General features: G+C 53.7%; 42 protein-coding genes and 1 pseudogene. 17 read left to right on the top strand and 26 right to left on the bottom strand.

The features are described from left to right. Nucleotides 1–1,975, top strand: a 1,975-nt coding sequence (gene ligA, locus VMT71_18805; protein ID HVN26025.1) for an NAD-dependent DNA ligase LigA, incomplete at its 5' end; no start/stop codon positions are given. A gap of 19 nt (nucleotides 1,976–1,994) precedes the next feature. On the opposite strand, the gene arsS is transcribed toward ligA, so the two are convergent. From arsS to VMT71_18785, 4 genes are all read right to left on the bottom strand, one after another. After that, nucleotides 1,995–2,957 (bottom strand): arsenosugar biosynthesis radical SAM (seleno)protein ArsS, encoded by a 963-nt coding sequence (gene arsS, locus VMT71_18800; protein HVN26024.1) that lies wholly within the window; start codon nucleotides 2,955–2,957, stop codon nucleotides 1,995–1,997. A gap of 2 nt (nucleotides 2,958–2,959) precedes the next feature. After that, on the bottom strand, nucleotides 2,960–3,292 hold the full coding sequence (locus VMT71_18795; GenBank protein ID HVN26023.1) for an arsenosugar biosynthesis-associated peroxidase-like protein: 333 nt from the start codon (nucleotides 3,290–3,292) through the stop codon (nucleotides 2,960–2,962). A gap of 73 nt (nucleotides 3,293–3,365) precedes the next feature. Further along, the gene (locus VMT71_18790) at nucleotides 3,366–4,304 is read right to left on the bottom strand and encodes a DnaJ C-terminal domain-containing protein (GenBank protein ID HVN26022.1); all 939 of its coding nucleotides are present in this window, start codon (nucleotides 4,302–4,304) and stop codon (nucleotides 3,366–3,368) included. Then, nucleotides 4,294–5,124, bottom strand: coding sequence for an ARMT1-like domain-containing protein (locus tag VMT71_18785; protein HVN26021.1), 831 nt, complete (start codon nucleotides 5,122–5,124; stop codon nucleotides 4,294–4,296). The genes VMT71_18790 and VMT71_18785 overlap by 11 nt, the downstream gene beginning before the upstream one ends. A gap of 125 nt (nucleotides 5,125–5,249) precedes the next feature. On the opposite strand from VMT71_18785, the gene VMT71_18780 reads away from it, so the two are divergent. Next, entirely contained in the window at nucleotides 5,250–5,591 is a 342-nt protein-coding gene (locus VMT71_18780) for a zinc ribbon domain-containing protein (GenBank protein HVN26020.1), read from the top strand. Here VMT71_18780 and VMT71_18775 read toward each other — a convergent pair. The 3 genes from VMT71_18775 to VMT71_18765 are packed head-to-tail and all read right to left on the bottom strand — an operon-like array spanning nucleotide 5,569 to nucleotide 7,564. Then, nucleotides 5,569–6,183 carry an L-threonylcarbamoyladenylate synthase gene (locus VMT71_18775; GenBank protein HVN26019.1) on the bottom strand — a complete coding sequence of 205 codons (615 nt, stop codon included), beginning with the start codon at nucleotides 6,181–6,183 and terminating at the stop codon, nucleotides 5,569–5,571. The two genes, VMT71_18780 and VMT71_18775, sit on opposite strands and share 23 nt — an antisense overlap. Next, the gene (locus tag VMT71_18770) at nucleotides 6,180–6,740 is read right to left on the bottom strand and encodes a class I SAM-dependent methyltransferase (GenBank protein HVN26018.1); all 561 of its coding nucleotides are present in this window, start codon (nucleotides 6,738–6,740) and stop codon (nucleotides 6,180–6,182) included. The genes VMT71_18775 and VMT71_18770 overlap by 4 nt, the downstream gene beginning before the upstream one ends. Continuing rightward, entirely contained in the window at nucleotides 6,737–7,564 is an 828-nt protein-coding gene (locus VMT71_18765) for an amidohydrolase family protein (protein HVN26017.1), read from the bottom strand. The genes VMT71_18770 and VMT71_18765 overlap by 4 nt, the downstream gene beginning before the upstream one ends. 175 nt (nucleotides 7,565–7,739) lie before the next feature. On the opposite strand from VMT71_18765, the gene VMT71_18760 reads away from it, so the two are divergent. Both VMT71_18760 and VMT71_18755 read left to right on the top strand, forming a co-directional pair. After that, a complete protein-coding gene (locus tag VMT71_18760) occupies nucleotides 7,740–8,423 on the top strand; it encodes an HAD-IB family phosphatase (GenBank protein ID HVN26016.1) in 684 nt (227 codons plus the stop codon). Next, complete coding sequence (locus VMT71_18755; protein ID HVN26015.1) at nucleotides 8,420–8,896, top strand: C40 family peptidase; 477 nt, start codon at nucleotides 8,420–8,422, stop codon at nucleotides 8,894–8,896. The genes VMT71_18760 and VMT71_18755 overlap by 4 nt, the downstream gene beginning before the upstream one ends. Nucleotides 8,897–8,925: 29 nt before the next feature. Here the strand turns inward: VMT71_18755 and VMT71_18750 are convergent. Together VMT71_18750 and VMT71_18745 are read right to left on the bottom strand one after the other, a co-directional pair. After that, a pseudogene (locus VMT71_18750) lies at nucleotides 8,926–9,201 on the bottom strand (hypothetical protein). A gap of 12 nt (nucleotides 9,202–9,213) precedes the next feature. Continuing rightward, nucleotides 9,214–9,360: a hypothetical protein gene (locus tag VMT71_18745; protein HVN26014.1), complete on the bottom strand. Its 147-nt coding sequence runs from the start codon at nucleotides 9,358–9,360 to the stop codon at nucleotides 9,214–9,216. A gap of 165 nt (nucleotides 9,361–9,525) precedes the next feature. Here VMT71_18745 and groES point away from each other — a divergent pair, with 165 nt between their 5' ends. Further along, on the top strand, nucleotides 9,526–9,816 hold the full coding sequence (groES, locus tag VMT71_18740; protein HVN26013.1) for a co-chaperone GroES: 291 nt from the start codon (nucleotides 9,526–9,528) through the stop codon (nucleotides 9,814–9,816). Nucleotides 9,817–9,834: 18 nt separating this feature from the next. Then, nucleotides 9,835–11,466: a chaperonin GroEL gene (gene groL, locus VMT71_18735; GenBank protein ID HVN26012.1), complete on the top strand. Its 1,632-nt coding sequence runs from the start codon at nucleotides 9,835–9,837 to the stop codon at nucleotides 11,464–11,466. Nucleotides 11,467–11,668: 202 nt separating this feature from the next. On the opposite strand, the gene VMT71_18730 is transcribed toward groL, so the two are convergent. The 4 genes from VMT71_18730 to VMT71_18715 all read right to left on the bottom strand — a co-directional run bounded on the left by VMT71_18730 (nucleotide 11,669) and on the right by VMT71_18715 (nucleotide 15,534). Then, nucleotides 11,669–12,568 (bottom strand): polysaccharide deacetylase family protein, encoded by a 900-nt coding sequence (locus tag VMT71_18730; protein ID HVN26011.1) that lies wholly within the window; start codon nucleotides 12,566–12,568, stop codon nucleotides 11,669–11,671. Between the two features lie 82 nt (nucleotides 12,569–12,650). After that, nucleotides 12,651–13,688, bottom strand: coding sequence for a bifunctional UDP-4-keto-pentose/UDP-xylose synthase (locus tag VMT71_18725; GenBank protein HVN26010.1), 1,038 nt, complete (start codon nucleotides 13,686–13,688; stop codon nucleotides 12,651–12,653). After that, entirely contained in the window at nucleotides 13,685–14,611 is a 927-nt protein-coding gene (locus tag VMT71_18720; protein ID HVN26009.1) for a formyltransferase, read from the bottom strand. Before VMT71_18720 ends, VMT71_18725 begins: the two co-directional genes overlap by 4 nt. Next, nucleotides 14,608–15,534 carry a glycosyltransferase gene (locus VMT71_18715; protein ID HVN26008.1) on the bottom strand — a complete coding sequence of 309 codons (927 nt, stop codon included), beginning with the start codon at nucleotides 15,532–15,534 and terminating at the stop codon, nucleotides 14,608–14,610. The genes VMT71_18720 and VMT71_18715 overlap by 4 nt, the downstream gene beginning before the upstream one ends. 272 nt (nucleotides 15,535–15,806) lie before the next feature. Between VMT71_18715 and VMT71_18710 the strand changes: the two genes are divergently transcribed. The 6 genes from VMT71_18710 to pssA all read left to right on the top strand — a co-directional run bounded on the left by VMT71_18710 (nucleotide 15,807) and on the right by pssA (nucleotide 20,769). Further along, nucleotides 15,807–16,007, top strand: coding sequence for a hypothetical protein (locus VMT71_18710; GenBank protein ID HVN26007.1), 201 nt, complete (start codon nucleotides 15,807–15,809; stop codon nucleotides 16,005–16,007). 12 nt (nucleotides 16,008–16,019) lie between these two features. Beyond that, on the top strand, nucleotides 16,020–17,711 hold the full coding sequence (gene ilvB / locus VMT71_18705; protein HVN26006.1) for a biosynthetic-type acetolactate synthase large subunit: 1,692 nt from the start codon (nucleotides 16,020–16,022) through the stop codon (nucleotides 17,709–17,711). Nucleotides 17,712–17,738: 27 nt separating this feature from the next. After that, nucleotides 17,739–18,263, top strand: a complete 525-nt coding sequence (gene ilvN / locus VMT71_18700; GenBank protein ID HVN26005.1) for an acetolactate synthase small subunit — start codon at nucleotides 17,739–17,741, stop codon at nucleotides 18,261–18,263. Continuing rightward, the gene (ilvC, locus tag VMT71_18695) at nucleotides 18,256–19,254 is read left to right on the top strand and encodes a ketol-acid reductoisomerase (protein ID HVN26004.1); all 999 of its coding nucleotides are present in this window, start codon (nucleotides 18,256–18,258) and stop codon (nucleotides 19,252–19,254) included. The genes ilvN and ilvC overlap by 8 nt, the downstream gene beginning before the upstream one ends. Next, nucleotides 19,251–19,898 carry a phosphatidylserine decarboxylase gene (locus tag VMT71_18690; protein HVN26003.1) on the top strand — a complete coding sequence of 216 codons (648 nt, stop codon included), beginning with the start codon at nucleotides 19,251–19,253 and terminating at the stop codon, nucleotides 19,896–19,898. Before ilvC ends, VMT71_18690 begins: the two co-directional genes overlap by 4 nt. A gap of 85 nt (nucleotides 19,899–19,983) precedes the next feature. Further along, nucleotides 19,984–20,769: a CDP-diacylglycerol--serine O-phosphatidyltransferase gene (gene pssA / locus VMT71_18685; protein ID HVN26002.1), complete on the top strand. Its 786-nt coding sequence runs from the start codon at nucleotides 19,984–19,986 to the stop codon at nucleotides 20,767–20,769. On the opposite strand, the gene VMT71_18680 is transcribed toward pssA, so the two are convergent. Both VMT71_18680 and VMT71_18675 read right to left on the bottom strand, forming a co-directional pair. Further along, a complete protein-coding gene (locus VMT71_18680) occupies nucleotides 20,708–21,334 on the bottom strand; it encodes an HAD-IA family hydrolase (protein HVN26001.1) in 627 nt (208 codons plus the stop codon). The genes pssA and VMT71_18680 overlap by 62 nt on opposite strands. 4 nt (nucleotides 21,335–21,338) lie before the next feature. Further along, nucleotides 21,339–21,908 carry a flavin reductase family protein gene (locus VMT71_18675; GenBank protein HVN26000.1) on the bottom strand — a complete coding sequence of 190 codons (570 nt, stop codon included), beginning with the start codon at nucleotides 21,906–21,908 and terminating at the stop codon, nucleotides 21,339–21,341. Between the two features lie 125 nt (nucleotides 21,909–22,033). Here VMT71_18675 and VMT71_18670 point away from each other — a divergent pair, with 125 nt between their 5' ends. Then, nucleotides 22,034–22,501, top strand: coding sequence for an HAD family hydrolase (locus VMT71_18670; protein ID HVN25999.1), 468 nt, complete (start codon nucleotides 22,034–22,036; stop codon nucleotides 22,499–22,501). Nucleotides 22,502–22,641: 140 nt separating this feature from the next. Here VMT71_18670 and VMT71_18665 read toward each other — a convergent pair whose 3' ends face one another. The 7 genes from VMT71_18665 to VMT71_18635 all read right to left on the bottom strand — a co-directional run bounded on the left by VMT71_18665 (nucleotide 22,642) and on the right by VMT71_18635 (nucleotide 31,944). Next, nucleotides 22,642–22,983 (bottom strand): YajD family HNH nuclease, encoded by a 342-nt coding sequence (locus VMT71_18665; protein ID HVN25998.1) that lies wholly within the window; start codon nucleotides 22,981–22,983, stop codon nucleotides 22,642–22,644. Nucleotides 22,984–23,069: 86 nt separating this feature from the next. Further along, a complete protein-coding gene (locus VMT71_18660; GenBank protein ID HVN25997.1) occupies nucleotides 23,070–24,491 on the bottom strand; it encodes a class II fructose-bisphosphate aldolase in 1,422 nt (473 codons plus the stop codon). Nucleotides 24,492–24,617: 126 nt separating this feature from the next. Then, nucleotides 24,618–25,550 carry an EamA family transporter gene (locus VMT71_18655; GenBank protein HVN25996.1) on the bottom strand — a complete coding sequence of 311 codons (933 nt, stop codon included), beginning with the start codon at nucleotides 25,548–25,550 and terminating at the stop codon, nucleotides 24,618–24,620. 31 nt (nucleotides 25,551–25,581) lie between these two features. Continuing rightward, nucleotides 25,582–26,145, bottom strand: a complete 564-nt coding sequence (locus VMT71_18650; GenBank protein HVN25995.1) for a TetR/AcrR family transcriptional regulator — start codon at nucleotides 26,143–26,145, stop codon at nucleotides 25,582–25,584. 31 nt (nucleotides 26,146–26,176) lie between these two features. Next, on the bottom strand, nucleotides 26,177–27,592 hold the full coding sequence (locus VMT71_18645; protein HVN25994.1) for an efflux transporter outer membrane subunit: 1,416 nt from the start codon (nucleotides 27,590–27,592) through the stop codon (nucleotides 26,177–26,179). After that, nucleotides 27,585–30,734: a multidrug efflux RND transporter permease subunit gene (locus VMT71_18640; protein ID HVN25993.1), complete on the bottom strand. Its 3,150-nt coding sequence runs from the start codon at nucleotides 30,732–30,734 to the stop codon at nucleotides 27,585–27,587. Before VMT71_18640 ends, VMT71_18645 begins: the two co-directional genes overlap by 8 nt. A gap of 10 nt (nucleotides 30,735–30,744) precedes the next feature. After that, nucleotides 30,745–31,944: an efflux RND transporter periplasmic adaptor subunit gene (locus tag VMT71_18635; protein HVN25992.1), complete on the bottom strand. Its 1,200-nt coding sequence runs from the start codon at nucleotides 31,942–31,944 to the stop codon at nucleotides 30,745–30,747. Nucleotides 31,945–32,215: 271 nt separating this feature from the next. Between VMT71_18635 and VMT71_18630 the strand changes: the two genes are divergently transcribed. The 4 genes from VMT71_18630 (at nucleotide 32,216) to VMT71_18615 (ending at nucleotide 36,185) form a co-directional block, all read left to right on the top strand. Then, nucleotides 32,216–33,589, top strand: a complete 1,374-nt coding sequence (locus tag VMT71_18630) for an MFS transporter (protein ID HVN25991.1) — start codon at nucleotides 32,216–32,218, stop codon at nucleotides 33,587–33,589. A 197-nt stretch (nucleotides 33,590–33,786) separates the two neighbouring features. Continuing rightward, the gene (locus tag VMT71_18625; GenBank protein HVN25990.1) at nucleotides 33,787–34,203 is read left to right on the top strand and encodes a PEGA domain-containing protein; all 417 of its coding nucleotides are present in this window, start codon (nucleotides 33,787–33,789) and stop codon (nucleotides 34,201–34,203) included. Between the two features lie 179 nt (nucleotides 34,204–34,382). Beyond that, nucleotides 34,383–35,378, top strand: coding sequence for a tripartite tricarboxylate transporter substrate binding protein (locus tag VMT71_18620; protein ID HVN25989.1), 996 nt, complete (start codon nucleotides 34,383–34,385; stop codon nucleotides 35,376–35,378). A 15-nt stretch (nucleotides 35,379–35,393) separates the two neighbouring features. Further along, nucleotides 35,394–36,185 (top strand): ABC transporter substrate-binding protein, encoded by a 792-nt coding sequence (locus VMT71_18615; protein HVN25988.1) that lies wholly within the window; start codon nucleotides 35,394–35,396, stop codon nucleotides 36,183–36,185. A gap of 52 nt (nucleotides 36,186–36,237) precedes the next feature. Here the strand turns inward: VMT71_18615 and VMT71_18610 are convergent, their stop codons facing one another. From VMT71_18610 to VMT71_18595, 4 genes are all read right to left on the bottom strand, one after another. After that, nucleotides 36,238–36,972, bottom strand: a complete 735-nt coding sequence (locus VMT71_18610) for a GntR family transcriptional regulator (protein ID HVN25987.1) — start codon at nucleotides 36,970–36,972, stop codon at nucleotides 36,238–36,240. Between the two features lie 71 nt (nucleotides 36,973–37,043). Further along, nucleotides 37,044–39,002 carry a TRAP transporter large permease subunit gene (locus tag VMT71_18605; protein ID HVN25986.1) on the bottom strand — a complete coding sequence of 653 codons (1,959 nt, stop codon included), beginning with the start codon at nucleotides 39,000–39,002 and terminating at the stop codon, nucleotides 37,044–37,046. Then, nucleotides 38,999–40,018, bottom strand: coding sequence for a TRAP transporter substrate-binding protein (locus VMT71_18600; GenBank protein HVN25985.1), 1,020 nt, complete (start codon nucleotides 40,016–40,018; stop codon nucleotides 38,999–39,001). Before VMT71_18600 ends, VMT71_18605 begins: the two co-directional genes overlap by 4 nt. A gap of 84 nt (nucleotides 40,019–40,102) precedes the next feature. After that, a partial coding sequence (locus VMT71_18595; GenBank protein HVN25984.1) for a hypothetical protein occupies nucleotides 40,103–40,688 on the bottom strand: 586 nt, incomplete at its 5' end.

The following is a 40,688-nucleotide window of genomic DNA, read 5'->3' as shown; positions in this document are numbered from 1 at the left end:
GGAACTCAATTACCACAGCTACCGCTATTATGTCCTCGACTCACCGGTAATCGGGGATGATGAGTATGACAGGCTCTACCGCAAACTGCAAAAATTGGAAGAAGAGTCGGGCTATGTTCTGTCTGATTCTCCCACACAGAGAGTGGGCGCGGCGCCTCTGGAGAAGTTCGAAAAGGTACGCCACACTGAGCCGATGCTCTCTCTTGGCAACGCCTTTTCTTACGACGAACTGACGGACTTTGACAAAAGAGTGAAGAGGTTCCTCGACACGAGCCGAGATATAGAGTACACGGTCGAGCCGAAATACGATGGCCTGGCAGTGGAACTCACCTATAAGGATGGTCTTCTCCTTCGGGCATCCACACGCGGAGACGGCTATGAAGGGGAGAACATCACGCAGAACATTCGCACCATACGAGCTGTACCGTTGAGGATCGAAGGGGATGGGAAGTTCCCTGCGGAGATCGATATCCGCGGGGAAGTCTACATGGACAGATCGGAATTCGAGAAACTCAACACCGAAAGGGAACGAAACGGGGAACCGCTTTTCGCCAACCCCCGGAATGCTGCCGCAGGTTCCGTCCGGCAACTGGATCCCGCAATCACCGTGGCGCGAAAACTCCACATGGCCTGTTACGGTCTCGGCTATCTGAAGGGAGCGGCATTCAAAACGCATTATGAATTTATCGAGTGGCTCAAAAAGATGAAATTTCCGGCTCCGGCTTTTGTGGAACGCGCAACCGGCCCTGCTGCAGTAGTCAAGCTTGTGCATGAGGTGGAGGCGAAACGGAGCGCTTTCCCTTTTGAGACTGACGGGGCAGTTATCAAAGTGAATGACTTTGACCTGCAAGGGACATTGGGCTTCAAGACCAGAGAGCCGCGCTGGGCTATCGCTTACAAGTTCCAGGCCCATCAAAGCACGACCAGGATAGCCGAGATACACGCCAGCGTGGGGAGGACCGGGGTATTGACGCCCTTTGCTGTATTCGAGCCGGTGCGCATCGGCGGCGTCACAGTCTCCAGGAGCACGCTTCATAACTGGGACGAGATGGAGCGCAAGGATATCAGGATCGGCGATACTGTTGTCGTTGAAAGAGCAGGCGACGTGATCCCCCATGTCGTAGCGGTAATAAAAGAGAAGCGGACGGGAGCCGAAAAACGTTTTGCTATACCCCATACGTGCCCTGCGTGCGGCAGCAGGGTTGTTCGGGAAGAAGGTGAAGTGGCTGTCCGGTGTATAAACCTGGACTGTCCGGCACAGGTAGTTGAGAGGATCATCCATTTTGCGTCGCGCGACGCATTGAATATCGAAGGCCTGGGGGAAAAAAATGTTGAACTCTTTTATTCTAAGGGGCTGATCCATAACTTCTCGGACCTTTTCAGGCTCACAAAAGAGGACCTGCTCCGGCTGCCCAGGTTCGCCGAGAAATCTGCCGAGAACCTGATACACGCGATAGCGAGAAGCAAAGAGACGACGCTTGCACGCTTTCTCTACGCGCTGGGGATATCGCAGGTCGGTGAGTACGCGGCCAGGCTGCTGGCAAAGAATTTCAGAACTCTTGAGTCCTTATACCACGTGCGAATGGAAGAGATAACCGCAATCAAGCAGATGGGAGAGAAGGTCGCCAGTTCCATCTCCAGTTTTTTCAGCCATCCGGACAACCTCAAGACATTGAAGAATCTTGAAGCGCTGGGCTTACGTCTCTCCAATCCCGATTTCGAGACGGTAAGTGAAGAGAAGAAGCCTTTCGACGGGCTCACGTTCGTCATGACGGGGACCCTGCCCAAACCAAGAAAAGAGATCGAGGACCTTATCGATTCGCTCGGGGGACGTGCTGCCTCGTCCATCTCGAAGAGCACCAGTTTCCTTGTGGTTGGAGAAGATGCGGGCTCCAAGCTGCAGAAGGCTGCGGCACTCGGTGTTAAGACTATTTCCTACGATGAGCTCCTGGCGTTGATCGAAGAGGGCAGGTAAAGGCTCTGCACGCTGCTCATCAGGCTGTTTGCCCCTGGCAGGAACTGCCTGAACCGGCTGTGCAGCCGTAACAGTGGTCACCCACAACGATTCGTCTTGACGCGAGCAGGCTCATGTCGAATGAGGAGATGTGAGGGGGCGCACCATGATTGACGGTCAGGCCCAGCACCTGGTTAAAATCGCAGTCATAGAGACTCCCATCCCAGCCGACTGACAGAGTTGATTTGCACATGACTCTCTCCAGCGCAGCCACGTTGAAGGCCTTGATCAGGCTGCTCATGTACTCATTGTAGTTGTCTGTCCTGACAAGATAGTCCAGGTAACGGCCGACAGGCATGTTTGTGATGCAGAATAGACGGGTGAAGCTTACCCCGTAACGCTCGCGGAGACTCTGCCTGTAGAGTGATTCAAGGCTGGCCTGGGAGCCGGGAAGGTACGCCCCGGTGGGATTATGGACAATGTCGAGCAGAAGACTGCTGCCCGGCTCGCCATAGCCCAATGCATTGAGCCGTTTCATCGCCCCTATCACTTTTGCGAATACACCTTCTCCTCTCTGCCGGTCGGTCATCCTTGGCGTGACATGGGGCAACGAGAGAACGATCTCAACCCGGTTGCGGGCGCAGAGCTCCAGAAGGCCTTCCCGCTCTCCGTCGCAAAGAAGCACACCATTGCTCCGTATGATGATGCGCCGCTGCAACGCACCGCACTCGTCTAGGAGCCAGCATACATCCGGGTGCAACTCGGGACTGCCACCGGTCACGTCGACCGTCGGTATCAAATTATTTTTCAGGACAACCAGGCACTGCTCCAGCACATCCCGGGACATAGTCTCAGATCTCCGCGGGCCCGCTTCCACATGACAGTGCCTGCACTCAAGCGTGCACCGGTAGCCAAGATTGATCTGAAGAATGTCAACGCTTGTCGCCTTGAGAGGCGCCCCGGACTTTTCTCCGAAGGAGGGCACGACAACGGATGCCAACACGTCTACATCTCCTTCTGCTGTATGATCTTTCTCATCTGTGTCGAATGGGCCAGCACAATCCCCGCGGTCATTGCCGCTCCGACATGTACCGCCTCCATCATCTCCTCCCTCGATATACCGAGCGTCAGGCACTGGTTGGTGTACGCGTCAATGCAGTAGGGACAGGTCTGTGTCGTAGCAACGGCGAGCGCAATGAGCGCCTTTTCCCGTTCGCTCAGGGCACCCGCTTTCATGGTCTCACCGTAATAATCGAAGTACTTCTTTCCCAGATCAGGTGCGTACTCTCCTATATTGCCGAAATCTTCAAGATCCTTTTTCTCATAGTATTCTCCCATGGGCAACTCCCTTCTCAATTTCTTTCTCTAGTACTAATAGGGCAGCATCGAGCGTGAGACAATGAGTTCCGGACTACAGCCCTTCTTTCTTCAGTTCTTCCAGCAGCGACTTTTGCCGGTCAGTGAGACGCTTGGGAACGTCAATTGCAATCTCCACGTACTGGTCTCCTGGTGCCATACCAGCCTGCGATACGCCAAGGCCCTTCATCCGAACTTTGGTGGAAGCCTTGACCCCGGGGGGAACCCTTATCTGCTTGGCTCCGTCAATAGTCGGCACCTCCACGCTGCCACCCAGTGCGGCGTCGCTGAACGTTATCTCCTTGGTAACATAGAGATCATTGCCCACTCTTTTGAAGACCGGATGCTCCCCCACTTTGACCGTTACGTACAGGTCTCCTGCTCTTCCTGTGTAGGGGTCCTTGCTGCCTTTTCCCTGGAGTCGTAAGCGCTGGCCTGAATTGATGCCTTTGGGTATTTTGACCTTGATCTCCTCTGTTCCTTGAGGCCCGCTGAAGGAGAGCCTCTTTTCCGATCCCCTGATAGCATCCATGAAGGGAATTTCCAGTTCATAGTTGAGATCGAGATCTCCGGCAGGCCTCTGCTGCCTCGCTGCAAAATCCTCCGGATTAAAGTCAAACCCCCGCCTGCCTCCTCTGCCCTGCTCTCTTCCAGCTTGCCTGCCACCGAAAATGATGCTGAACAGATCCTTGTTGCCAAAACCAAGGTCCTTGAAAAGATCACCAATATTGAAACCGCGGTATATGTCTTCCTGGGAGTACCTCTGCTGAAAACCGCTCATGCCATAGGTATCGTACTGTTTTCTCTTCTCCGCATCGCTGAGCACCGCGTACGCTTCGTTGATCTCCTTGAAATGCTCCTCGGCTTGTTTGTTGCCGGGGTTCCGGTCAGGGTGATATTTCATTGCAAGCTTTCTGTAAGCCTTTTTGATGTCGTCTTCAGTCGCGCTCTTCTGCACCCCGAGAATTTCGTAATAATCTTTTTTACCAGCCATTGACACCCCCCACAAAGGAAGTATGCTCGCCCACATCACGGCCGAGCGCTTCAGCAACAGTCTTGCATTTCACCTTAAGAATATATATCACACGCCTGCCGCCGTGGAATTCCGAGATGGACTCATAATTGCCCATGCCTTTTGCAATAACCACTGCATCGCTCTCCCACAGATCGTTGACGGTCTGAGACATGCGCTCTCGTGTTATGCCGACTTCATCGGCACCGGTGGAGATTATATTCGGAAAAAGATCGCACAGGCGGTACATTGCGACGTCAGTCATTGACAGGTCATTCTGAGCCGGTCCCTCCTTGACCGCATAATAGACAAACTTTCCGGCGTTCTCCAGCAAGCGGATCAACGGCAGATCAAAGAAGAAATCGCCTACGTTATCGCCAAAGAGTAACGCCCTGCTACCAGAGCTCACAACTGCTCCGCGGATGCTTTCGATATCGGCTACAAAGCGGAAATCCGCTACGTTGTATGCACCGCCGAAATAATCGTGGGAATTGCCCAGGCAGGAATATTTCAATACGCCCTCCAGACCCTCATTGACAAGGCATTGAAACTCCGCGGCCGCTTTCCTGGCTTGGCTCAATTCCAGGGCCTTCTTCGCCGCAAAAGGATCCGACACACCTGTCTCGGCCCTTATGAACTTGAGGAGTTGGTTTGATACCGCGGTCGGATTTGTGTCAGGAGTACAAAGCCGGTCGATCAAGTCAAATGACCGCTCAATCAGCGCACCATCAGCACCTGAAAGACTCACGGTCTGCCGGGCAAGGTCTCGCAGGCAGGCATAACATCGTTCTTTTGCTTTCATGATTAAACATATACCCAAAGCCTTTACAATTCAAATTCACGAAAATAGTATAATGGTATCGAGTTTGCACGCTCCTGAAAAGGACACGCACAAGGTGAACTTACCAGAGGAGAAGAGGAGCTTCCATGCCTATCTACGAATACTACTGTGACAAATGCAAAAAGGTTTCCTCCTTTTTGCTCCTGCGGGCATCAGAAGAGATCGAGCCTTACTGCAAGGCCTGCAACACAAGAGATGTCCGGCGCATTCTCTCCCGCGTCTCCGTGTTGAAGAGTGAGGAGAGCAGGATGGAAAGCCTGCTCGATCCGAGCAAGTTATCCGACCTGGACGAGAACGACCCGAGGAGCGTGGAGAAGATAATGAAACGCATGGGCCGGGAGCTTGGCGATGAAATGGGGGAAGGCTTCGAACAAGAGATGGAAGAAGCTCTCTCGGGCGCGGAATCTAGCTCGCAAGAAGATCTCTGATCGGCCCTTTTCCTTCTCGAAGCACTTTCACCTCATCATCCACGAGACTTACGACGGTCGATGGCTCGCCCGGAATAAGGCCGCCATCAATGACAAGGGCGACGGAGCCCTTCAGGTAACGGTCGATCTCCTTGGGATCGGTCAGCAACCCGAGGGTCTGGCTTTTGGCGCTGGTATTGATAAGCGGCCGCTCGAGAAGACGCGCAAGCGCCATCGGCACAGGATGGTTCGGCATTCTTACGCCGACCTCTTTTTTACCTGACATCATGAGACGCGGTATGATCCTCCGGGCCTGGAGAATGAAGGTGTAGGGACCGGGAAGAGAGACCTTGAGCACGCGAAAGGCGAAATCACTCATCACTGCGTAAATGCTGACCTCTTTGAAGTCCTTGAAAATGACACTGAGAGGTCTCTTCTCGTTTAATCCCCGAATTTCATAGAGGCGCCTGATGGCCTTCACGTTGAACAGGTCGCAGCCAAGCCCGTAAAAGGTATCTGTCGGGTAGGCAATGATCTCACCGTTCTGCAACGCCCCCAGTATGGCATCGGTTACCTTTCTTTTGGGCCTCGAAGGGTCCCATTCGACAATCATCGTTTCCTCCCTACATATCTGGCTACAGCCCGCTTCCTTCCGTTGAAGAGGTAAACGCCCTCCTCATAAAACAAGAGATCAAGCCCTCTGAAGTAGCCGATAAGTTCGCCGTCATGCAGCAGATAGTCAGGATTGTGTGGCCCGTCGACGTTGTTCTGATGCTTCAGAAACGTTTCGTACAGCAGAATGCCGCCGGGGCTAAGCAAGGAAGGGAGATCACCCATCATCTCCCGTATGAGAAAGTCGAACACAAGTACGGCGCCCGCGGACCCTTTCTTGAAGGGAAGCCGGTACGCGTCGCCGTATATTGGAAAGATCTCCACGCCGCGTTCTGCGGCCTCCCGGAGCGCCATTCTTATTCCCTCCCAGGAACGATCGAGCCCGCAGCAGAAACAACCCTTCTCAGCGAAGAGGAACAGATCCCTTCCCGTGCCCATCGCAATGTCAAGTACAGGACGTCCCTCTGGTACCATGCTCCAGAATCGTCTTACGAGCTGATGGGGCTGCAGTGGGCCCGAGTAGAAACCTTCCTGATACCTCTTATCCCAGTCCGTCATCCGAACAACTGCCTCGCATTGATATAGACCAGCTTTTCTTTTTCTCCCTCTTCGAGAGTATCCATGTCCCGCGCGTATCTCTTGTAGGAGAGCAGAGGATAATCCGATCCGAAAAGCACCTTATCGGGCATGCACCCGGTGACAAACCTGTAAACCTCGTTGGTGTAGAGCAGCGGCACCGCTGCCAGATCATAATAGACGCGAGCGAACGCCTCTCTGATCTCCGGCATGAATTCGTAGAAGCAGATACCGCCACCGAGATGGGACAATATAGTCACGAGCTCAGGGTGGCTTTCAACAAAAAAAACGAGCTCCTGAAAATCCATTCTGGTCTTGCCATGATACGCGTGCCCTACCTGCTCATTCACGTGAAGCATAAGGGGCAGGCCGTTCTCCTGAGCGCAGTCGGCGACGATGTCCAGCGCTTTTCTCTCCTTTTCACCGAATCCCGTTTCGTAGAAAGCCAGCTCTCCTATTCCACGCGCACCTGCCTGAATGGCGCGCTCTGCTTCTTTAATGGCAAACGCTTTGTCTTTCACGTCCACCATTGCAAAGGGGATCACCTTTGGGTTGCGTCGTGCCACATCCAGAATATACGCATTACAGGCGGTGATGAGCGCCCGGTCCTTAAAGCCAAAGCCGCACACGACGGCGCGATCAATCTCCTGTTCGGCCATGTAGTGGGCAAGCCCCGTCTCGTCTACCATCCTCGCCTTTGGATTTCCGTACAGCAGCGAAAAGCGGTCATCTTTTGACGCAATTCGGTCCCTTCTATCTATTACGTCAGCCGGAAAAACATGCGTATGAGCATCGATGATTGTCATGCTCCTTAATTATAAAGCTTCTCGCGCCCTTATAGAAATAAATTTGAAGAGCGGTTGGAGGGTGGAGGGGGCGACGTGAGCCCCATGCTGTATCCCCGAAGGGGTAGCGAGCGAGAGCTCGCGAGAGGGGGAGGCTCCAGCGGCTTTTGCCGATGGAGGGGGCGACGTGAGCCCCATGTATGGATTTTTTGAGTTGTTTGATGCTATAACCAAAATAATGCCGCTGAAGGTCGTTTTTCTTGACTGCGACGGGACACTCACCACGGTCAAAAGTAGCTGGGAATACCTCCATCGAAGACTCGGCCTGTGGGACGACAACGCCGATGAGTTCCAGCGCCTCTTCAGGGAAGGAAAGATAGATTACAACGAATTCTGCAAGAGAGACGCGCTTCTCTGGAAGGGTCTTTCGGTGGAGCGCGTCATGGCAGTGATACGTGAAATAGCCTACCACGAAGGCGCGCACGATCTGGTCGGGTGGCTTCACGCCAGGGGCATCTTCTCAGTGATTCTATCGACGGGCCTTTCTCTCCTGGTAGAGCGGGTAAAGGTTGAGTTGGGGATCGGACGGGCCCTCTCCAATGTACTCGTGGCGCGTGATGGCCTGCTTACCGGGGAAATCAACATTCACGTGCAGCATGATAGCAAGGGGCACTGGGTGAAGCGGATATTGGGAGAACTGGGCGTTGAACGTTCGGAGGCTGCAGCAATTGGTGATGGCGAAGGGGACCGGGGCATGTTCGAGTCAGTCGGTCTCGCGATTGGCTACAACCTTCGTCCGGATCTGCTATCCCTGGTGGACCATGTTGTCTACAACGGCTCGCTTGCAGCCGCGACCGAAGTGCTGAGTTTGCACTCGTGAGAAGCCAAAGGCTTACGCTTCTGACCCTTCTTGGCATGCTTGGCGCGATGACGCTCCTGGCGGGGTGCGCACCGAAAAAGGTACGCATTTATGAGGGACCCGTCGAGCCTTCTCAGAAGGGTGAAGCCATAGTGCAGTACGCCAGCGGTCTGATAGGAAAGCCCTACAGAATAGGTGCCAAGGGCCCCGAGGCATTCGATTGCAGCGGGTTTGTGTACTACGTGTATAAACGCTACAACATCACCATACCGTATACCACTGACGAACTGGTCCGAACAGGCTATGAGGTGTCCAGGGAAAATGTGCTGACAGGCGACCTCGTTGTCTTCACCATCAAGAAGAACTACCACATCGGCATCATGATGAACCACCGGGAGTTCATTCACGCCTCCACCTCGAGAGGCGTTACCGTTGGGAGCCTCGATTTGCCTTATTGGCGAAAAGGTCTCTCGCATTTTAGGCGGGTTATGTGAGAAGCGTTGAGTCGTAGGCTGCGAGCCTTCTAGTGCTTCTTCAGGTAGGAGTTTATATCGGTAGACTTGTAATAGCCGCCCTTGACGAACTGCAGCACTTTCTTGAAAAGGGATTTGTCTACGTAGCCCGGGACCTCGACAACTCTCGCACCGGTTGGCTCCAGAAACCAGGATGATGGGTAGCCTCTTATTCCATAGAGCCTGGCGATGTCATCCGACTTGTCCACGTTGATGCGAACGTAGACAAAATCCTTCTTGAGCTGGGCTTCGACTTCCGTGTCTCCTAGGACAGACCTGTCCATTAATCGGCAGTAGGGTCAGCTGTCAGTGTAAAAATAAAGATAGAGAGGCTTATTCTCGCTCTTGGCAGTCCTGACGCCTTCCTGGTAGGTGATTGCAGAGACAGGCGCAACCGACAGGACGAACAGCAGCAGCGTCAAGAAACTGAGGACAACCCGGCGCATGCAGCAGTTTAATACTAAATTGCTCAAGAATCAACAGCCGATCGATTTTCAAAAAAATTTCTGGCGAGGACTTGACAAGGCTGCCAATTATAAATATATTACCCTTGGCAATCATCAGAGCCGATTGCTAACAGATTTACATCCAAACGAAAGGAGTGTGATACGATGAAGATCAAACCATTACAGGACAGGATCGTCATTAAGAGGATCGAGGAAGAGGAGAAGACAAAGGGCGGTATTATCATTCCCGACTCGGCCAAAGAGAAGCCTCAGGAAGGTCGTGTCGTTGCCGTAGGAGACGGTAAGACACTGGAAAGCGGCCAGAAAGCTCCATTGACAGTGAAACCGGGCGACAAGATCCTCTTTGGCAAGTATTCCGGGACCGAGATCAAAATTGACGGCGAGGAGCATCTCATCCTGCGGGAAGATGACGTTCTTGCTATTGTTCAAGACTAAAGGAAGGAGGCGAATAAGATGGCTAAGGAAATAATGTACGATCAGAAAGCGAGGGAAGCACTTCTCAAGGGCGTCAACACGCTCGCCGATGCGGTGAAGGTAACCCTCGGCCCAAAAGGCAGGAACGTAATTCTGGAGAAGACCTTCGGGTCTCCATCCGTTACAAAAGACGGCGTAACAGTGGCCAAGGAGATCGAGTTAGAGGACAAGTTCGAGAACATGGGCGCGCAGATGGTAAAAGAGGTTGCGAGCAAGACCTCTGACGTTGCCGGCGACGGCACGACCACAGCCACAGTTCTGGCGCAGGCAATTTACAGGGAAGGCGCCAAGCTGGTCGCTGCAGGCCATAATCCTATGGAGCTGAAAAGAGGCATTGAGAAGGCAGTAGAGACGGTCGTCGACGAACTGAAGAAGCTTTCCAAACCGACCAAAGATCAGAAAGAGATCGCCCAGGTCGGCACTATCTCCGCGAACAACGATGAGACCATCGGCAACATCATAGCCGAAGCAATGGGTAAAGTGGGCAAAGAAGGCGTTATCACCGTCGAAGAGGCAAAAGCAATTGAGACAAGCCTGGAGATCGTCGAGGGTATGCAGTTCGACAAAGGATACATTTCTCCCTACTTCGTGACGAACCCTGAGAAGATGGAGGCCGTCCTGGACGAGCCGCTCATTCTCATTAACGAGAAGAAGATAAGCACGATGAAAGATCTGCTTCCGGTTCTGGAGCAGGTGGCCAAGATGGGCAGATCTCTTTTGATCATATCGGAAGATGTCGAGGGTGAGGCGCTTGCCACGCTCGTTGTCAACAAGCTGAGAGGCACCCTGAAGGTCGCCGGAGTGAAGGCACCTGGCTTTGGCGAAAGAAGAAAGGCAATGCTTGAGGATATCGCAATCCTTACCGGCGGCCAGATGATTTCCGAAGAACTGGGAATCAAGCTTGAGACCATCGGCATGAAGGATCTCGGCTCTGCAAAGAGGATAGTCATTGACAAAGACAACACGACGATCGTTGACGGCGCAGGCGACAAGAAAGAGATCGAAGCGCGCGTGAAACAGATAAGGACCCAGATCGAAGAGACGACCTCTGATTACGACAGAGAGAAGCTCCAGGAGAGACTGGCGAAACTCGTGGGCGGCGTGGCTGTGATCAATGTTGGAGCCGCGACAGAATCCGAAATGAAAGAGAAGAAGGCTCGCGTCGAGGACGCGCTCAATGCGACCAAGGCTGCAGTGGAAGAGGGTGTCATTCCCGGCGGCGGCGTTGGCTTTATTCGCTCCCTGACAAAACTGGACAAAATGAAGCTGGAAGGCGAGCAGCAGTTTGGTATCAAGATCGTGGCGAAGTCCCTGGAAGAGCCTATCCGGTGGATTGCCAACAACGCAGGGTACGATGGCTCTATCGTCATCGAGAAGGTGAAAACAGGCAAAGGCAACTACGGCTTTGACGCATCTAAAGAGGTATACGTGGACGACATGATGGAAGCCGGCATTATCGATCCGACAAAGGTCGCCCGGACTGCGCTCCAGAATGCAGCCTCAGTCGCATCACTTCTCCTGACCACCGATGCGATGATCGCTGAGAAACCGAAGGAAAAAGCACCCTTCCCGCCTATGCCGCCTGGTGGTGGAATGGGGGATATGTATTAAGAACGGTTACCCGTTACCAGTTAACAGTTTACAAAAAAAGGGGGCTTCGGCCCCCTTTTTGCTGCCATTCAAATCCCAATATCGAAATCCTAGAGAAGCCCGGGCACCCGCTTGCGGGTTATCGAATATACAAACTGACTATGCCGATCTGAACTGTTGGGGTTTCGTTATTCGACACCCCTTAGGATTTCGACATTAGAATTTAGAATTTCTCAAGGGCTACTTCCCCTGCCCTGCCCTCGACAAAACCGAATCCAATCTCGTGCACAGGCAATGGACCTTCAGTCTGGACAGCCGCTACAATCTCATCCAGTCGCTCGTACCTGAATCCGCGAGCCTTCGTTTCAGTGAGAACCGATTCCAGGAATCCTGCCCAGTTTTTGCCCTCCAGTTCGGCGTGCACCGTAAGGATGTTTATTCCGTCAGTGAGGGAACTGACGAAGAAGCGCGCAAGGCTCTCCTGGTCGCTTCCTTTCAGACCCACAGCCTCATCCAGGGTCGGAAGAGTAGTGGGAACCTGAGGAAGCTTGAACGTCCTTCCTGCAAGCTTTGGCAGAAAAATCGTCTTCCCTCTGACATCGCTGCTGTATGTAAACCCGTTCTCCTCAAAGAAAGCCAGCGCATGCTGATTGATCATCCACCCGGGCGCCGCAAAAGAGTGTGGATCACTTCCCATGATCCGCCGGTACGTAGATACAGCCTCTGTCAGTATATTTCTCGTATTGTCCCCACTCATTCCCTTGATGTGGTCATGCCAGTAGACATGGTCCAGCCCGTGAATGCCCACATCATGACCTTCTTCCGCCAGGGAACGAAGCAAGGGAGCGTTCTTGAGTGCTATGTTTGGTCCCGGCAGAAGAAGCCCGTACATGAGCGTTTTAACGCCATAGGTACTCACAACGCCCACGCGGCCTGCCTTGGACATGAAGCCTCGTCTTGTGAAAACCCGCTTTGCGGTCCAGCCTGTGTGATCTTTGCCCATCGGCACAAAAAAACTCGCCCGCACCCCATGCTTTTTAAAGAGTGCGGCGAGCTTCGGAACCCCGCGCTTCATCCCCTCGCAGGTATCCACATCAACTTTCAGGCCAATGATGCGGGTCATAGAGAGGCCGTGAGCCGTGAGCCCTGAGCGGTGAGCCGTAAGACGAGCCGTAATATGTGAGAGGGAGTCACTGAGCCTTAGCTTACTCCTCGATTTTTGTATTGGATTCGAGATAATACTCGATCGTCTTCCTGAGCGCAGTATCAAGATCAACCTTGGGCTCCCACCCGATGATCTCCCGCGCCTTGCGGATAGAAGGAACCCTGAAATCTATATCCTGATATCCTTTACCGTAAAATTCGCCGGATGAGACTTCGACGATCTCAGAATACTTCTTGTACTGCTTCGTGGCCGGATGCTTCACGAACAGTTCTTTCAACTTATGCGCAAGCTCCTTAACCGTCGCCTCATTCTTCGGGTTGCCTATGTTGAATATCTGCGCATCGCACATGCCGTTCTTGTTTTCTATAATCTGCATCAGACAGGCTATCCCGTCGTCAACATAGGTGAAGCAGCGCTTCTGCATGCCGCCGTCAACCAACTTGATAGTGTCCCCCCGGAAGAGGCTCGATATGAACTGCGTAACCACCCTGGAGCTTCCCTCCTTCTCCGGCTCAAGGGTCAGATCATCCAGTTTCGGGCCAATCCAGTTGAAGGGACGGAAGCAGGTGAATTTAAGTCCTTTCTGGAAGCCATAGGCCCAGATGACCCTGTCCAGCAGCTGCTTGGACGCACTGTAGATCCATCGCTGCATCGGTATGGGTCCTGTTACCAACGGGCTCTTATCCTCGTCAAACTCTTTGTCGGGGCACATGCCGTACACTTCCGAGGTAGAGGGAAATATCAACCTCTTTCCGTACTTCACGCACAGTCTCACGATCTGCAGGTTCTGCTCAAAATCGAGCTCGAATACTTTGAGCGGCTCTTTTACGTAGGTCGCGGGCGTAGCAATAGCCACGAGCGGCAGCACCACGTCACATTTCTTAATGTGGTATTCGATCCACTCCTTGTTTATGGAAATGTCTCCCTCAACAAAATGGAAACACTTCTGGCCGTGACATTTCTCCAGCTTGTCCTGCCGGATATCCATGCCGTACAGTTCCCAGTCCGTTTCGCCGAGAATCCTTTCGGACAGGGCGTTACCGATGAAGCCATTGATGCCTAATATAAGTACCTTCACAACGTACCTCCTAGATGTTTACCCTCCAGCTTCAGCTTGTGGGTATCGACGAATTCTTCTGCTGTGCTCTCAGGCTCGCCCTCGAGCTGCACCGAAACAAGACGGAGTGCCCCCTGGCTGGCAGCCACCACAAAGGGACGTAACGAGATTACGGTACCAGCCGGTACAGCCGATGGGATATCCATTGGTTCGGCTTTCCAGATAAACAGTTTCTTTTCATCCACAAATGTGAAGGCTCCCGGATACGGGTGTGTGACGGCCCTGATGAGATTATACACGGTATGTGCATTCGCGGACCAATCGACAAGCCCATCCTCAGGCCTTCTCCCGCCGAAATAGGAGGAGGCCCCGGTCTGCGGCGCTCGCGGGACTTCGCCTGAGAGGAGTTGCGGCAGTATCTCTTTCATCAGCGTGCGCGCAGCAGAGGCTAACTTGAGGAACAGGCTGTGGGCAGTGTCCTCGAAAGTAATGTCCACTTCTCTCTGCGCCACAATATCGCCTGCATCCGGTTTCACCTCCATCACATGGAGGGTGACCCCGGTTTTTTTCTCGCCTTTTATCAGTACCCAGTTCACAGGACAGCGACCGCGAAACTTCGGCAACAGCGAACCATGAAGATTGAGCGCGGCAAGTCTTGCGCAATCCAGGATATCCTGAGGTATCATGTAGCGATAGTAGAAAGAAAAGATGAAGTCTGGTGCGACGCCCTTGAGCAGATCTGTCCACTTCCCGTCCCGCAGCCTTTCCGGATCATACACGGGAATGGCATGCTCCAGGGCCAAATCCACGGGCCTTCTGAACCATATTTCCTCGTCGGGATCATCTTTGTGGGTGAAAAGGCACGCCACTTCCATGCCGGAGGCCAGTACTTCCTCGAGGCATACATAACCTATCTCGTGATACGCGAAGACAGCCGCTCTCACGTAAGTTCCTTCTTTACAATAAATCGCGGCCTGCCCCTCACCTGCTGATATATCCTTCCTATGTATTCACCGATAACACCGAGGGCAAATATCATTGCACCCATGAATACGAAGTTGATAGCGAATAGGGTGAATACGCCCTCGACCTCAGGGCCCACAACCAAGCGGCGGATGATGAGGAAAATAGCGAACGCGAGGCCGACCAGGGCGATTAAAACACCCAACATACCAATAAACTGGATGGGCAGCAGAGAAAATCCCGTCATCAGATCGAAGTTGAGGTGCAGGAGACGGAAGAGGCTATACTTTGTCGTGCCCTTTTTTCGGGCCTCATGCCGCACCTCGATTTCAGCAACCTTTCTCGCAAAGGTGGCGGCCAGGGCGGGGATAAAGCTTGCCGACTCTCCGCACATGTTCATAGAATCGACAATGTCCCTATTGTAAGCCCGGAGCATGCATCCCCAATCGCGCAGGTTAACGCCGACCAACCTGGCAGTGACCTTGTTGACTATGTATGACGGCAGTGTCCTGAAAATCGAATCCTTTCTGTCTTTGCGGTATGTGCCGACGACCTCATAACCTTCATCGATTTTCGCCACCAATTTCGGTATCTCTTCGGGAGGGTTCTGCAGATCGGCATCTATGGTGATCGCCATGTCGCCGCGTGAGCGCTCCATGCCTGCGAAGAGCGCCATGTGTTGTCCATAATTCCGGTTGAATTCCACTACCCTGATACGGCTATCCCTACTGTGAAACTCATCCAGCAGCTGCTGCGTGCTGTCAGTGCTTCCGTCATTGATATAAATGATCTCGTAGGTCCTTCCCAGCGCCCCCAGAGTTTTGCTCAGACGTTCATTGAGCTCGCGAAGAGATTCTTCTTCGTTGAGAATCGGAACCAGCACAGAGATATCTACCCTGTCCATATCTCCCTCATATTAGAAAATCTTTTTCCGCACGGGATACGTTATACAGTTTTATAGGCTAACGCGAGCAATTTTTCAATAGATTATTCCACTGATCCTATAAAAAAAAGAAGCCGCCGAGTCAGCCAAAGTGACTGAGAGCATTGACTTTGGGTATGCCTATATCGTATCCTAACTGTACTCGCTGGGACACAACGGGGCCTTTTCGGGATTCGGCAAATTTATACGACGACATCTTATCCTAGAGTTTATGGGGCAGGGTAAACTCATCCATGGAAGACGACAAGGTTAGAGAAGATTTATACAACGACGCAAAAAACCACCATACCTCTCTAGACTTGAGACTGCAGATGTTGCTTAAAAAACCTTTCCTGACCGAAAGTGAAGAGGTAGAGGTACGCGAGCTGAAGAAGAAGAAACTTTACTACAAGGACCTGATGGAGAAGCTGAAAAAGGGGCAGCCGGAGGGGTAAAAGAAAAGAAGTATGAAGAAAAACGGTTCGCAGATACTGGTCGAAGCTCTCAAGTTAGAAGGCGTTGATACGATTTTCTGCTATCCGGGTGGAGCGGTTCTCTACATCACCGATGCACTTTTCGGGGCTGACATACGTCAGATCCTCGTGCGGCACGAGCAGGGCGCTGTCCACGCCGCGGACGGCTACGCCCGCGCATCCGGAAAAGTAGGCGTCGCCCTCGTCACGTCAGGTCCGGGTGCGACAAACACCGTGACCGGCATTGCGACTGCCTACATGGACTCCGTGCCTCTCGTTGTCTTCTCCGGCCAGGTAGCCACCATGCTGATAGGGAATGATGCTTTCCAGGAAGCCGACATCGTGGGCATCACCCGCCCCTGCACCAAGCACAACTATCTCGTAAAAGACGTGAAAGATCTGCCGAGGATTATAAAAGAGGCGTTCTACATCGCGCGCTCCGGCAGACCAGGCCCCGTGCTTGTCGACATACCCAAGGATGTCTCGGCAGCAGTGACCGAATTCAAGTACCCGGAAAAAGTCCATGTCAGGAGCTACCAGCCCACCTACGCGGGACATCCGGGTCAGATTAAACGTGCAGTAAAGTTGATACTCTCATCGAAGAAGCCTGTGCTTTACACGGGCGGCGGCATAATCTCGTCCGAGGCCACACCGGAACTCCTCGCTTTTGCAGAAGCGCTCTCCCTTCCTGTCAGCACCACGCTGATGGGGCTCGGCGGGTTTCCCGGCACTCATCCGCAGTTCATGGGAATGCTCGGCATGCACGGCACCTATGCCGCAAACATGGCAGTGATGCAGTCTGATCTTCTCATAGCCATAGGCGCGCGCTTCGACGACCGCGCGACCGGAAGGACGGACAGCTTTGCCTCTCACGCAAAAATCATTCATGCAGATATCGATCCGACCTCGATCAGCAAGAATATCCGGGTCGATGTCCCGATTGTGGGCGACTCGAAAAATGTGCTAAAGAAGATGCTGGAAGCGCTGGAGGAAGAGAAGGGCGCATTGCGTGACTACAAGCACGGTATTGCCGAGTGGCTCGATCTTATCGCCGACTGGAAGAAGAAATATCCTCTCGGGTATTCAAAGGGGCATCTGCTCAAACCACAGTACGTCATCGAGAGAATCTACGAACTTACCAAAGGTAAGGCCATCATTGCGACTGAAGTAGGTCAGAACCAGATGTGGGCCGCGCAGTTTTACAAGTTCGTGAGGCCCCGCACCATCCTGACGTCAGGCGGGCTGGGTACCATGGGCTATGGCTTTCCCGCGGCGTTAGGTGCTCAGGCAGCGCACCCTGACATGCTGGTCGTGGACATTGCGGGCGACGGCAGTATACAGATGAACATTCAGGAACTGGCCACCGCGGTACAGCATTGTCTGCCGGTGAAGGTGGTAATCCTCAATAACGGCTGCCTCGGCATGGTGAGGCAGTGGCAGCAGTTCTTTTACGAGAAGAGGTATTCCTGTTCCATGCTCCAGTGTTCACCCGACTTCGTCAAGCTGGCGGAGGCGTATGGCGCTGAAGGATACGAGATCGAAGACGAGAAGGAAGTGGACAAGATCCTGAAAAAAGCTTTCAGCAACGGCAAACCGACATTTATCGACGTGCATGTGGATCCGGAGGAATGCGTTTATCCGATGGTGCCAGCAGGCGCGCCGCTCAATGAGATGGTACTCGTGTGAGGCAATGGTGCTCGTGAGGGAGGCCGCGTGAGACATATCATATCGGTGCTCGTAGAAAATGAGTTTGGTGTGCTGGCACGGGTGGCAGGGCTCTTCAGCGGAAGAGGGTTCAATATAGAGAGCCTGTGCGTTGCGGAAACTCTTGACCCGACGGTCTCTGCGATGACAATCGCGACCAGGGGAAGCGAAGCGATCCTGGAGCAGATTCTCAAGCAGCTCAACAAACTGATCAACGTGATAAAGGTCGTCGATTTCCAGGATGTGGAACACGTGACGCGTGAGATGGTGCTGGTTAAAATAAATGCCACCGAACGCAACCGTGAAGAGGTCCTGAGGATGACCGAGATTTTCCGCGGGCGGGTAATCGATGTGTCGGCTAAAACTTACACCGTCGAGATCACGGGCACGGAAGACAAGATTAAAGCCTTTCTCACCCTTGTCAAGCCTCTGGGCATCAAAGAACTCGTGCGGACTGGTGCCGTTGCTATGATCAGAGGGGAAAAAATGATACAGGTCAAAGAAAAAGAACCTAAAGGAGGAACTGATGGTTAAGGTCTATTACGACAAGGATGCGAACCTCGCCGAACTGAAGGGAAAGAAAATAGCCATCATCGGCTATGGAAGTCAGGGACATGCCCAGGCGCAGAATCTTAGAGACTCGGGCCTTCAGGTTATAGTGGCAGAGCTCAAAGGGACCAAGAACTACGATCTGGCCGTCGAACATGGATTCAAGCCGACGACTGCAAAGCTGGCGTCCGAACAGGCAGACATCATCCAGATCCTGGCACCCGACCAGACGCAGGCGGTACTCTACCGGACGGAGATCAAAGAGAACCTCACAAAAGGAAAGACCCTTGTCTTCTCCCACGGGTTCAATATCCATTTCGGGCAGATTGTTCCCCCTGCCGACATCGATGTGATCATGGTCGCCCCCAAGGGTCCGGGGCACCTGGTCAGGAGAGAATTCGAGCGGGGAGCCGGGGTACCTTCTCTCATCGCGGTCTACCAGGATGCTTCCAAAAAGGCAAAGAATAAGGCCCTTGCCTATGCGAAAGGCATAGGCGCAACAAGGGCGGGCGTTCTCGAGACTACCTTTGAGGAAGAAACGGAAACAGACCTCTTCGGCGAGCAGGCGGTCCTCTGCGGAGGAGCATCCGAACTGGTCCGCGCAGGATTCGACACGCTCGTCGCCGCCGGGTACCAGCCGGAGATCGCTTATTTTGAGTGCCTGCACGAGCTGAAGCTTATCGTGGACCTCATGTACGAGGGAGGCATTTCCTACATGCGTTATTCCATCAGCGATACTGCTGAGTACGGCGATCTGACCCGGGGCAAACGCATCATCTCGGAGGAGACGAGGGCCGAGATGAAGAAAATTCTCAAAGAGATCCAGTCAGGCGAGTTCGCCCGCGAATGGATACTCGAGAATATGGCAGGAAGGCCCGTCTATACTGCAATCAAGAAAAAAGAGAGTGAGCACCTGATCGAGCAGGTGGGCTCGAAACTCAGAGCAATGATGAGCTGGATCGGGAGAAAGGATTGAGGGATTTTCCTCTTGCAAAGGAGGGGCTGCCACTTGTTGTCCCTGCGCTGGTGCTGGCCCTCCTTTTCTTTTTCTTTGCGCTCTATGCTCCTTCGGTAATTTTCTTCTTGCTCTTTCTTTTCTTCTCCTACTTCTTCAGAAACCCGAAAAGAACAGGGCAGAGCGCGGCTTTGGAACTCATTGCCCCTGCCGACGGAAAAATAACCGGCATAGATGAGGTGCACCTTGAGGAATTTCTCGACCGCCCTGCCCTCCGAATCTCAACGTTTATGGGGCTGGGCGACGTCCACGTGAACCGGGCGCCCTGCGATGGCCTGGTGAGCCGGATCAAGCACGAATCGGGGAAATTCGAGCTTGCCTTCAGGAAGGACGTGGAGAAGATCAACGAGAGAAACTACATCCTTCTCGAAAAAGGGGACGAGAAGCTGGTGGTTGTTCAGATTGCGGGTTTTCTGGCTCGCCGCATCTGCTGCTGGGTCCACGAAAGAGACACGCTCAGGAAAGGCGACCGCATAGGAATCATTGCGTTCGGGTCGAGGGTGGACCTGTATATTCCGCCCGGCTACGAAAGTATGGTACAATTAGGCCAGAGAGTGAAGGCAGGGCTCACACCACTTGCGCGAAAAGTGTCAATAAGGTCATGAAGGCATAGAAGAGCGCATGTAGGGAGCACAGCGAACGGGCACCGGCTGGCGGGGGCCCGGTGGCAGCGCAGAAAAGGGGGCATTCATGAGAGGAATGAAAAGCATGAAGCGAAGGAGAAGGAGGGGTGTGTACCTGCTTCCCAATCTTCTCACCACCGCGAGCCTTTTTTGCGGTTTCTACGCGATCGTCGCGAGCATAGATAAAAAATTTACGTACGCCTGCGCGGCCGTATTTCTCTCCTGTCTCTTCGACGCGCTGGATGGCAGGGTGGCCAGAATGACAGGCTCGACGAGCAGGTTCGGCGTCGAGTATGACTCTCTTGCTGACGCTATCGCCTTCGGTGTTGCGCCCGGCTTACTGGTCTATATGTGGGCGCTTAAAGGATACGGAAGATTTGGATGGCTCGCAGCTTTTCTTTACGTGACGTGCGGCGCGCTGAGGCTCGCTCGCTTCAACACGCAGGCCGACACGGTCCAGAAAAAACAGTTTCTCGGGCTCCCCATCCCGGCCGCAGCAGCGACAATCGCGGGCTCCATCCTCTTTTTTACCGAATACGGCCCCTTGCTCGAGACCAAACGCATATTCATGCCTATACTCGTCTACGTGCTCGCCTTTCTGATGGTGAGCAACGTCCGCTACCACACGTTCAAGGATATGGCGTTCTTCAGGAACAGGCCGTTCGAATCCATCGTCATTGCCGTCCTGCTCTTTGTGATTATCCTGATAGAGCCGGAGATTATGCTATTCTGCTTTACCATGGCCTATGTGATTTCAGGTCCGATTTTCAGCCTGGCGAGAGGAAAGAAGGCTATTCCTGAGGAGCATCCTCACCTGAGAGAACATCCAGCAAAGCAAGATGGTCATCTATAAACGTATCCGCTGAGAGATGACGTGCCTTGTACGCCACAAAACAGACTCCCGAAGCTTCGGCAGTCTGTTTGTCAACGTCTGAGTCACCCACAAAAAGAGCTTCGTTCTTTTTCAGATTGAAAGCTGCAAGAATCTTTTCCACAGATTCTCCGTGGGGTTTCGGATGCTCCACGTCGAGCGCAGTTACCACCATATCAAAGTAAGAGCCCAGCTTGAAGCGCTCAATGACGTGCTTCATTGAAGTGGTTCTGTTGGTGCTGATTGCAGTTAGAATGTTTCTCTTCCGCAAGGCTGTCAAAGCCTCCAGAATGTACGGCTCCATTATCAGGTATTCAACGAACTGTTTCAGGTCCACCTGGTGCTTGAGAAAGTCCAGAGCCCTTTTTTCCGTTGCTGCATCGCCGATGAAGAGCGAGTGGATGGCTTCAAACACTGTGTGTGTATGACAGTATTTCAGTTCGCTTTCCGTGAGCGGTCCTCTCCCCATGGAGGCGGAGATATGATTATAGAGTCTCCGGTTTGCTTCCAGAGAATCAAAAAGCACGCCGTCGCAATCATAAATCACACATTTAATCTGCCGATTGCCGTTTCGAACACCCATAGGACTCCAGCCTTTCGCTTACGCTTCTGTATTCGCGCATTATCGGACAGCAGACGAGTGGTCTCAAATCTTCGATCACGATCTTCCCCTGTTCATCAAGGAGATGCTCGTCCACGTGGGCTTCCAGAATCTGTCCGATGATGAGCGTATGGCTACCGAGTCCGTGCGTTTCATGCACTTCACATTCCAGGTTCACTATAGCCTCGCCGATGATCGGGGGAGCCACTCTCCTGGAAGACATTTTCGTCAGCCTGGCGTGAGAGAAATGGTCGCTCGTATTTCCCGCCATCGTGGCACACGCATCAATCTGCCGCACCAGCTTTTCGTGAGGAATATTCACCGTGAATTCACCGTATCGCTTGATGAGGGCGTATGAGTGTGTCTGGGGTCTCATGGAAATCCCCAGCATCGGGGGATCGCTGTTCACTACGCCCGCCCACGCAACCATGCTGATGTGCGAGAGCTCCATATCGCCCGATACGACGAGTACGCACGGTGTCGGAAAGAAGGCCGTCACTGGCCCGAGTAGCCGTTTCATAGCCCTGAAAGTCTAATGGGATTCGGCTCAACAATCAAGGGCAAAATTAGCCACAACAGCTTAATAATGCTGGCTTCGCAAGCCGACCCGTGGTAAACTACCTCGATACGAAAAGGAGGGTGTTCATGGTCACGGCTTCGATTCCGGGATGGGGTGAGTTGGAACTTGATTATCTACTGGTCGACTTCAATGGCACTACAGCATTTGACGGGCAGCTGAAGAAAGGCGTGAAGGAGCTTTTCGACGAGGTCTCGAAGCACCTGAAAGTCATCGTGGTGAGCGCAGACACGTATGACAGCATCGACAAAGAACCCGCCGGAAATTTCACGGTCGTTAAAGTCGGGAAACTTTCGAGCGGTATTGATAAGGGCGAACTGGTAAGGCAGTACGGACCCGAACGCGTAGTGGCAATAGGCAACGGGGCAAACGATGCGATGATGCTTCGCGAAGCCGCGCTGGGAATAGCCATCATAGGTGAAGAAGGTGCCGCAGCGTCCTTGCTGAAAGAAGCCGATATCGTAGTGACAGATATAGCTCACGCGCTGGGCCTTATGCTGCAGCCTGCAAGAATAGTTGCCACGCTGAGAGAATAAAAGCAGGTAAAGTAAAAACTAAGGAAGTTTAAGGTTAAGAAAGACAAAAGCTGACAAAATCGCTTAGCCTTCCTGGCATCTCTTTTCTCTCAATCTTAACCTTTACTATTTTTTGCCTGAGTGACCGGGCGACCGCACAGTCACTTTCTGTCATTAAAGTAGTCGCCTAGTAACCCCCTGCTATGCTCGTCATCATGACAGTACACGCAGAGGTTCTCCCAATTTGAGCCGTCAGGGGGATTATTGTTCGGATTGCCATCCCTGTGGTGCACCGTGAGAAGGTGCTGGTTCGTGTGGTCGAATTCCCGTGCGCATTTGGCACAGATAAGGCCGTGGATCTTAAGAGACTGCTCTCTATACGCGGCCGAACCGCCTGTTTGGCTGGCCTGCTTCATTACTTCCGCCAACATTTCATCAACTGATCTTGTCGGCCCCGTTTTGTCAGCCGGTTTCTTGCGGATTGTGTATCCCTTGTTTCTCATTCACTCCCTCACTTCAGCATTAAACCAGGCAGAACCGGCTTTGCGCGCCGGTCCTGCTCTGTATGCGCGCACATGGCAGCCCACTGCTAGTCCGCCAGGTCGGCCACGTTCTCTATGCCCGCCGCCTCCCCCAGATAGTCCTTGATATTGGGCTGAATCACTACCGGCTTCACAAACTTCTCAACGTATTGGCGCGTCCCTTTTGTACCCAGCAGATGAAAAAGTTTCGCGAACTGGGTTTCCCAATCTTTACTTATCTGCTCTTTGACCGATGCGGGCAGCGTCCAGGACTGCGCCTTAAACGGACCCACTGCGTTCTTGCGTACCTTGTAGTAAAACTGTTCATCGGTCATGTCGCTCTTGCGTTCAGAAGCCTGCTTCTCCCGCAGGTACGCGTACATCTCATTGCGCAGAGCCTCCGGCAGGCGGTCGAAAAACATGTTCATAAAACCGGTTGCAAGGTGAATCTCACACGTCTCGGTTTCCACGAACTTGCCGAATGCGTCTTCCGGTAATGTCGATGCGCCGTGCTGAACAGCCCCGGCCATGCCGTACTCGGTGCGCGCAACTTTACTCAGGCGTTTCAGCGTGTCAAAGTCCACCTTGACTTTCGCTATGGTGCCATCGGGTAATGCGACGCCGCCGTGCGACGTTCCCGTCTGGATGCTGATCTTGCTCAGGCCCGTCAAACCAGCACCTTCTTTGGCCAGATCTTTCTTGTATCCTTCTACGTAAGCGCGCAACTCTTCTTCTGTTGAATTGCGTCCGCCCACTTCGCCTATTTCACCACCCACAGAGATGGTAACTCCCGCCGGCTGCAGCGTGCGAAGGTAGGAGGTGAACTTCGCGGAAAGACCGGTATTGAGCACCTGCTGCTCGGGCACCGAAGGTTTAGTTAAGTCCACGAGCGTCGACGTATCAACATCGATATTAAAGAAGCCTGCGGCCACCGACTCCTTCATCAGGTCTTTTACTGCCTGCACTTCCTTGTCAGGTTCCGTACCATACCGCTTCAGAGACACCTGGAAATGATCGCCCTGAATGAAGACCGGCCCCCTGAAGTCCTCCGCTATGGCCGCCGCAAGCACGGACGTGGTGTATTCTGACGGGCGCTGGTTTGTATATCCCATCTCCGATCGTGCCAGTTCAAAAATAAAGGCACCGGCGTCAACGCCTTTCGCTACGCGAAACACAACCCGCGCCGAATCAAACGCGAGCATCCGCAAATTGATCGCGGGCACGGTGAAAGTCAGCGGGACTTCACCTCGGCCACGGGCCATGTAGAGATCATGAATCGAAGCAGGGATAATTCCCATGTCGAGGGCTGCTGCGCGGGTGAGATACCGGGCAAGGCCCTGTTTTTCTCCGGACTCGAGCGCCGATATCTCGGCGAGCCTGTAAATCTTCTGCCGGAGCTTGGCGGGATCGGTCACGCGTACTTTTCCGCCTTCGATCTTCAGACTGTTGTCAACTGCATCCAAGAGCTCCTTAATCGTTGAGCCGGCCATAGTAACCTCCTTTGTAGTTTATCACCGTAATCTCAGTTTGAATCCGGTTCTGCCCGGACGCATCTTCTTTCCTATATTAAACTCGTTTTGCAGACACTTCAATCAGAATAATCGGGGGATTCTTCTTCATCGGCTTCCTGCTTCCGAGACTGCATGGCGGGAGTCTTTTGCTGACTGTCTCACATGGAAAATAGCAACCACGCTGAGCACCACCAGGCCGGCCCCACATAACGTGCTCATGGTCACAGGCTCATCCAGCACCCACCAGCCCAGCAGTAACGCGAGCACCGGGTTGACGTACGCGTAGGTCATGACGATGCTGATCGGCAATAACCGAAGGGCGAAAACATATGAAGTGAAAGCGCCGACCGATGCAAAAGCCACCAGGTATGCCCACGCGACCCAGGCTGAAAGCGAAGGGTGGGGCATGGGCTCTCCCAGCGCCAATGACGCGATAATAAAACCGAAGATAGCCGATACGTGGTGATAGCCCGACATCGTCTGGGGAGAGAGGCTCACCGGTCGCCGCGCCTGAAAGAGCGAGCCCAGCACCCAACAGAGCGGCGACGCCACCAGAGCCGCTATGACCCTGTAATCCGTCGAAGATCTTTTCATCAGAGAGGGTGCGCTGAGGATCGCCACGCCTGCGAAGCCGATCAACAGGCAGAGAATCAACGCAGGCGAAGGCCTCTTTCTATATAACAAAAGCTCAACGATGGTTGCCCAGATCGGGGCAGATGAGACCATCAGTGACGAGAAACCGGAAGGTGCGTATTGTTCCGCCCAGGCCACCAGCCCGTTCCCGCCGCACCAGAGCAGATTTCCGGCAATCAGCAACGGCAGGATTTCATCGCGGGCAGGACGTATCCGCAATCCTTGCAATCGCGCGATGGCAAGAAGAATCAGGGCTGCGGCAACCATGCGCAGCATGCCAAACAGAAAAGGCGGGAAGCCGCTTCCCGTGTGGACGCCGACGCGTATAGCAAGGTAGGTAGTGCTCCAGACAACGTAGACGACTCCCAGATGGAAGAGCCCGTTGCGCGACAGTCGTTCCGGCACCGTTCACTATCGCATGTTCCTTATCGCCTAGTCAAAGCAAAGTATGTTTCTTTTTCCCTTCCGACAGGCCAATAATTTCCTCTATAATTCTTCTTCGCTCTTGAGCCGTAAAGGGAAGTAGCGAGAAAAGCTCCAGGAACTTGAGGCCTTGCACCGCAAGCATGATCGCTGCGGCCCTCTCGAAACTCAGGCCTGTTTGACAGAATTGGTCGACTACTTTTTTTTGTTCTTTTTGGTATGGAACAAGGAGTTGCGGATCATGAGCAACCGCGGCCAAAAAAGCGACAGCTAATTTATTCGTTCTCTCGTCTCTCTCAAGTTGAGAGCGCACGTGCGCGATGATCACGCTTCTTGCCTCTCGCGGCAAGAGAGCAAGTTTCTGTTGTCTGCTCTCCTCCAGTCGAGCTACGCGCCGATCAAGCATTCCGTGAAGTAATGCCTCTTTGTTCGGGAAATGGTAAAGAAGACCGCCCTTGCTCACGTGCGCCCTTGCCGCGACAGCATCCAGTGTGAGATGACGTGCTCCCGACTCAAGGACCACATCCTCGGCAGCGTCAATTATTGTTTCTCTCGCATTCTGTGAATGACGACTCAAAACAACCTCCGTCTTGCGCTTAGTGTTACAGCTATTGCGCTGCCTGAACCTCCGCCTCCGTGACCCATCCTCCGCCCATCGATTTGTAGAGGTTTACAAGGGCGCGGAAGAGCGTGGTCTGCGTCTCGGCGTAATTCAATTCCGCGACAAAAAGGCTCCTTTCCGCATCAAGAACCTCGATGTAGCTCGTATAGCCGGTGTTGTAACGCCGCTTCGCGAGACGCGCGTAGTCCTGAAGTGACTTGACCCGCGCACCCTGTGCACGAAGCTGTTCTCTCGACTCTGACTGGTCGATGAGACCGTCCTCCACTTCTCTGAATGCCTGCTGGATAACCTGTTCATACCGGATGAGTGTTTGTTTCTGAACAGCTTCGCTTGCCTTAACCGTGCCGGCGATGCCGCCTGCAGTAAATATGGGAACGGTCGCGGGGAGGGCGTACGACCAGGTTTTGGCCGATCCGGTAAACAACTGGGAGAGATCCGCGCTTTGTACTCCATAGAATCCGGTAAGCGAAATCGAAGGGAAGTATTGGGCCTTTGCGACCCCGATTTGCGCATTCGCGGCTACGAGGTCCTGCTCAGCCTGGCGGATATCCGGCCGTCGTTCGAGAAGCTGCGAGGGAAGTCCTGCAGGCACTGCCGGAAGGTTGAGGGCATCCAGCGATCTTCCTCGGGGAATGGGACCGGGATTACGGCCAAGCAGTATGCTCAGGGCGTTCTCCTGCTGGCCGATGAGTTTCCGAAGCAAGGGCACGGTAGCCAATGCTGCATTGTATTCCGATTCAACCTGACTGAGATCCAGCTTTGACACCAGACCCTTCTCGAACCGAGACCTGAATAGGCGCAGGGTGTGCTCGCGGCTTTCCAGCGTCCGCTCGGCCACATCCATTTGCTTGTCAAGACCCAGCAGGTCCGTGTAAGAAACAGCCACAGCCGTGACTACGGTCAGTATGACCGTTCGCCGACCTTCCTCCGTAGAGAGAAGATCAGCTTTCGCTGCTTCTGTGGCCCTTCGCAGCTTGCCCCAGATGTCGATTTCCCAGCTCGCGGTAAGCAATGTCTGGTACATGTCGAAAGGGTTCTGCGCTGTCGACGGCAATGGAGGATTCATATAACTTGAATCCCTTGTTCGCTGATAACTGCCGGCTGCGCCTACCTGCGGAAATTGCGCAGACCTGACAAAAGCGTAGCGGCCTGCAAATTCCTCGACGCGGGCAGCGGCAATCATGACATCCTTGTTTTCTTTGAGAGCAGCTTCGATGAGAGAATCGAGCACGGGGTCACCGAATTGCCGCCACCATTGCGTGTTGACTACATTGTCGAGCGCCTGTGCGTCTTCAAAACGCCAGTTCGCCGGGGCCTCGATTGATGGCCTCCGGTAATCGGGACCGACCATGCATGAGGAGAGGACAACCAAGAGCAGAAGAGGGAAGACGCACCTATGCATCGGATCCCTCCTCCTCTGTGAAATGCTGTCGTCTCCGTCTTCGCCGACTCATTTTCTGCACCACATAAAAAGTTACAGGGATAAGAAAAACAGCAATGACCGATGCGGCGGCCGTTCCGCCCATGACCGCAGTACCCATCACCCGTCGTGCTATGGCTCCCGATCCGGAGGAAAAGGCGAGGGGAAGCACTCCAAGCAGGAAGGCAAAGGAGGTCATAAGAATGGGTCTCAGACGAAGGCGCGCGCCTTCGAGCGCCGCTTCTTCCACTGCCTTTCCACGATCATAGCGCGTCTTCGCGAATTCAACGATCAAGATTGCGTTCTTTGCCCCCAGACCTATGAGCACAATAAGTCCTATCTGTGCGTACACGTTGTTCTCGAGCCCCCGAAGGCTCAGGGCAGCAAATGCACCGAAGACTGCAACAGGCGTGCAGAGGAGCACGGAGAGCGGTAGAGACCAGCTCTCGTACTGTGCGGCAAGGATAAGAAAGACACAGAGGAGCGAGAAACCGAAGATAACCATGGCGGGTACTCCCTCCTGCGCTTTCTTTTCCTGGTAACTCATGCCGATGTAATCGATACCCATTTCCGGTGGCATGGTCTGTTTGAATACCTCCTCCAGGGCCTGCATTACCTGGCCGGAACTGTAGCCCGGCTTTCCTGCGACATTGATCTGCGCCGACCGGTAGAGGTTGTAGCGCATGGTGAACTCGGGACCGGGCCGTGATTCGATACGCGTCAGTGCAGCAAGCGGGACCGGGTTCCCCTTATCATTGACCACGTAGAATTGATTCACGTCCTCAGGCTTGGTGCGGTATTTTCCTTCTGCCTGCACATAGACCTGCCATTGACGCCCGAACCGGTTGAAGTAATTGATGAAGTAGCCTCCCATGAAGGCCTGAAGCGTCTGATAAACATGGGCAATATCTACGTGCTGTGCCAGCACCCTGTCAACATCGATATCAAGGTAGAGCTGAGGGACACCCGGGACAAACGTAGTTGTTGCCCGCTCTATCTCAGGACGCTTGCGCACCGCCTCGACGAACTTGTTGAGATTCTCTGCAAGAAAGGTAATGCTCTTTCCCCCCCGATCCTCCAGCACCACGGTGGCTCCGCCCGCAAGCCCGATGCCCTGTATGGCGGGCGGAGAGAAAGCGAACGCGGTGGCCTGCGGAAGCTTCGAGAGTTCACGGTTCAGATGCGCCATGATGGCGTCGTAGCGCTCCTCCGGCTTCTTTCGCTCCCTCCATTCCTTGAGGGTGACGAAGAAGAAGGCACTATACGTGTTCTGCGCGACACTCAACAGGCTGATGCCCGCGACCGTCTGGAAGTGTTCAACGCCAGGAGTTTTCTTGAGGATACCTTCCACCTGTCTGCACACGTCCTCGGTACGCTGGAGAGATGCCGCGTCAGGCAAGGCGAGGTTGACAAAGATATAGCCCTGGTCCTCCTCGGGCAGGAAGCCGTGGGGTATCCCTTTGCCTAGTACTCCTGCGAGCAACGCAATCACACCGAGAAAGAGAAGACTCAGGACGCTTTTCCGGATGAGCCTTGCACATAGTGCCACGTAGCCTTCGGATGCGCGCCTAAAAAGACGATCGAATGAATCAAAAAAGCGGCTGAGAGGCCTCCGTGTATGTGTGCGCGGCTTCAGGATGAGGGCACACAAAGCAGGGCTGAGAGTAAGTGCGTTGAAAGCAGAAATCAACACCGAGATGGCGATGGTCACCGCGAATTGTTGGTAGAGCCGCCCCGTGATCCCGGGGATGAAGATGGTAGGAACAAAGACGGCAGTGAGGATTAGAGCAATAGCCATAACAGGGCCGGCGACCTCGCTCATCGCTTTCAACGATGCTTCTTTCGGCGAAAGTCCTTCTTCCATATGGCGCTCAACCGCCTCCACAACAATGATCGCGTCGTCCACGACAAGACCTATTGCCAGCACCAGACCAAAAAGGGAGAGGGTGTTGATCGAGAACCCGAGCAGTGGAAAAACGGCGAATGTGCCTATGAGAGAAACCGGCACTGCGACCGTCGGGATAAGCGTGGCCCTCCAGCCCTGGAGAAATATGAAAACGACGATAATCACCAGTGCCAGCGCCTCCAGAAGCGTGATGAGGATTTCGTGTATCCCTTCACTGACCGAGCGTGTAGTATCGAGAGCAATTGCGTAATCCACGTCCGCTGGAAAACGCTTCTTCGCCTCTTCCATCACTCGTCTCGCGCCCTCCACCGTGGCGATCGCATTGGTGGCCGGCAACTGATACACCGCCATTATTCCCGCAGGTTCCCCGTCGATTCTTCCTACCATGTTGTAGGTCTGCGATCCCAGTTCGATGCGCGCCACATCCTTGAGACGCACGAGTGAACCGTCGGGGTTCGCGCGCACAACTATATTTTCGAATTGTTCGGGGGAAACCAGACGGCCCCGCGTGCGGACCGTGTAGGTGAATTCCTGACCTCGCGGCACAGGCTCGCTGCCTATCTGCCCGGCGGGATTCACCGTATTCTGCCTCTGTACGGCGCTGACGATGTCCGGAACAGTGATGCCGAGTTTACCCAACGTGTCAGGTTTTACCCAGATCCTTATAGCATAGGGACCCGAGCCGAAAACGTTGACGATGGCAATACCGGGTACCCGCAGAAGTGGATCGATCAGGTTGATGTTTGCGTAATTGGCGAGAAACGTCGAATCGTACGTGCCCTTGGGCGAATAGAGCCCTATGAGCATGAGCGGCGAGGCCCGGGATTTCTGCATGGTGATGCCGTAGTTTCTTACGTCGGCCGGAAGCTGAGGCTGTGCAAGTCCCTGGCGGATCTGGGTCAGCATCAGGTCAACATTTGAGTCAGTCTTCACATCGAAATTGACGAAGATGCGCATGGAGCCGTTACTCGCGTTAACCGAATACATGTAGTTCATGTTGTCAACGCCGCTGATCTGCTGTTCGATAGGTGTTGCCACCGATTGTTCCACTGTCTCCGCGTCTGCACCGGTGTACGTCGTGAGGATCTGCACTTCGGGAGGCACGATGTCCGGAAACTGAGCTACAGGCAACTGTGCCATGGCGACAAGTCCGAGGATGATGAACATGACGGAGATCACCATGGCGACTATGGGACGGTTTATGAAAAATCTTGACACGAGCGCCCCCTCACTTACCTGCTGCCTTGTCTTCACGTCCGGCAGTTGCCCCACCATCGGCGGACACCTGCCGCGCTGTAAAAGGCCTCACCGTCACAAGCGCTCCCTGCCGCGCTTTCTGGAGCCCCTCCACTATTATGCGATCGCCCTTATGCACACCTTCGTCGATTACCCAGAAGTTATCAATCCGTTCGGCTACTTTGACGCGCCTGATGTCCACTTTGTTGTCTGAGCCCACCACAGCCACCTGATAGCTCCCCTGCAGTTCAGTGACCGCGCGCTGCGGAACGAGGAATGCAGACTTCTTCACCTGTGTCTCTGCCCGCACCCTCGCGAATTGCCCGGGACGCAGGATGTTGCCTGGATTGGGAAAAAGAGCGGCCACCTTGATTGTGCCTGTGCTCATGTCAACCTGTCGATCGGCAAAAGCAAACCTCCCTTTGTGTGGATGAACGCTCCCGTCAGAGAGAATGAGTTGGAGAGATACGGCTTCCTGGTGCAAGCCGCCTTCGTGCATGTATTTCAGGTACTGGTATTCGGCCATGGATATGTAGACTTTTATGGGGTCGACGGTGGAAACGGTGGTAAGTTCCTCTATGGAGCCCGGTCCGACGAGGTTCCCGACTTGAGCTCTGGCGATGCCGGCTATGCCTGAGATGGGTGAGGTTATCCTGGCGAAACCCAGATCAATAGTGGCCTTATCGACTGCTGCCTGGGCCGCCACCATGGCGGAGCGGGTTGACTCTTCAGCGCCTGTTGCATCGTCGAGGTCCTTCTTGCTAATCGCCTCATCGTCGATTAGTGATTGCAGGCGGTCGAGGTTTGCCTTCGCATTTCGCCAGCGCGCTCGTTGCTCGCCCAGGTTTCCCTTCGCCTGTTCAAGCGCAGTTTGAAAGGGGCGGGGGTCGATCTGGAAGAGGACCTGTCCCTTGCTTACGAAATCGCCTTCCTGGTAATCCCGGGAGATGAGGTAGCCCTGGACCTGAGCCCGTATGGTGGTATTCACGAGGCCGTCGGTGCTTGCGGTCCACTCGGTATACACCGGAACATCGCGCATGATAACCTCCATCACATCCACCAATGGAGGCACAGCGGCACTACCGGCCCGCTGCCTGCTGCAGCCAGCGGCAAGGACAAGTACCAGAACTGCAAAAACGGCGAAAAAAACATTTATGCAACGTTTACTCGCCCTGTCTGACTCAATCCGCATCGATCCTCCTTATCCGCCAGTAAGAATCTTTCACCCGCTGAAGCCCGGTCCTGTCCCCCTTTGGCAAATCTGCGCACCGCCTGTTTTCTTACCTCAGGAGCAGCCGGGCCTGCGCTTGAGGAGATGACACACGACCTGGCACTGGGTTACTATACCGGCTGGACGGTTCAGTCAAGAATAGTATGAGCAAAAGAGCGTTGTCAATAACAACCAGGGGCTCGATCACCCCTTTTGTTGACCCATTGCGCCCGATCGGGTAGACTCCACGTTGATGCGTCGCTACCTCGTCTTTGTTACCGCGTCCCTGGGGCTGCTCATGTACACCATCGACGGCACTGCAGTGGCGGTTGCCTTCCCCAGCTTCATACGCGACCTGCATACCGATGTGCTGTGGGCAGGCTGGACCATGTCCATGTTTTCTGTAGGCATATGCATGGCCATGCCGCTTGCAGGAAATTTGAGTGACAGCTTTGGCCGCAAAAAAGTGTTTCTCGTTTCCCTTATTCTTTTCACCGCCAGTTCTCTCGCCTGCGGTCTTGCACCTAACATCCATGCGTTGATCGCATTCAGGCTCCTGCAGGGCATTGGAGGAGCGAGTTTCCTTCCCACCGCATCAGGGATGGCAAGTGACCATTTTCCCGAAAGCCGGCAAACAGTCATCGGCCTTTTCAGCAGCGTCTTCAATGTGGGGAGCATCATCGGACCGAATCTGGGCGGATGGATTGTGAGTCGATACTCCTGGCGCTACATCTTCTACATCAACGTGCCTATCGGTATAGGGTTGATGGGATTGACAATGCTCCTCCTTAAGGATGCAAAGATCCGTTCCCGACCTTACGTAGATGTACGTGGTGCAGTCACAATGAGCGGTGCGATACTCTTTCTTATGTTCGGGCTGAATCTCATTGGCGAGAGCTTTTCCGCTCCTTTTCTTCTCAGCGCCGCAGTTCTCATACTCATTAGCCTTGTCCTGGGTAAGCTCTTCCTGAGTCACGAGAAGAACGCCGCCAGACCCATCCTCGATCTCACCCTCCTGCAATCGAGGCCCTTCGTGGCGGCAAACCTCATGAATCTCGTCACCGGTGCCGCCATTCTCGCACTCTTCGCCTTCATACCCCTGTACGCCACCTCCGTGCATGGGCTCTCGACACTGATGAGCGGCATCATACTGACGCCCCGGTCGCTCGGGACCATTGCAGCGTCAGCCACGACGAGTTTTCTGCTCAGACGCTGGGGGTACCGCTGGCCCATGGTGTGGGGACTGAGCATCGTCTCCGGCGCAACGATCCTTTTGACGCCGGGACTCCCCCTCGGGGGACTTCGCCTTGACAGCGCAGGCGCACTCTCGTTCGTAGTCCTGATTGCAGGCATCGGCTCCGGCATTACGACTCCCGCGGTAAACAACGCCTGCATTGAATTGATGCCCGAAAAAGTAGCCACGATTGTGGGGCTCAGGGGCACGTTCAGGATAGTCGGCCAGGCGCTCGGCATCTCGCTCATCACCTTTATTCTTCATCTGAGCCTGAATCCTGTTACCGGGTTCAGAATCACCTTCATCGCCTTTGGCCTCCTCCTTCTGTCGTCGCTGCCTCTTGTGTTTCTTATGCCCAGCGGGAAGGGAGAACGGATACAAACGGCAGCTTGAAAGAATCCGTACATATGAAACGTCCGTACGGACGGACATGCGTCCGGCGCTCTCTTCCGACCGCGCATAACATGCCGATTGGCACCGACGCCAAAAGGGCCCGCAGTCGCTTTCTGCTTTGCATTGACACGGCATCGCCCGTGTATTACCTTAACCCTCACATGTTGGTATCGTATCCGGCCTAAAAGGGGACTGAGATGAAAGTTTTGTTTTTGCTTTTGGCGCTGGCTACCCTGGCAGCCTGCGGGATGATAACGCACGGGACCTCCCAGAACATAGCCTGCGCGACCAGCCCGGCTGGGGCGCGAGTCAGGGCGGCGGACGGCACCGAGTGCACTACCCCGTGCGCACTCACGCTCAAACGCAAGAAAGATGATCTCCTCACTATCGAAAAAGAGGGCTACGAAACGGTCAACCTGCCGGTCCGGTCCGTTGTGTCCGGGGCCACGGCAGGAAATATATTGATGCCCGGGGGCCTGATCTGCTGGGCGATTGACCACATCTCCGGAGCCGAGGGCCGTCTTGTCCCCGAACGCGTCAGCATAGACCTCAAACCTGCCCCTCCAAGGGCTCAACCATTCGTGGGAGAGGCAGGAGATGACGCTCCTTTGTGAGGTCAACCCCCCGTTCAGACTTTCAATTTCCCTGGCTGGGACGAGTTGTTTCTCGATTACCCGGTAAGTATGTACCATGCATCACTATCAGGCGCTTTTTGTCTTGCCTCATGGGTCATCAGGGAGTAAGATAGCGGAAAACGTGGACCCCAGGGATAGATTAAATCAAGAAAACATATATGAAAGATTTTTGTAGAGCGTATCCCGTTTTGTGGAAGAGTATCGCACTGGCAATAGCGCTCACGGTGTTCCCTATTTCTGCAATTCACGCACAGGAAACCTTTCCAGGTAAACCGATTTATGTTGTTGTTCCCTATGCGCCCGGCGGTGGAGTCGATATTGTCACTCGACTTGTAAGTCACAAAATGGGCGAGAAACTTAAACAACCTATCATCGTAGATAACCGTCCGGGTGCCGCCACTAATATAGGCATGGATATAGTGGCTCGATCGAAATCGGACGGGTACACGTTGTTGACCGCATCCAACACCTTGGCGTGCAATCCGGCGCTGTTTAGCAATATGACTTTTGACCCGGCACGTGATTTGATACCTATCGGCAAAATCGCATACGCTCCCCTGGTCGTTGTGGTGCCTGAGAACTCCCAATTCAGAACCTTGCAGGACATGATTGCCTTCGGAAAGGCGAATCCCGACAAACTGACTTACGGATCAGCCGGCAACGGAAGCTCGGGCCATCTCGCCAGTGAATTACTAAAATCAGAGGCAGGTTTTGATGCCCTGCATATTCCCTATAAAGGTGGTGCCCCCGCAATTAACGATCTTCTTGGCGAGCGAATCTCCTTCATGTGCATAAATCCTCTTGAAGTTGTTTCGCATATCAAGGCTAAGAAATTGCGACCTATCGCAGCAATGGACAAGCAGACGATATCTCTGTTTCCATCTGTACCGACCGTAACTTCTTTGCGCTTGCCAGGAAGTTCTGCATCGGTGTGGTGGGGTCTGGTTGGCCCGAAGGGCATGTCCCCGGAGATCATTGCCAAATTGAATAGTGCGCTTCGATCCGCCCTTGCAGACCCCGCGGTTGTCGCAAAAATGGGCGAAATGGGCGCGACGGTCACGCCGAGCAGCGCGGATGAATTTGGTGTGTTCATTAAGTCTGAAACCGTAAAATGGTCAACAGTCATCAAGAAAGCCAATATCAAGGCAGATTAAGTCATGAGAATAATCTTGAGACCGATCGTCCTGCTGATAGCCGTCGTCACGGCGCTTTCAGCCGGCTACGCGAGTACCACCGCAATGCCAAGCGCAGAGCTGCGTCAGGTTCTGGCTCCGACCGGGAAGCTGCGCGCCGGACTCTATCCTGGTACGCCCACTTCCTATATCCGCGATAATCCAGCCGTCGAACCCAAGGGGGTAGGGTATGAACTCGGCAAGGAACTGGCCAAACGCCTTGGAGTGCCTTACGAGCCGGTTGTGTTTTCAAAAAATGCTGAGGTGCTCGAGGCCGTGAAGGCGGGCAAGGTAGATGTTGCCTTTACCAACGCCACAGCCGCGCGTGCGAAAGATATGGACTTTACACCGCCGTATCTTGATATCGAACTTGGCTACCTCGTGTCAAAAGGGTCCAGGGTGACACGTATGGCTGATATTGATCAGCCAGGGATTCGCGTGGGTGTCACTGAGCACAGCTCGTCGGACGCCGCACTCTCTCGCGACCTGAAGAATGCCACCGTGGTCCGATCAAGCACCGTGAAGAGCGGCATTGAAATGCTCGCGCAGTATCAGATTGATGCTTACGCCACCAACAAACCCACACTGTTCGAAATGGCCGATGCTTTGCCAGGCAGCAGAGTGCTAGATGGCAGCTGGGGCCTTGAGCGTCAATCCATTGCGATCCCGAAAGGACGTGATGCCGGTATAGGTTTCTTACGCACGTTTGTCGCAGATGCAAAGGCCGAGGGTCTGGTAAAAGCCGCCGTCCAGAGGGCCGGATTACGGGGCGCCGTGGAGTTGCAATAAGCTTTTCATCGTGGTCAGGCACGCGATATTCCGATCCTTACCTTGGTCTTAGTTACCTGTGAGCGCTATAGCGCTTAATCGTATCGAGCATAGTTCGCTGTTCGCCGATACTCCGTAGGTGTTTCTGCAGTGCCTTAGCTGCAAGACCCACGTCTCGTTTCTCAATCGCATGAAACAGTGCCCGGTGATGTTCGTCAGCCCAGGTTTCAGCTATGGATGAGGACTGCCTCAGGGCAAGGACAACATACCGCCTGAGGGTGAACTCGAGCAATTCCTTGTAAGCCTTCTCAACTAATGAATTGCCCGCTTTCTCGACGATCAACGTATGCACTTTTAGATGAAACTCCGAGGCTGCCTCTTTATTCCCCTGGGCAAGTTTCCTTTCCGCCGCTCGTTCCGCTTTCTGGATATCCAGCACATCCTGGTCGGAATAGTGTGGCAGGCCGACAGAAAGGGAGTGCACCTCAAGAATCTCTCTGAACTGAAGTGCCTCCTTGAACTCGTTAAGACTCAAAGGGGAAACGAAGCACCCTTTATGAGGAACAAGATAGACAAGTCCCGTCTTCTCGAGTTGCCTGAAGGCTTCGCGTATCGGCGATTTGCTGATGCCCAGATCTTCAGCCAGTCTTTGTTCTACCAGTTGTTCTCCCGGTCGAATCGTTAAATTTGTAATCCGCTCTCTGATGTTCTCGTATGCGATATCGTTAAGCGTCTGGTATTTGATGGGACTTGTGACACTTCCATATTTTGAGGTTGTTGTACTCGCTACGTGTTTTCGCTCTTTCATATGTTCAAGACCTCATAACCGGTTAGTTTACAAGCGTATCAAACGACTAAGCCCAAATAAAATCATTCACCTCAAGAAACAAACAGCCCCGGAAGCCAGGTTGTCAGTACAGGAAAGAGTGAAATCAAAACCAAGAAGAGCGCTATGATAATCAGGTACGGCACGACGCCGCGCGAAACCTCCCCTGCCGTGGCTTTTGACAGATCCTGCATGATGAAAAGATTCAGCCCCTCCGGTGGCGAAATGAGCGCGAGTTCCATATTGATCATCATAATGACCGCAAACCAAAGTCCGCTGAAACCGAGCCCCGTTACGAGGGGATACAGGATCGGCAGCGTAATGACAAGAATAGTAAGGGCCTCCAAGGGTCCGCCCAATACAATCAGAAAGACATTGATGAGCGCGATCACGAGCCATGAAGGGACATCTGCGTTGGTGATGAGAAAAAGGAGGTTGTTCGGGATACGCGACATGAGCACTACCTGACCCGTAACATTGGCACCTATGATAATGAAGACAATCATCGCGTTGATTCTCGCTGATTCGAGAATCGATTCCTTCAGCCCCCTGATGTCAAGAGTACGGTAAATAAAGAGGCACAGCAGTGCGGTGTATATTACGGCTATGCTTCCGGATTCTGTGGGGGTAAAGATCCCGGAATAAATCCCGCCGATGATCACTATAATGGTGACAAGCCCCCCTGCCGCCCGTCTTGTAGCTCGTGCGATCTCCCCGAAGGAAGCCCTGGGCTCTCTGGCGATGTTCCGGTCTCGGCCGGCCACTATTGCTACATACGCGCAAAACATGGCGGCCAGTATCAGACCCGGGATCAACGTCCCCAGAAAAAGGGAGCCCAACGATTCGCCTGTCATCGCACCGTAGAGCATCAGGGGTAAGCTGGGTGGAAAAAGAATACCAAGGGTTCCACCACCGGCGAGAAGACCGACGGTAAATCTCCGGCTATACCCCCTCGCCTGCATCTCAGGGAGCGCTATCAAGGTCACCGTTGCCGCAACCGCCACGCTCGACCCCGTCATTGCAGCAAAGAGACAACAGAAGATGATGGAGGCGATAGCCAACCCTCCGGGCAGGTGGCGTACAAGCACATTTGCAAACTCGTAGATCCTGCTGCCAATCTTTCCGTTTCGCAGTATGTTGCTTGTGACGGCGAAAAGGGGAAGCGCTGCGATAATGGGTGAATCAACGGTCGAGTAGGCAACAACGGGCACCTGGACCAGCATACGGGCCCCGCCAAAAAGAAGATAGAGCCCGAAAACGCCGAAGAGCCCCAGGGCAAATGAAACAGGCATGCCGCTGAAAAGGAGCACAACAAACAAAATCAGGAGACCCGCGTAGACATTTGTCTTGAGAAGGACAAGCGATCCAGCGAGGAGGACGAGGAAGACCGTTGGAACGAGCAAGGGGCTCGCCGGAACGTGCCTTCGTCCGGAAGGTGGATTGTCGGTAGCACTCCCGGCTCCGGAGAGCCCGGTCAGTTTTACAAACAATGTGATCATGTGCCGAATGAACTGTGAGGTGAGCAAGAAACTGCCGAAGACAATCACTGCGTTTGGAATAACGAGAGGTATCTTCATAACGGTCGGGGATACCTCCCATGTTTCATAGAGAGTAGAAGTGATACGGGCACTCTGCCAGACAAGGACAAGCAGATAGAGCAACGCGACAAGGGACGTGCACAGCTCCAGTGCCAGAGCGGTACGGCCCGAAAGATGGTTTACTAAAGAATCGACCCTCACGTGGGCGTTCTCGACCATAACGTACCCAAGGGCGAGGAAGCTGCTGGCTATGACAAGATAGATTGAGGTTTCGAAGACCCAGACGGTAGGCGAGTTGAAAAAATACCTCATGATTACTTCGAAGCTGCCCAATGCGGCCATCACAATAAGCAGGGCGCCACTCAGGAGACCAAACCCCCGGCTGACTTTGTCCAGGTAGCTGCTCAAGCCTGCACGCTTGGCCGGTGCGCCGGTGTTGCTGCTCATACCGCCCATGTCCGCATTCGCTTTCATTTCATCTGCTGCGCCTTTTCCAGTAACTTCTTTCCTTTATCCTGATCGCCGACACGCTTCAGGAAAAGTTCCACGCAGGGTTTTGTTGCCGCGACCCACCGTTCTCGTTCTTTTTCGGGAACCAGGTAGTACTGCATACCCTTCTTCTTGAGCTGCTCGAGGTCCTGGAGGTCCGATTTCTGGCACTCCTTCCGTCCCCAGCTTTGAGCTTCGACGGCGGCCTGAGTCATGATGCTCTGCACATCCTTCGGCAAGCTCTCCCACGTCTTCTTGTTTATAGTAATGGGGAAGAACCCCATGCCATAGTTCGCATCAATGAGGTGTTTACTGACCTCGTAGTACTTCCTTTCGAGCAGAGATGTCCAGCCTGAAATGGCGGCGTCTATGGTATTTCGCTGCAGAGCCATGTAGACCTCACCGCTCCCAATCATCGTTGGCGCTGCCCCCAGCGCCCGTACGCCTTCCACCATCATCTCGCCCGGCGCCCTGATTCTCTTGCCCTTAAAATCCTCGATTGTCTTCAGCGGCTTTGTTGAAGCGATGCCAAAAGAGCCAAAATCCATCCAATAGAGAATATGGTACCCTCTTTTCTCAAACTCCACGTTGATAGCCTGGCTCACTTCCGGGTCATCAAGCCACCGGTGATAGTGTTCACGGCCTCGAAAAAGAAAGGGTATATCGAAAACCAGCAGGAGAGGTATCTGGCCTGTCACAAGCCCCGTCGGGATGACGCCTATTTCGACCGCCCCGGTCTGGACGGCCCTCACCATGTCCTTGTCGCTGAACAGCTGGCTTGATGGATACACCTCAATTGTTACCTTCTTCGTTTTTTCCATAACGAGCTTCGCGTAAAGCTCTTGACCTCTGGTGCAATGATGCTCGATTGGATGCCAACCAGCAAAGCGGAGTACTGCTGGTCCGCTCTCAGCGCCTGCGGCCGGCAGGTGGCTTACAGAACAGAAAACTGCGAGAACAAACACTGCAATTGCGATAAAGCCATGCACTTGCCTTCCCATAGTTAACCTCCGTATTCTAGTATGCTATCCCAGCGCATTGAACGTTTCCGACTGACTCAGCCGTACCTGACCATGCGCAAAACGTTACGCGTAAAGAGGTGTTCGATCCAGATCATTACGCCTTGTGCCTCGGGAAAAAGCAGCCCTGCCCACGATAAATTCTTCCTCCGGTGAACCGGTTGGTACTATTCCCGCTCTTCTGTAGGCGTCCTTGATCTTCTTCCGGTCGTTTTCAGTAAGCACGGGAACCCGTTCGACCGGTTCATGCAAATCCCGGATAAGGCCGCCATTGCCGCCGCCGCACCATTGATAGTATTTCATATGGCACCACGGGTGGCCTCCTTTAAGAATGAGGGGAGCCTGTAGAGTATAGAAAGCCTTGAGGGCAGGCTCAAGGCACCAATAGACCTTTATGGCGTCTTCGTAGCGATGATCATTCAGAAGATTCATGAACTCAACGGCGTAAGGGTTGTCGGGCGATTGCACAGCCTCAACGCACCACTGGCCGCTCCACTGCACCCCATAATATTTTGCAAGGACGGGAACGAAGTCCAGGTTGACGGGTCCCACGAGCAGCCGATCACTCAGACGTTCGCAAACCTGAAATGCGGTAACGAGATTCATTGGCTGCGTCAACTTGATGGCTACCACATTCTTCAGATTAGCCAGG

The sequence above is a fragment of the Syntrophorhabdales bacterium genome (assembly GCA_035541455.1).
Classification (GTDB): Bacteria; Desulfobacterota; Syntrophorhabdia; order Syntrophorhabdales; family WCHB1-27; genus JADGQN01.
The sequence above is the reverse complement of the archived record's forward strand: the minus strand, read 5'-3'. Positions and strand labels throughout refer to the sequence as shown.

Coding starts and splice junctions, on each gene's coding strand:
- VMT71_18795 (HVN26023.1), bottom strand. CDS start 3,292: ATGGGAGAATACTATGAGAAAAAGGATCTTGAAGATTTCGGCAATATA.
- VMT71_18790 (HVN26022.1), bottom strand. CDS start 4,304: ATGGCTGGTAAAAAAGATTATTACGAAATTCTCGGGGTGCAGAAGAGC.
- VMT71_18785 (HVN26021.1), bottom strand. CDS start 5,124: ATGAAAGCAAAAGAACGATGTTATGCCTGCCTGCGAGACCTTGCCCGG.
- VMT71_18780 (HVN26020.1), top strand. CDS start 5,250: ATGCCTATCTACGAATACTACTGTGACAAATGCAAAAAGGTTTCCTCC.
- VMT71_18775 (HVN26019.1), bottom strand. CDS start 6,183: ATGATTGTCGAATGGGACCCTTCGAGGCCCAAAAGAAAGGTAACCGAT.
- VMT71_18770 (HVN26018.1), bottom strand. CDS start 6,740: ATGACGGACTGGGATAAGAGGTATCAGGAAGGTTTCTACTCGGGCCCA.
- VMT71_18765 (HVN26017.1), bottom strand. CDS start 7,564: ATGACAATCATCGATGCTCATACGCATGTTTTTCCGGCTGACGTAATA.
- VMT71_18760 (HVN26016.1), top strand. CDS start 7,740: ATGTATGGATTTTTTGAGTTGTTTGATGCTATAACCAAAATAATGCCG.
- VMT71_18745 (HVN26014.1), bottom strand. CDS start 9,360: ATGCGCCGGGTTGTCCTCAGTTTCTTGACGCTGCTGCTGTTCGTCCTG.
- groES (HVN26013.1), top strand. CDS start 9,526: ATGAAGATCAAACCATTACAGGACAGGATCGTCATTAAGAGGATCGAG.
- groL (HVN26012.1), top strand. CDS start 9,835: ATGGCTAAGGAAATAATGTACGATCAGAAAGCGAGGGAAGCACTTCTC.
- VMT71_18730 (HVN26011.1), bottom strand. CDS start 12,568: ATGACCCGCATCATTGGCCTGAAAGTTGATGTGGATACCTGCGAGGGG.
- VMT71_18715 (HVN26008.1), bottom strand. CDS start 15,534: ATGGACAGGGTAGATATCTCTGTGCTGGTTCCGATTCTCAACGAAGAA.
- VMT71_18710 (HVN26007.1), top strand. CDS start 15,807: ATGGAAGACGACAAGGTTAGAGAAGATTTATACAACGACGCAAAAAAC.
- ilvB (HVN26006.1), top strand. CDS start 16,020: ATGAAGAAAAACGGTTCGCAGATACTGGTCGAAGCTCTCAAGTTAGAA.
- ilvC (HVN26004.1), top strand. CDS start 18,256: ATGGTTAAGGTCTATTACGACAAGGATGCGAACCTCGCCGAACTGAAG.
- pssA (HVN26002.1), top strand. CDS start 19,984: ATGAGAGGAATGAAAAGCATGAAGCGAAGGAGAAGGAGGGGTGTGTAC.
- VMT71_18675 (HVN26000.1), bottom strand. CDS start 21,908: ATGAAACGGCTACTCGGGCCAGTGACGGCCTTCTTTCCGACACCGTGC.
- VMT71_18670 (HVN25999.1), top strand. CDS start 22,034: ATGGTCACGGCTTCGATTCCGGGATGGGGTGAGTTGGAACTTGATTAT.
- VMT71_18665 (HVN25998.1), bottom strand. CDS start 22,983: ATGAGAAACAAGGGATACACAATCCGCAAGAAACCGGCTGACAAAACG.
- VMT71_18660 (HVN25997.1), bottom strand. CDS start 24,491: ATGGCCGGCTCAACGATTAAGGAGCTCTTGGATGCAGTTGACAACAGT.
- VMT71_18645 (HVN25994.1), bottom strand. CDS start 27,592: ATGCATAGGTGCGTCTTCCCTCTTCTGCTCTTGGTTGTCCTCTCCTCA.
- VMT71_18635 (HVN25992.1), bottom strand. CDS start 31,944: ATGCGGATTGAGTCAGACAGGGCGAGTAAACGTTGCATAAATGTTTTT.
- VMT71_18630 (HVN25991.1), top strand. CDS start 32,216: ATGCGTCGCTACCTCGTCTTTGTTACCGCGTCCCTGGGGCTGCTCATG.
- VMT71_18625 (HVN25990.1), top strand. CDS start 33,787: ATGAAAGTTTTGTTTTTGCTTTTGGCGCTGGCTACCCTGGCAGCCTGC.
- VMT71_18620 (HVN25989.1), top strand. CDS start 34,383: ATGAAAGATTTTTGTAGAGCGTATCCCGTTTTGTGGAAGAGTATCGCA.
- VMT71_18610 (HVN25987.1), bottom strand. CDS start 36,972: ATGAAAGAGCGAAAACACGTAGCGAGTACAACAACCTCAAAATATGGA.
- VMT71_18605 (HVN25986.1), bottom strand. CDS start 39,002: ATGAAAGCGAATGCGGACATGGGCGGTATGAGCAGCAACACCGGCGCA.
- VMT71_18600 (HVN25985.1), bottom strand. CDS start 40,018: ATGGGAAGGCAAGTGCATGGCTTTATCGCAATTGCAGTGTTTGTTCTC.